The organism is Flavobacterium sp. Root186 (assembly GCF_001428525.1).
Lineage (GTDB): Bacteria > Bacteroidota > Bacteroidia > Flavobacteriales > Flavobacteriaceae > Flavobacterium.
Window position 1 is genome coordinate 346029 of record NZ_LMHW01000011.1, and the last position, 57671, is coordinate 403699.

Annotated in this window: 37 protein-coding genes (1 of these 37 only partly in view); 20 read left to right on the plus strand and 17 right to left on the minus strand. The window is 33.4% G+C overall.

Annotated features, from left to right (window positions below; all coding sequences use genetic code 11):
- The 10 genes from ASD98_RS10620 to ASD98_RS10665 all read left to right on the plus strand — a co-directional run.
- On the plus strand, positions 1-789 hold the 3' portion of the coding sequence (locus tag ASD98_RS10620) for a PhzF family phenazine biosynthesis protein (protein ID WP_056204401.1). 75 nt of this gene lie to the left of the window's left edge; the window shows 789 of its 864 coding nt (coding positions 76-864); the start codon falls outside the window, past its left edge; the stop codon is at positions 787-789.
- Positions 790-911: 122 nt separating this feature from the next.
- Positions 912-2666 carry a hypothetical protein gene (locus ASD98_RS10625; RefSeq protein ID WP_056204060.1) on the plus strand — a complete coding sequence of 585 codons (1755 nt, stop codon included), beginning with the start codon at positions 912-914 and terminating at the stop codon, positions 2664-2666.
- Between the two features lie 174 nt (positions 2667-2840).
- The gene (locus tag ASD98_RS10630) at positions 2841-3290 is read left to right on the plus strand and encodes a hypothetical protein (RefSeq protein ID WP_056204063.1); all 450 of its coding nucleotides are present in this window, start codon (positions 2841-2843) and stop codon (positions 3288-3290) included.
- Positions 3291-3608: 318 nt separating this feature from the next.
- A complete protein-coding gene (asnB, locus tag ASD98_RS10635) occupies positions 3609-5285 on the plus strand; it encodes an asparagine synthase B (protein ID WP_056204066.1) in 1677 nt (558 codons plus the stop codon).
- Positions 5286-5597: 312 nt separating this feature from the next.
- Complete coding sequence (asnB, locus tag ASD98_RS10640) at positions 5598-7214, plus strand: asparagine synthase B (protein ID WP_056204069.1); 1617 nt, start codon at positions 5598-5600, stop codon at positions 7212-7214.
- A 205-nt stretch (positions 7215-7419) separates the two neighbouring features.
- Positions 7420-10155: a pitrilysin family protein gene (locus ASD98_RS10645; RefSeq protein WP_056204071.1), complete on the plus strand. Its 2736-nt coding sequence runs from the start codon at positions 7420-7422 to the stop codon at positions 10153-10155.
- A 346-nt stretch (positions 10156-10501) separates the two neighbouring features.
- Entirely contained in the window at positions 10502-12442 is a 1941-nt protein-coding gene (gene gyrB, locus ASD98_RS10650) for a DNA topoisomerase (ATP-hydrolyzing) subunit B (protein ID WP_056204073.1), read from the plus strand.
- A 104-nt stretch (positions 12443-12546) separates the two neighbouring features.
- Complete coding sequence (gene mdh / locus ASD98_RS10655) at positions 12547-13482, plus strand: malate dehydrogenase (protein ID WP_056204076.1); 936 nt, start codon at positions 12547-12549, stop codon at positions 13480-13482.
- Between the two features lie 227 nt (positions 13483-13709).
- Positions 13710-16700 carry a protein translocase subunit SecDF gene (secDF, locus tag ASD98_RS10660; RefSeq protein WP_056204079.1) on the plus strand — a complete coding sequence of 997 codons (2991 nt, stop codon included), beginning with the start codon at positions 13710-13712 and terminating at the stop codon, positions 16698-16700.
- An 83-nt stretch (positions 16701-16783) separates the two neighbouring features.
- Positions 16784-17398, plus strand: coding sequence for an acyloxyacyl hydrolase (locus ASD98_RS10665; protein ID WP_056204082.1), 615 nt, complete (start codon positions 16784-16786; stop codon positions 17396-17398).
- Positions 17399-17460: 62 nt separating this feature from the next.
- On the opposite strand, the gene lgt is transcribed toward ASD98_RS10665, so the two are convergent.
- The 5 genes from lgt to ASD98_RS10690 all read right to left on the minus strand — a co-directional run bounded on the left by lgt (position 17461) and on the right by ASD98_RS10690 (position 22331).
- On the minus strand, positions 17461-18393 hold the full coding sequence (gene lgt, locus ASD98_RS10670; RefSeq protein WP_056204085.1) for a prolipoprotein diacylglyceryl transferase: 933 nt from the start codon (positions 18391-18393) through the stop codon (positions 17461-17463).
- Positions 18394-18460: 67 nt separating this feature from the next.
- Complete coding sequence (gene yidD / locus ASD98_RS10675; protein ID WP_056204088.1) at positions 18461-18700, minus strand: membrane protein insertion efficiency factor YidD; 240 nt, start codon at positions 18698-18700, stop codon at positions 18461-18463.
- A gap of 21 nt (positions 18701-18721) precedes the next feature.
- A complete protein-coding gene (cysS, locus tag ASD98_RS10680; RefSeq protein WP_056204090.1) occupies positions 18722-20200 on the minus strand; it encodes a cysteine--tRNA ligase in 1479 nt (492 codons plus the stop codon).
- A gap of 59 nt (positions 20201-20259) precedes the next feature.
- The gene (gene folE, locus ASD98_RS10685) at positions 20260-20931 is read right to left on the minus strand and encodes a GTP cyclohydrolase I FolE (protein WP_056204093.1); all 672 of its coding nucleotides are present in this window, start codon (positions 20929-20931) and stop codon (positions 20260-20262) included.
- A 203-nt stretch (positions 20932-21134) separates the two neighbouring features.
- Positions 21135-22331, minus strand: coding sequence for a pyridoxal phosphate-dependent aminotransferase (locus tag ASD98_RS10690; RefSeq protein ID WP_056204095.1), 1197 nt, complete (start codon positions 22329-22331; stop codon positions 21135-21137).
- 122 nt (positions 22332-22453) lie between these two features.
- Here ASD98_RS10690 and ASD98_RS10695 point away from each other — a divergent pair, with 122 nt between their 5' ends.
- The 5 genes from ASD98_RS10695 (at position 22454) to ASD98_RS10715 (ending at position 30232) form a co-directional block, all read left to right on the plus strand.
- Positions 22454-23779, plus strand: a complete 1326-nt coding sequence (locus ASD98_RS10695) for a PDZ domain-containing protein (protein ID WP_056204098.1) — start codon at positions 22454-22456, stop codon at positions 23777-23779.
- A gap of 159 nt (positions 23780-23938) precedes the next feature.
- A complete protein-coding gene (locus ASD98_RS10700; RefSeq protein WP_056204100.1) occupies positions 23939-26566 on the plus strand; it encodes a gliding motility-associated C-terminal domain-containing protein in 2628 nt (875 codons plus the stop codon).
- 19 nt (positions 26567-26585) lie between these two features.
- On the plus strand, positions 26586-27512 hold the full coding sequence (locus ASD98_RS10705) for a type IX secretion system membrane protein PorP/SprF (RefSeq protein WP_082577832.1): 927 nt from the start codon (positions 26586-26588) through the stop codon (positions 27510-27512).
- Positions 27513-27522: 10 nt separating this feature from the next.
- Entirely contained in the window at positions 27523-29652 is a 2130-nt protein-coding gene (locus tag ASD98_RS10710; protein ID WP_056204407.1) for an OmpA family protein, read from the plus strand.
- Between the two features lie 97 nt (positions 29653-29749).
- Positions 29750-30232 (plus strand): hypothetical protein, encoded by a 483-nt coding sequence (locus ASD98_RS10715; RefSeq protein ID WP_056204103.1) that lies wholly within the window; start codon positions 29750-29752, stop codon positions 30230-30232.
- A gap of 95 nt (positions 30233-30327) precedes the next feature.
- Here ASD98_RS10715 and ASD98_RS10720 read toward each other — a convergent pair whose 3' ends face one another.
- The gene (locus tag ASD98_RS10720) at positions 30328-30708 is read right to left on the minus strand and encodes a DUF1573 domain-containing protein (protein WP_053471178.1); all 381 of its coding nucleotides are present in this window, start codon (positions 30706-30708) and stop codon (positions 30328-30330) included.
- A 244-nt stretch (positions 30709-30952) separates the two neighbouring features.
- Between ASD98_RS10720 and ASD98_RS10725 the strand changes: the two genes are divergently transcribed.
- The 3 genes from ASD98_RS10725 to ASD98_RS10735 all read left to right on the plus strand — a co-directional run bounded on the left by ASD98_RS10725 (position 30953) and on the right by ASD98_RS10735 (position 37219).
- On the plus strand, positions 30953-33586 hold the full coding sequence (locus tag ASD98_RS10725) for a valine--tRNA ligase (protein ID WP_056204105.1): 2634 nt from the start codon (positions 30953-30955) through the stop codon (positions 33584-33586).
- A 335-nt stretch (positions 33587-33921) separates the two neighbouring features.
- The gene (locus ASD98_RS10730; protein WP_056204109.1) at positions 33922-34983 is read left to right on the plus strand and encodes a hypothetical protein; all 1062 of its coding nucleotides are present in this window, start codon (positions 33922-33924) and stop codon (positions 34981-34983) included.
- On the plus strand, positions 34943-37219 hold the full coding sequence (locus ASD98_RS10735; protein WP_056204111.1) for a hypothetical protein: 2277 nt from the start codon (positions 34943-34945) through the stop codon (positions 37217-37219). Before ASD98_RS10730 ends, ASD98_RS10735 begins: the two co-directional genes overlap by 41 nt.
- Positions 37220-37272: 53 nt before the next feature.
- Here ASD98_RS10735 and ASD98_RS10740 read toward each other — a convergent pair whose 3' ends face one another.
- From ASD98_RS10740 to ASD98_RS10765, 6 genes are all read right to left on the minus strand, one after another.
- Positions 37273-38586, minus strand: a complete 1314-nt coding sequence (locus tag ASD98_RS10740; RefSeq protein ID WP_056204115.1) for an APC family permease — start codon at positions 38584-38586, stop codon at positions 37273-37275.
- A 177-nt stretch (positions 38587-38763) separates the two neighbouring features.
- Complete coding sequence (locus ASD98_RS10745) at positions 38764-41058, minus strand: TonB-dependent siderophore receptor (protein ID WP_056204118.1); 2295 nt, start codon at positions 41056-41058, stop codon at positions 38764-38766.
- Between the two features lie 239 nt (positions 41059-41297).
- The gene (locus ASD98_RS10750) at positions 41298-42023 is read right to left on the minus strand and encodes a hypothetical protein (protein ID WP_056204120.1); all 726 of its coding nucleotides are present in this window, start codon (positions 42021-42023) and stop codon (positions 41298-41300) included.
- A gap of 261 nt (positions 42024-42284) precedes the next feature.
- Positions 42285-43388, minus strand: a complete 1104-nt coding sequence (locus ASD98_RS10755) for an alpha/beta hydrolase (protein WP_056204123.1) — start codon at positions 43386-43388, stop codon at positions 42285-42287.
- A 1-nt stretch (position 43389) separates the two neighbouring features.
- Positions 43390-44613, minus strand: coding sequence for a PepSY domain-containing protein (locus tag ASD98_RS10760; protein WP_082577834.1), 1224 nt, complete (start codon positions 44611-44613; stop codon positions 43390-43392).
- Between the two features lie 17 nt (positions 44614-44630).
- Positions 44631-47003, minus strand: a complete 2373-nt coding sequence (locus ASD98_RS10765; protein WP_242412098.1) for a TonB-dependent receptor — start codon at positions 47001-47003, stop codon at positions 44631-44633.
- Between the two features lie 218 nt (positions 47004-47221).
- Between ASD98_RS10765 and ASD98_RS10770 the strand changes: the two genes are divergently transcribed.
- Positions 47222-48211, plus strand: coding sequence for an AraC family transcriptional regulator (locus ASD98_RS10770; protein WP_056204132.1), 990 nt, complete (start codon positions 47222-47224; stop codon positions 48209-48211).
- A gap of 128 nt (positions 48212-48339) precedes the next feature.
- On the opposite strand, the gene ASD98_RS10775 is transcribed toward ASD98_RS10770, so the two are convergent.
- Positions 48340-50796: a TonB-dependent receptor gene (locus tag ASD98_RS10775; RefSeq protein ID WP_056204135.1), complete on the minus strand. Its 2457-nt coding sequence runs from the start codon at positions 50794-50796 to the stop codon at positions 48340-48342.
- Between the two features lie 222 nt (positions 50797-51018).
- On the opposite strand from ASD98_RS10775, the gene ASD98_RS10780 reads away from it, so the two are divergent.
- Positions 51019-52179: an MFS transporter gene (locus tag ASD98_RS10780; protein ID WP_056204139.1), complete on the plus strand. Its 1161-nt coding sequence runs from the start codon at positions 51019-51021 to the stop codon at positions 52177-52179.
- A 110-nt stretch (positions 52180-52289) separates the two neighbouring features.
- Here ASD98_RS10780 and ASD98_RS10785 read toward each other — a convergent pair whose 3' ends face one another.
- From ASD98_RS10785 to ASD98_RS10800, 4 genes are all read right to left on the minus strand, one after another.
- Positions 52290-52661: a DUF4844 domain-containing protein gene (locus tag ASD98_RS10785; protein ID WP_242412099.1), complete on the minus strand. Its 372-nt coding sequence runs from the start codon at positions 52659-52661 to the stop codon at positions 52290-52292.
- A gap of 65 nt (positions 52662-52726) precedes the next feature.
- A complete protein-coding gene (locus ASD98_RS10790) occupies positions 52727-53203 on the minus strand; it encodes a DUF6265 family protein (RefSeq protein ID WP_056204145.1) in 477 nt (158 codons plus the stop codon).
- A gap of 344 nt (positions 53204-53547) precedes the next feature.
- Positions 53548-55851 carry a type IA DNA topoisomerase gene (locus tag ASD98_RS10795; protein ID WP_056204149.1) on the minus strand — a complete coding sequence of 768 codons (2304 nt, stop codon included), beginning with the start codon at positions 55849-55851 and terminating at the stop codon, positions 53548-53550.
- A gap of 258 nt (positions 55852-56109) precedes the next feature.
- Positions 56110-57558, minus strand: a complete 1449-nt coding sequence (locus ASD98_RS10800; protein ID WP_056204152.1) for a hypothetical protein — start codon at positions 57556-57558, stop codon at positions 56110-56112.
- Positions 57559-57671: the final 113 nt, after the last annotated feature.

Consider the following 57671-nt stretch of genomic DNA (forward strand, 5'->3'; position numbering starts at 1 on the left):
GAAGCTGGGAATTTAAGTTCAGGAGAAATGCAGCAAATAGCGCGTGAGATTAATTTCGCAGAAAGCACATTTATAACCAAACTAGACAGAGAAAATAATAAAGCAGAAATAAGAATATTTACACCGGCTCACGAAATGCAGTTTGCAGGACATCCGATAATTGGAACTTCATGGGTTTTGATCAATAAAATATTTGATAATTCGCCTGAAAATATAACATTAAATGTTCCGATTGGGCCAATTCAAATCCAGCAATCAGAAGATTTAATTTGGCTAAAAGCAGCGCAGCCCAAATTTTGGGATATATTTTCAAAAGAAGATTTCACATTATTCAGTAATCTGAAAAAAGAAGATTTTGAAAATCAATTTCCAATTCAGGAAGTTACAACCGGAAGCGCTTTTGTAATGGTTGGATTAAGCAGTAAAAGAGCGTTGGAAAATCTGGTTTTAGATAAAGATAAAGCAGATCAATGGATGAAGAATAATTGTAAAACAGACCATAGAGGCTTGTATTTTTATTATCTGGAAGGTTCAAAATTATTTAGCCGAATGTTGTGTATTGAACACAATCAATTGGTAGAAGATGCCGCAACAGGAAGTGCAAGTACGTGTTTGGAGGCTTTTCTGTTAAAATACCATAAACCTGAATTTGAATTAACGAATTATCAGGGAGATTATATCGGACGTCCGTCTCAGATTTTTTTTAAAGGGAAATTAACCGAGAACCAGTTTGATATTAATATTGGAGGAAAAGCTCAGTTTGTTGCAAAAGGAGAGTGGGAAGCGTAGAGATTAGAAAATAGAAGAAAGAGTAAAGATATTAGGAAATAAAATATATAGAGAAAAACTAGAAATAAAAAGAGAAGTCTTTCTTCTTGTTTCTTTCTTCTTTTCTCTAAAAAAATATAAATATGAAAATTAAGTGCCGAAATAAAATCATCATTTTACTAGTGTTATTTGTCTGCCAGCTTTCGTTTTCGCAGGTTAAAAAGAATGAAAGCATTGGAACCGAAACGGTAAACGTAGTAAAACCTTATTCGCCAACCATATCCGATGCTTTTAAAGTGAAAGAAACACCTTCGTTGGACGATGCAGGAAATCAGCCGAAAGAAACTATTAAATATAGTATTTTGTCTGTTCCGGTGGCTTCGACTTTTACGCCGTCAAAAGGAAATGCACAAGCTGTGGATAAATCTAAAAAAGAAAGATTGTTTAATAATTATGCAACGCTTGGAGTTGGAAATTACGGAACGCTAAATGCTGAATTATTTGTAACACAGGATCTAGGAAACAATGATTATTTGGCAGGAATGCTGCGTCATCATTCTTCTCAAGGTGGAATTAAAGATGTAAATCTTAATGATGAATTTTATGATACAGGTTTAAATATTGGTTACGGTGTAAAAAATCGTGATATGTCGTGGGGAGTTGATTTGGGCTATCAAAACCAAGTATATAATTGGTATGGTTTACCGGCTGATTTTGGAATGACTCTGGCACCGGGAACGCAGGAAGATTTAATTAGAGGAATTAATCCGAATCATTCTTACAACACGATTTCTTTAGGCGGAAATGCCGAATTTAATGAAGGTATTTTTAGTAAGATTTCGACAAGATTTACGCATTTCTCAGACAGTTTTTCTTCTTCAGAAAATCGTTTTTATCTAAAACCTACTTTTAAAGTGGATGTTATGGATCAGGCAATTAATACTAATATTATTGTAGATCACGTTAGCGGTTCGTTTGAACATAATTATGCTTGGGATAATGTTGAGCCTTTAAAATACAGTTTGACAAATTTTGGAATTGAACCAAGTTTTGTGGTTCATGAAAACGACTGGACTTTAGAATTAGGTGCTGGTTTATTTTATGCTTTGGACTCTGAAAACAGCGGAAACAAGTTTTATATTTATCCAAAAGTAAATGCGTCATACAAACTGGTTGGTGATTTAATGATTTTCTATACAGGAGTAAACGGAAGTTTAAACCAAAACTCGTATGCTGATTTTGTAACTGAAAACCCATTTTTGTCTCCAACTTTAAATATGAGACCAACAAGTAACCAATACACTGTTTTTGCCGGATTGAAAGGGAAATTGGCCAATAATGTGAGTTATAATTTAACCGGTTCTTATTTGAATGAAAAAGATAAAGCCTTGTTTAAAAGCAATGATTATACAGAAGATTTTTCGAACCAAAATTATGGTTTTGGAAACTCGTTTGGTGTAGTTTACGACGATGTTAGAACGTTCCGTTTCTACGGAGAATTAAAAGCTGATTTCTCTCAAAATGTTTCTTTTGGAATCAATGGAACTTTTAATAGTTACAAAACAGATGGATTAGAAGCATGGAATTTGCCATCACTAAAAATAGGTTCAAACTTGGATGTGAATATTACACAGCAATGGTATGCCGGTTTAAATGTGTTTTATGTTGGAGAACGTAAAGATATGCAGTCAAATCTGGCTCTTGGAACTGACCCTGTAATTACCACTTTAAAAAGTTATTTTGATGCCAATGCACATTTAGGATATAAATATAATGAGCGTTTAACGTTCTTCTTAAAATTAAATAATATCGGAAATCAGGCTTATGAAAGATGGCTGAATTACCCAGTTCAGGGCTTCCAGGTTTTAGTAGGAGGAAATTATAAATTCGATTTTTAAGGTTTTAAGTTAAGATTCTAAGGTACAAAGATTATAGAAAATATAAAAAGTGCCTTTTTTTTAGCCATGAGTTCGTGAATTTTTTGGAGTAAATTCGTGAATTCGTGGCTATTTTTTTGCGACACCAAAAAAACCTTTGCACCTTTGCACCTCAGAACCTCAGTACCTTTAAAAATGACTTTCAAACAAAAAATACATTCTCATTATTTACAAATGGTCCAAGACCGAATCGATGTTTTTAAAGACATGATTTCGGGATTGACAGAAGATTCTAAAAACGATGCCAAAGGTTCGGCGGGCGATAAGCATGAAACAGCTTTGTCGATGATGCATATTGAACAGGAAAAACTAACCAATAAATTAAAAGAAGCGATAACTCAAAAAGCAGTTTTAGATAAAATTGATTCTTCTAAAAATACTGAAAACATTATTTCCGGCAGTTTGGTAAAAGCAAACGGAATCTATTTATATGTAAGTGTGGCGCTCCCAAAAATTGCAATTGACGGAATTAATGTTATTGCGCTTTCTCCACAGTCGCCTTTAGGAAACCATTTAATGGGGAATAAAGTTGGGTTTCAGTTTGAGATTAATAAAACGCATTATACAATAGAAAGCGTTGAGTAGTTTCGACAATATTGCGAAAAATCATTATTCAATTCAGTAATCTGTCTTAGCTTTGAAATATCTTTAATGATTCTGAAGTATCTCAAAATTTAATTCAAAGAATTCTTTAAAACCTTCTATTTTACTCACATTTTACCTTCAAAATTGAAATTTATAAGTTTCGGGCATTTTTTGATGCTTAAATTTTACAATTAATATGTAAAAATGATTTTATGATTGTAATTTGTAACTGAAATAGCTATTTGTGTTTTTCAATTATAACTAATACTTCATCTTTGCCCTATCAAAATAAAATTTAAAAGTTTAAAATATAAAATTATGTGCGGAATTGTATGTGCCTTTGATATAAAGCAAAAAGCCGAAGCCTTAAGACCTCAAGTATTAGAAATGTCAAAAATCATTCGTCACCGCGGACCAGACTGGAGCGGAATTTACAGTAATGATAAAGCAATTCTTTCTCATGAGCGTTTGGCTATTGTAGATCCGGCTTCAGGAAAACAACCTTTATTTACAGAAGATAAAAAATTGGTTTTGGCTGCAAATGGTGAAATTTACAATCACAGAGACCTGCGTAAACAATTCGAAGGAAAATATAACTTTCAAACTGAAAGTGACTGCGAAGTTATTTTAGCATTATACAGAGAAAAAGGAGTAAGTTTTGTTGATGAACTAAACGGAATCTTTGGTTTTGCAATTTATGACGTTGATAAAGATGAGTATTTTGTAGCTCGTGACCACATGGGAATTATTCCATTATATATTGGTTGGGATCAGCACGGAACTTTTTATGTAGCTTCAGAATTGAAAGCATTGGAAGGATATTGTACAAAAATTGAATTATTCCCTCCAGGACACTATTTATCAAGCAAAGATGGTGAATTTGTACAATGGTACAAAAGAGACTGGGTTGATTATGATGCAGTTAAAGATAACGAAACAAGTATTCCAGAAATCAAAAAAGCTCTGGAAGCAGCGGTTCACAGACAATTAATGAGTGATGTTCCTTACGGAGTTTTACTTTCAGGAGGTTTAGATTCGTCTATTACTTCGGCTGTAGCCAAAAAATTTGCGCAAAAACGTATTGAGTCAGATGATACTACAGATGCTTGGTACCCGCAATTGCACTCTTTTTCAGTTGGATTAGAAGGTTCTCCTGATTTAGCAGCGGCACAGGTTGTTGCAAAACACATCGGAACCATTCACCACGAAATTAAATTTACAATCCAAGAAGGTTTAGATGCCGTTCGTGATGTAATTTACAACCTGGAAACGTATGATGTAACTACAGTAAGAGCTTCAACTCCAATGTGGTTAATGGCGAGAGTTATCAAATCAATGGGAATCAAAATGGTTCTTTCCGGAGAAGGTGCAGATGAGTTGTTTGGAGGATATTTATATTTCCACAAAGCACCAAATGCTAGAGAGTTTCACGAAGAAAACGTTCGTAAATTAAGTAAACTTCACATGTATGATTGTTTACGTGCCAACAAAAGTTTAGCAGCGTGGGGAATCGAAGGGCGTGTTCCTTTCTTGGATAAAGAATTTATGGATGTTGCCATGCGCATCAACCCACAAGATAAAATGATCAACAAAGAGCATCCAATGGAAAAATGGGTGGTTCGTAAAGCTTTTGAAGATATGCTTCCCGAAAGTGTTGCATGGAGACAAAAAGAACAATTTTCTGATGGAGTAGGATACAGCTGGATCGATACTTTGAAAGAAGTAGTAGGCAGAGAAGTTTCGGATGAACAATTGGCTAATGCGAGATTTAAATTCCCGTTACAAACGCCAACTTCAAAAGAAGAATATTACTATCGTTCTATTTTTACAGAACATTTCCCAAGCGATGCTGCAGCATTATGCGTTCCTCAGGAAGCAAGTGTCGCTTGTAGTACAAAAATCGCTTTAGAGTGGGATGAAGCATTCAAAAACATGAACGATCCTTCTGGTAGAGCTGTGGCAAGCGTACATGACGATGCCTATGTAAAAGCATAAACAAGTTTAATTATTAGAATTAGTATATATATTGCAGAAAGACGTTCTTACTTTAAGAACGTCTTTCTTGTCTAAAATTGTTAAATTCTATATTTCAGTTCTTTATAAAAATATTTCGGCAATTATTTAACTTACTTTTTTTATATTTGGCATTCCCCAAAAAAGTTAAATACCTGAGATTTTAGTATCGAAAATGTAGGAAAGCAAAAAATAATATTTAGTTTTGCTTTCAACAGAAAATTTTAATGATTTTTTAATGTTCGGCTTATTCTAAGTCTGAAACAGAAGAATAAAAATAAAAAATAGAATAGTATGTCTGGATTATTGGCCGTTATTGGTAAAGGAAAAGACCCGCAGCTTGTAAAAGAACTTTCTAAAAGAATGTCGCATCGCGGCCCTGATGAAAGTGATTTACACATTATGGAAAATGGCAGTATACTTTGTCATGAAAGTCTTTCAATTATCGATTTAAAATCGGGGAAACAGCCTATTCAGGGAACAGATAAAGCCTGGATGGTTCACGACGGTGAAATTTATAATTATCAGGAATTAAAAAACACAGTTTTAAAAGATCATTCATTTAGAACAAATTCTGACTCAGAAGTAATTGTGCATTTGTACGAAGAATTCGGATATGATTTTTGTAATAAACTAGACGGCGATTTTGCTTTCGTAATAATCGACGGAGACAAATATATTGCAGGAAGAGACCCAATTGGTGTAAAACCTTTGTATTATGGTTTAGATGAAAGAGGAAGAATTTATTTTTCTTCGGAAATGAAATCAATTGCAGATCAATGTAAATCATTTTCTACTTTTCCTCCGGGGCATTATTATACAGCAAAAAGCGGTTTTGTAAAATATTACCACCCAGAATACGAAGATCATAAAAACGCGACTCAGCCACTTGATTTAGATTTAATTCGAGAAGCATTAATTGAAGCAACCCGCAAACGATTAATGAGTGAAGTTCCCGTTGGAGTTGTACTGTCTGGAGGTTTAGATACATCCTTAATTTCATCAATAGCTTCTAGATTATTAAAAGAAAGCGGTAAAAAGCTGCCATCTTTTTCTATCGGATTAGATGCCGATGCTCCAGATAATGTTTCAGCAAGAAAAGCAGCTGAATTTTTAGGAACAGATCATCATGAAGTACATTTTACGGTTGAAGAAGGTGTGGCGATTTTAGAAAAAGTCATTTCGCATATTGAAACCTACGATATCATTTCGGTTCGTTCAGGAGTTCCAATGTATTTATTATCAAAAGCAATAATTGATAAAGGAGTAAAAGTGATTCTTTCAGGAGAAGGTGCCGATGAAATTTTTGGAGGTCATTTGTATTTTAGAAATGCGCCTTCTGCAGAAGAATTTCAGGATGAAACCATAGAAAGAGTTCAGAAGTTATTTACGGCCGATTTACTGCGTGCTGATAAGACTACAATGGCAAATGGAATAGAAGCCAGAATTCCGTTCTTAGATACAGATTTTTTAGATGTTACCATTCGAATTAAAACCGAAGAAAAACAGCCTAAAACTTATGAGGGAATTGAAAAATACATTTTAAGAAAAGCTTTTGATACACCAAATGATCCTTATTTGCCAACAGAAGTTTTATGGAGACAAAAAGAACAGTTTTCTGATGGAGTTGGATATAACTGGGTTGATGAATTAATCGAATATTGTGCTTCGCAGGTTACAGATGAACAATTGGCCGGTGCAAGTGCAGAGTTTCCTTATAATACGCCAACAACAAAAGAAGCGTATTATTACAGATCAATTTTCCATAAATATTATCCGCAGGTTAGTGCGGCGCAAACTGTTCGTAAATGGATTCCGAAATGGCAGGAAAATCTTGATCCAAGCGGAAGAGCAAATGCCGCTCACTTGCAAGGAAACTTTGAAAGTGTAAAAACCGGAGTTGCTGTTTAAGATAAAAATTCCAATAAATAAATTCCAAATTCCAATTTGGAACTTAAAATATAAAAAAAAGCCGAAATGCATTCAAAATGTAGTTTCGGCTTTTTTTATGGTTTCCCGTAAATTGCTAAAAGTAAGTTAATAAGAATAAAACGTATTTCAGAAAAATACTATATTTGATTACCATGAACAATTAAATAATCCTTAAATACAATTTATGAAAAAACTATTTCTAAGTGGAATTTTATGCTGCTCATTAGTTTCATTGGGCTCTGTTTACGCACAAAAAACGGAGACACCCAAGTATATCACTAATGTCGAAGGTGTCAAAGAATATTCTTTAAATAATGGATTAAAAGTTCTTTTAATTCCAGATGCTTCTCAAAGTAATATGGTAGTCAATATTGTTTACAATGTTGGTTCCAGAAATGAAGGATATGGAGAAAAAGGAATGGCACATTTATTAGAGCATATGCTTTTTAAAAGCACTAAGAATTTAGGGGATATTAAAAAGATGCTTTCAGATAAAGGAGGAAATGCCAATGGAACCACTTGGTTAGATAGAACAAACTATTATGAAATTTTTCCGTCAAGCGATGAAAACCTAAAATGGAGTATCGAAATGGAAGCTGATCGAATGATTAACTCTACTATTTTGCAAACTGATCTTGATAAAGAATTTTCTGTAGTTAGAAATGAGTTTGAAATAGGAGAAAATAATCCTGACGGCGTGTTGCAGGAGAGAATTCTTTCTTCGGCTTATGTGTGGCACAATTACGGAAACAGTACCATTGGAAGTAAAGAAGACATAGAAAGAGTAAAAGCAAATACACTTCGTGTTTTTTATGAAAAATATTATCAGCCAGACAATTCAACCTTAATAATTGCAGGTAAATTTGATGAACAAAAAGCATTGCAATATGTTGGGCAGTATTTTGGAACAATTCCCAGACCAAAAAGAGTTTTAGATAAAACTTATACAATAGAACCTGCTCAGGATGGTGAAAAATATGTAGAGCTTAAAAGAGCGGGTGACAGCAAAAATGTTGGCGCTTTATATCATACTGTATCTTATGCAGATAAAGATTATGCTGCAATTGATGCTTTAGGAGAAATCTTAACTGCAGATCCATCAGGCTATTTATATAAAACATTAATCGAAACACAAAAAGTGTCAGGTATTTATTTTTGGCAGCCTTCGGTAAGAGACGCAAGTTTTATCTATTTTGGAGTTGCAGTTCCTAATGATAAAGATGTATATGCAACAAAAGATATTGTAAGAAGCGAGCTGGATAAAATAGCCACAACTAAATACACCGATCAGGATGTCGGCAGAGCAAAAGCAAAAATTATCAAGCAAATAGAAGCAGTAAAAAATAATACTATTTCGTATGCTATTAACCTGACCGAAATTATTGGTGCAGGAGATTACAGACTTGGTTATTTATACAGAGATGCAGTTGAGAAATTAACAAAAGAAGATATTCAAAGAGTTGCTGAGAAATATTTTAGAGCTAACAACAGAACAGTTGGTATATTTATTCCATCTAAAGATGAAGTAAGGATTAAACCAATTGAATATACGGATGAGCAGTTGTTAGCACTTACAAAAGATTATAAAGGAAAAGCTTTAGAGAAAGAAGCGGCACCATTTGAAGCTTCGATTAAAAATCTAAAACAGAATTTTGTCGAAGGAAAATTAACGAATGGTATAAAATACGGGTTAATCAAAAAAGAAATAAAAGGCGGAAAAGTTCAGGCAAGTTTTAAATTTCCGGTTAGTAATGAAAAAGATTTAACAGGTAAAAATGATATTGCCGGAATTTTGGCTCAATTATTAAAAACAGGAACTAAAACGCAGACTAAAGAGCAAATTCAGGATAAATTAGATCAGTTGAAATCTTCAATCAATTTTAATTTTTCAAGACAAACATTATCTGTTAGTGTTAATACATATAAAGAACACTTTAAAGAAGTAATGGGAATTTTAGCAGATTTATTAGCTAATTCGACTTTCCCTGAGAATGAATTGACTAAAACAATCAGTGAATATAATACGTATTTGGAGTCTAACTTAAACGATCCACAGGCTGTTGCATTTACAGAAATTTCGAGAGTGACTACAAAATATCCAAAAGGAAATATTTTTTATACACCAACCATTCAGGAACAAATTGATGCCTTTAAAAAGATAAAACAATCTGAAATTGTCGATTTCTATACAAATGTTTTAGGCGGAAATAATGGAATAGGAAGTGTAGTGGGAGATTTGGATGCAAAAAGTACTGGAGAGATTTTAGAAAATACATTTGGAAAATGGAATTCTAAATCAAAATATGAACTTGCTTTGCCAACTTATTTTGAAACACAAAAATTAGATAAAGATATTATTACGCCAGATAAAGAAAATGCCGTTGCTTTAGGCAGAATCAGTTTTAAAATGGATAGAAAAAATCCAGATTATCCGGCATTTGTTATGGCAAATGAAATGCTAGGAAGCGGTGGTTTTTTAAGTGCCAGAATTCCGATGAGGTTGAGAGAAAAAGAAGGTATTAGTTACGGTGCAGGTTCTTTTATCGATGTGCCAATTACAAATGATGCGGCAGCCTGGAGTTATTATGCTTTCTTAAATCCTACGAAAAAAAATGCCGTTGAAACAGCTGCAAAAGAAGAAATTGCAAAAGCATTAAAAGACGGATTTACAGCAGAAGAATTGAAATCAAATATGATTAGCTGGCAAAATGAAAGAAAAACAAGATTAGGGGTTGATAATACTTTAATGGAGTTAGTAAATACTTATTTACAATACGGAATCGCTTTGGATGATTATGATGATCTTGAAACTAAAGTTAAAGCTTTAAAAGTTGATGAAGTAAATAAAGTATTGAAAAAATACCTGACTTTGGATAAAATGACCTCTGTTTATGCTGGGGATTTTAATAAGAAACAATAGAAAAGGGAAATTCTAAATTTTCAAATTCCAAACTCCAATTTTGAAATCATTAAAACCGAAATGCATTTGTATTTCGGTTTTTTTATGCTGCTTGTAAAGTCTGGAATTTAAGAAAAATCGAATTTATTGACTTTTGAAATTTGATATTTTTTATGTTATTCCTATTTTTAGAATTTGGAATTTATGAAAATTGGAATTTAAAGTTCGCTTTTAGATTTATTTTTTGGTTTTTCAGACAATTGTGTTAATAACTTAAGTGCTTTAAGTCGGAATTTTATGGGTATATAGTCTGCGTTTTTATATATTTGCGTGTTAGACAATAAATACATTTTTTAGAATAAATTATATGAGCGAAGAAATCAAGAAGAACAATTATTCAGCAGATAGTATTCAGGCATTAGAAGGAATGGAGCACGTAAGAATGCGTCCATCGATGTATATTGGAGATGTAGGGGTTCGAGGGCTGCATCATTTGGTTTATGAGGTTGTTGATAACTCTATTGATGAGGCGATGGGCGGACATTGTGATACCATTGGGGTTGCAATTAATGAAGACGGTTCGGTAACAGTTGAAGATAACGGACGTGGTATTCCAGTTGATTTACATAAAAAAGAAGGAGTTTCTGCACTTGAGGTTGTAATGACTAAAATTGGTGCCGGAGGTAAATTTGATAAAGATTCTTATAAAGTTTCAGGAGGTTTACACGGCGTTGGGGTTTCAGTTGTAAACGCACTTTCTGTTCACATGAAATCTACTGTTTTTAGAGACGGTAAAATCTACGAACAAGAATACGAAAGAGGAAAATCATTATATCCGGTAAAACAAATCGGAGAAACAGATAAAAGAGGTACACGTCAGACTTTTTATCCTGATAATACAATCTTTACACAAACTACAGAGTTCTCTTATGATACATTGTCAGCTCGTATGCGTGAGCTTTCTTTCTTAAACAAAGGAATCACAATTACGTTTACAGATAAAAGAGAAGTTGATGAAAAAGGCGAATTTAAAGTTGAAGTTTTTCATTCTGATGAAGGGCTTAAAGAATATATTCGTTATTTAGACGGAAACCGTGAACCAATTATTTCACACGTTATCAGTATGGATAATGAAAAAGGTGAAATTCCGGTTGAAGTTGCCTTGATTTATAATACAAGTTACACAGAGAATATTTTCTCTTACGTAAATAATATTAATACACACGAAGGAGGAACACATTTACAAGGTTTTAGAAGTGGTTTAACAAGAACCCTTAAAAAATATGCAGATGCCTCTGGAATGTTGGATAAATTGAAATTCGAAATTGCGGGAGATGACTTCCGTGAAGGATTAACGGCTATTATTTCGGTAAAAGTTGCTGAGCCTCAATTCGAAGGGCAAACAAAAACAAAGCTTGGAAACAGAGAAGTAGTTTCTCCGGTTTCTCAGGCAGTTGGAGAAATGTTAGAGAATTATTTGGAAGAAAACCCAAATGATGCCCGAATCATTATTCAAAAAGTAATTTTAGCAGCTCAGGCACGTCACGCAGCGAAAAAAGCACGTGAAATGGTACAGCGTAAAACCGTTATGGGCGGCGGCGGATTACCAGGAAAATTATCGGATTGTTCTGAACAGGATCCTGCAAGATGTGAGGTTTATCTAGTCGAGGGAGATTCGGCTGGTGGAACAGCAAAACAAGGCCGTGATCGTAACTTTCAGGCGATTTTACCATTGCGTGGTAAGATTTTGAATGTTGAGAAAGCGATGCACCACAAAGTATTTGAAAATGAAGAGATTCGAAACATATTTACAGCTTTAGGAGTTACCGTAGGAACTGCAGAAGACAGTAAAGCATTAAATCTTGAAAAACTAAGATATCATAAAGTAATCATCATGTGTGATGCCGATGTCGATGGTAGTCACATTTCTACCTTAATATTAACGTTCTTCTTCCGTTTCATGAAAGAACTGATTGAAGAAGGTCACGTTTATATTGCAGCACCGCCTTTATACTTAGTTAAAAAAGGAAATAAAAAAGAATACGCCTGGAATGACGTTCAACGTGATCAGGCGAATGAAAGAATGGGAGGAAGTGCAGCGATCCAACGTTATAAAGGTCTTGGAGAGATGAACGCGGAGCAGTTATGGGAAACCACAATGGATCCGAACTTCCGAACTTTGCGTCAGGTAACTATTGATAGTTTAGCTGAGGCTGACAGAGTTTTCTCAATGTTAATGGGAGATGAAGTTCCGCCACGTAGAGAATTTATCGAGAAAAATGCCGTTTACGCAAATATTGATGCATAATAAAAATTAACCTTCAATTCGTTTAATTGTTTAAATTTACTTAAACGATTAAACGAATTGTCGTTTATAAAATAAATTAATTAATAACCGATAAAGTATAAAATATGAAAGTTACCATTGTAGGAGCAGGAAATGTTGGAGCTACATGTGCAGACGTTATTTCTTATAGAGGAATTGCAAGCGAAGTAGTGTTGTTGGATATTAAAGAAGGCTTTGCCGAAGGAAAAGCGTTAGATATTACGCAATGCGCCACTAATACAGGTTTTAACACAAAAGTATCTGGTGTTACTAACGATTATTCTAAAACTGCCGGAAGTGATGTGGTAGTTATTACATCAGGAATTCCGAGAAAACCAGGAATGACAAGGGAAGAATTAATTGGTATAAATGCAGGAATTGTAAAAACAGTTGCTGAAAATGTATTGAAATATTCTCCTGATACTATAATAGTTGTAGTTTCGAATCCAATGGATACTATGACTTATCTAGCTTTAAAAGCTACAGGTTTGCCAAAAAACAGAATTATAGGTATGGGAGGAGCTTTAGATAGTTCTCGTTTTAGAACGTATCTTTCTCTAGCTTTAGATAAACCTGCAAATGATATTTCGGCAATGGTAATTGGAGGTCACGGTGATACTACTATGATTCCTTTAACTCGTTTAGCTTCATATAACGGAATTCCGGTTTCGCAATTCCTTTCAGAAGAAGTATTACAAAAAGTTGCTGCTGATACAATGGTTGGGGGTGCAACCCTTACAGGGCTTTTAGGAACATCTGCATGGTATGCTCCGGGAGCGTCTGTAGCCTATTTAGTAGATAGTATTCTAAACGATCAAAAGAAAATGATTGCATGCTCTGTTTTCGTAGAAGGAGAGTATGGACAAAATGATATCTGTATAGGAGTACCGTGTATAATTGGTAAAAAGGGTATCGAAGAGATTGTAGATATTCATTTAAACGATCAGGAAAAGGCTTTATTTGCCAAAAGTGCAGATGCGGTTCGCAGTATGAATGATGCTTTAAAATCGATTTTAGTATAATAAAAACAGGAAAAAAAGGAAAAGGCTGCACTTTTGCAGTCTTTTTTTTGAGATTAATTAATAAATAAATTGGTTAATGTTTTCGTTAATTATATATTTGCTCGATTTAAAAAAAATGTAGTAATTCGTGATCTCGATTTTTTAGTTTTAAAAACTCATGTCAGGGCTTATTTTTAGGGGATTTAAAACCAAAAACAAACATAAAACATAATTAATTTTTAGTAATAATGCAGAATAAAGGACTTATTAAATTTTTCGCAATTCTATTTGCATTGGTAAGTATTTACCAACTATCTTTCACTTTTGTGGCAAATAATGTCAAAAGTGAGGCTAAAGCTTTTGCAGGAGATAATCCTGATAAAGAGCTAAAATATTTAGATTCTATTGGTAAAGAAAAAGTGTTTAATCTTGGTTTTACTGACTTCACTTATAATGAAGTAAAAAACAAACAATTAAATAAAGGTCTTGACTTAGAAGGAGGAATCAACGTAATTCTTCAAATCTCAGTTAAAGACGTTTTAAAAGGATTAGCAAACAATTCTAAAAACCCGGTTTTTAATAAATCATTAGCTGATGCAACTGCAAATTTAGAAGGAAATAAGACCTATTTAAATAAATTCTTTGAAGCTTTTGAGGCAAACTCAAACGGAACAACAAAATTGGCTTCGCCAGATATCTTTGCAAACAGAAGTTTACAAGGTGAAGGCGGTATCGATTTCCAAATGACAGATGCACAAGCTCAAAAAGTAATCAAAAGAAAAGTTGATGAATCTATCGAAAGTGCTTACAAAGTATTAAGAGAGCGTATCGACAAATTTGGTGTTACACAGCCAAATATTCAAAAATTAGGAGAAACAGGAAGAATCTTAGTTGAGCTTCCGGGTGCTAAAGATGTTGACAGAATTAAAAAATTATTAGGTGGAAAAGCTCAATTAGAGTTTTGGGAAACTTATAAAATTGAAGAAGTTGGTAACTTCTTAGTTGCTGCTAACGAAGCTTTGAAGAAAACTGAAGTTAAAAAAGTAGAAACTAAAACGGTTGCTAAAGATTCATTGAATGCTTTATTAACTGATGCTAAAGATTCAGTTGATACTAAAAAAGGAAACAATCCTTTATTTGATAAAATGATTACTCAAGGTGGAGGTCCGGTTTTAGGATACTTCGCTACAAAAGATACTGCAACAATCAATGCTTATTTCAAAAGACCAGAAATCAGAATTTTATTGGCTGCTGATCAACATAATGCAAAATTTGTTTGGAGTAAACCAACTACTGTAAAAGATCCTAAAGCAAAAGATTTAGCAAGTGCTAAAGATATTGAAGCAGTTGAATTATATGCTTTAAAAGGTAACAGAGATAACGTACCAGCTATGAGCGGTGGAGTTGTAACTGATGCAAAAGATACTTTTGATCAAATGGGTAAACCAGCTGTTTCTATGCAAATGAACAGCCAGGGTGCTAAAGTTTGGGAAGAATTAACAGGAAGAGCTTTCTCTCAAAAAGGTTATATCGCTATTGTTTTAGATAACATCGTATATTCTGCACCAGGTGTTACAAGTGGACCTATTGCCGGAGGAAGATCTGAAATTACAGGTTCTTTTGATGTTGCTGAAACTAAAGATTTAGCTAACGTATTAAATGCAGGTAAATTACCGGCTTCTGCAGATATTATTCAATCTACTGTTGTTGGACCATCTTTAGGTCAGGCTGCAATTGATGCAGGTACAATTTCATCTGTATTAGGATTCTTATTAGTTTGTGTTTGGATGGTATTTTATTATGGTAAAGCTGGATGGTATGCAAACCTTGCTTTATTATTGAACTTACTTTTCTTATTCGGAATTATGGCAAGTTTTGGTTTTGTATTAACATTACCAGGTATTGCAGGTATTGTATTAACATTAGGTACTGCGGTAGATGCGAACATTATTATATATGAAAGAGCAAAAGAGGAATTGCGTGAAGGTAAATCATTATCTGAAGCTGTAGCTGCTTCTTACGGATGGCATGGTGCAATGCGTTCTATCATTGATGCAAACGTTACTCACGTTTTAACTGGAGCGATCTTATTTATCTTCGGAACAGGACCAATTAAAGGTTTTGCTTTAACATTACTTATTGGTATCGTAACTTCATTGTTTACTTCTATCTTTATTGCTAGAATTTTCATTGATAGAAATATTGCTGGAAAAGGTGATTTAACTTTCTCTACAAACATTACTAAAAACTGGTTTACTAATTTCCATTTTGATTTTATTAAAATCAAAAAATTCACTTATATCTTCTCTTCAATTGTTGTTGTTGTAAGTTTAATATCTATCTTCTTCGTTAACGGATTAGATGAAGGTGTGGATTTTGTTGGAGGTAGAACTTTCCAGGTTAAATTTGAAAAACCAATTGATGCAACTGTAATTTCTGATGAATTATCTGCTGCATTTGGAACTCCGGTTGAGGCTAAAATTTTAGGAGATGATGATCAATTGAAAATCACAACTAAATATAAAATTAAAGAAGATGGTGTTGCTATCGACGAAGAAGTAAACCAAAAATTATACAAAGCATTACAAAAGTATTATCCAAATACTTCTTATGATAAATTCATCAACTCGTTTGACGGTAAAAGAGTTGGAGTTTTACAAGCTTCTAAAGTTGGGGCTTCTATTTCTGAAGATATCAAAACAAACTCTTACTGGGCAGTTCTTGGAGCGATGGCAGTTATTTTCTTATACTTAATGATTTCTTTCCGTAAATGGCAATATTCATTAGGTGCGATTGCAGCTGTTGCGCACGACGTAATCTTTGTATTAGGAATTTACTCTTTATGTTATAAATTCATGCCATTCCACATGGAAATGGATCAGCACTTTATCGCTGCTATTCTTACTGTAATTGGTTACTCTATGAACGATACTGTAATTGTATTTGACAGGGTTAGAGAGTTTATCATCGGAAACCGTAAAGGTAGTTTTGAAGATATCGTAAATGCTTCTATTAATACTACATTATCCAGAACATTGAATACTTCATTAATGATGATCATTGTATTATTAACAATGTTTATTTTTGGTGGAGAATCAATCAGAGGATTTATCTTTGCAATGTTAATTGGTATTATTGTAGGTACTTATTCTTCATTATTTATCGCTACGCCAGTATTGGTAGACACGATCTCAAGTGACGAAAAACATACAATCGAAGACAAGCACAATAAAGCATAATTATTTGCTTAAATTATATTAAAAAGATCCAGTGAAAGCTGGATCTTTTTTTTGTATTATATTTAATGAACTTTAAAAGATTTATGAATAGAAAATTACTTTTATGTTTATTGCTTCTTTTTAGCACAGTAAAAATTATTGCGCAACAAGATATTTCACGAGTATCTATTGGCTTAAATTATGGTTTTGGGAGCGAATTCAATAATAAAGATTACACTTTTGAAAATCACTTTTATAAAGTGCAGATATACTATAAATTAAAAGAAGCAAAACATTTTCAATATGAGATTTTAATACAGCCCGAAATTAATTTTGGAAAACATCAATTGTTGAATTTCTATTTTGTTAAGCCTGAAACTCCGGATTATCAAGAAAAAAGAGATGAATACACGCAGTTAAAAGATGTACGGGAATATGTATTGAATGTTGGTTTTTTAATTCGGAAACCGATTAATAAAAACTGTTCTTTTTATATTTTGGGAAGTGTCGGTCCAATGCTTACAGATACGGAAACCGAAAGAATGTCTAAAGGTTTTGCTTTTGCAGATGTTTTAGCGATTGGATTTTCTTTTCGGGTACAGAAGATTCAATTTGATATTCGTCCTGAAATAAGGCATGTTTCTAATGCAGGATTGAGTGATACAAATGCAGGTTACAATACTAAAAATATAGAATTTGGGATTTCATACCCATTATAAAAAAAAGTCCAGTATTTCAAAATACTGGACTTTTATATTTTAATTTTAAGATTCTTATTTAATTAAGAAGCCGCTAAAGGATTTCTTTGTGCTCTAATGATAAAGAAAAGACCGATTATGATAAAAGGAATACTTAGCCATTGTCCGGTTGAGAATAAACCTAATTCTTCTTCGATACCTCCCTGACTTTCTTTTACAAATTCAACTATAAATCGAACTACAAATAAAAGAACTAAAAATAATCCGAATAAGTATCCTGACTTAAGTCTTGCGTTAGTTTTCCAATACAAGAAATATAAGATCGCAAACACAAATATGTAACAAAACCCTTCGTACAATTGTGTTGGGTGTTTTGCAGGAACCTGCGCTAATAGATCTGCAAATTTAGGATCTGTAACTATTGCGTTATAAGCCTCTTTTGGGTTTGCGATTTGAGTTGCATTTACTGCTTCGGCTTTACTAAACTTATCATGTAAAAAACGAATTCCAAAAGCAGAAGTTGTTTCATGACCGATGATCTCAGAATTGAAAAAATTTCCTAAACGTACAAAAATAGCACCACTTGCAACTGGAATTACAACACGATCTAAAATCCATAATAATGGACGTTTTAAAATCATTTTGCTATAATAATACATAGCAAAAATGATTGCAATAGCGGCACCATGACTAGCTAAGCCTTGAAAGCCTGTAAATTCAAATTTTGGTTCGAATTTGAAAGGCAAAAAGATTTCAAGTAAATGATTTCTGAAATATTCCCAATCATAAAAGAAAACATGTCCTAAACGAGCTCCAATTAATGTTGCTAAAACAGTCCAGACAAATAATGAGTCTAATTTGTCTAACGATTCATGTTCGCGTTCGAAAATCTTTTTCATTAGGAACCATCCTAAACCAAAAGCAATTACGAACATTAAACTGTAATAACGAATCATAAAAAATCCTAAATCTATTCCCTCTGAAGGATTCCAAACGATATTTAAAGGCTGTGTCATATAGAGTAATGTTTTTATATATGTTGTAAAAATAAATATTAAATGTGGAGCAAGTCTTTATAAAAAGTTAATGTTTGTGTGAACATTTCTTTTCAGGAACGGGATCATATCCGGTTTTTCCCCAAGGGTGGCAGCTTAAAATTCGTTTCATTCCTAAATACCCTCCGTAAAATAATCCGTGCATTTGCAATGCCTGGATCATATAAGTCGAACATGTTGGTTCGAATCTGCATGAAGCGGGTGTAAAAGGTGAAATCGCAGTTTGATAAAAGCGTACTAATAAAACAAATGGCGTTATGACTTTCATGATTTATTAGAATTTTTAGTTTTAGATAGAAAAACTAGTTCCTTCTTTACCATCTTTTAGCTGGATTCCTAAAGTAATTAACTGATCACGAATTTGATCAGAAAGAGCGAAATTTTTATCAGCTCTTGCCTGATTTCTCATTCCGATAAGCATGTTTACTACGCCTTCTAATTTATCATTATTGCTGTCAGCTGCTTTCTCATCGCTCAACCCTAAAACATCAAAAACAAAAGCATTCATAGTTGTCGAAAATAATTTTAAATCGTCGGCAGAAATTGTTTCTTTTCCTTCTTTTAATAAATTGATGTAACGAACACCTTCAAATAACTGCGCAATTAGAATTGGTGTGTTAAAATCATCATTCATTGCATCATAACAAGCTTGTTTCCAAGCTGCAAAATCAACAGAACTTGAAGAACCGATTGTTATTGCTGGTAAAGCCTCAAGAGCTTCTATTAATCTTTTGTACCCTTTTTCAGCAGCAGTAATAGCATCATCAGAAAAATCTAAAATACTTCTGTAATGTGCCTGCAACATAAAGAAACGGGTTACAGATGCAGAAAAGGCTTTACTTAAAATAGTATTATCACCGCTTAAAATTTCTCCCGGTAAAATGTTATTTCCGGTGGATTTTGCCATTTTCTTTCCGTTAAGCGTAAGCATGTTGGCGTGCATCCAGTAATTTACCGGCGATTGTCCCGTGCAGGCTTCGTTTTGAGCGATTTCACATTCATGATGCGGGAATTTTAAGTCCATTCCACCTCCGTGAATGTCGAAATGATTTCCTAAATACTTAGTACTCATTGCTGTACATTCTAAATGCCATCCCGGAAAACCATCGCTCCATGGGGAAGGCCATCTCATAATGTGTTCTGGTTCAGCTTTTTTCCAAAGTGCAAAATCCTGCGGATTTCGTTTGTCTGACTGACCATCAAGATCACGGGTGTTAGCCAGCATATCTTCGATATTTCTGCCGCTTAAAACTCCGTAATTGTTAGTTTCATTGTATTTTACGACGTCAAAATAAACAGATCCGTTGGCTTCATAACCAATTCCGGTATCGATAATTTTTTTGATGATTTCGATTTGCTCAATAATATGACCGGTTGCAGTTGGCTCAATGCTTGGCGGTAAAAAATTGAAAGCTTTTAGAATATCATGAAAATCAACAGTGTAGCGTTGTACAACTTCCATTGGTTCTAACTGCTCTAAACGTGCTTTTTTAGCAATTTTATCTTCACCCTCATCTACATCATCCACAATATGGCCAACATCAGTAATATTACGAACATAACGAACTTTGTAATCAAGGTGCAAAAAATACCTGAAAATCACGTCAAAAGACATAAAAGTTCTTACATTTCCTAAATGTACATTACTATAAACCGTTGGTCCGCAAACATACATTCCAACATTTCCTTCATGGATCGGTTTGAAATTTTCTTTTTCACCTGATAATGAATTGTATATTTTTAAGGGTTGACTGCTATATAGTGGCATAATTGTTTTAAATGTTTAACTATTTAATCTTTGCTTTTTTTTCGGAATAAGGAAAAAATCTAGAACTGTGTTTCTAGTTTGATGTAGTCAAGAAATTCTCTTTTTGTTTGAGGATCTTTGAATTTGCCACCAAATTCAGACGTTACAGTGCTGCTTTCGATATCTTTAATTCCTCTTGAGTTTACACAAAGGTGTTTTGCATCAATAACGCAGGCAACATCTTCTGTTCCTAAAGCTTTTTGAAGTTCCTGAACAATCTGCATTGTTAAACGCTCCTGAACCTGAGGTCTTTTAGCGTAATATTCAACAATACGGTTCATTTTTGATAAACCAATAACTCTTCCGCTTGAAATATAAGCAACGTGAGCACGTCCGATAATTGGTAGTAAATGGTGTTCGCAGGTAGAATAAACAGTAATGTTTTTTTCTACTAACATTTCACCATATTTATAATTGTTGTCAAAAGTTGACGCTTTTGGCTGTTTTGCAGGATTTAAACCACCAAAAATCTCTTTTACAAACATTTTAGCTACTCGGTTTGGAGTACCTTTTATGCTGTCATCTGTCAAATCCATTCCAAGTGTCTGCAGAATGTTTTCAACATCTTTTTTAATTTTTTCTATTTTTTCTTCATCAGTTATGTCAAAAGCGTCCGCTCTTAGAGGGTTTTTTGCATTACTGCTGAAATGATTGTCACCTATTTCGTCTAAAAAATCTTCGTTATTTATCATTAAAAACTACTATTATAATGGGTATATCTTTTTAAGGGGGTAAAGATAATTAATAAATAGGAAACCTTTTCTATGGTTTTTACTATTTAATTGATCCTTTTTAGATATAATTTAAAATTGGTCTAATTGTGACTTATTTAAAATACAAAAGACAATAACACAAATGGTTATTGTCTTTTGAAAGTTTAAGTTTAGTTGGTTTCTTATTTGCTGTTGTATGCCAAAAGTGCTTCTTTTAAGATATTTACAGCAGTTATTAAGTCTTTTTTGTTCAAAACATAAGCAATGCGAACCTGATTCAATCCCATTCCCGGAGTTGAGTAAAATCCTTTTGCAGGGGCAATCATTACTGTTTCGCCATTTAAGTCGTAACTTTCTAAAAGCCATTGAGCAAAGTCATCAGAATCTGCTATTGGTAACTGTGCAATGCAGTAAAAGGCACCTTTAGGTTTGGTTACAACTACACCTTCAATTTTGTTTAATTCTGAAATTAAAGTATCTCGACGCTCTTTATATTCTGCAATTACTTCATCAAAATAACTTTGAGGCGTATCAATTGCAGCTTCGCACGCAATCTGCTCAATTGTTGGCGGACTCAAACGCGCCTGAGCAAATTTCATTACTGTTGCCAGTACTTCTTTATTTTTAGTAATCAAGCATCCAATTCTTGCGCCGCACATACTGTAGCGTTTTGAAACTGAATCGACCATAATTACGTTTTGCTGTACATCTTCTAGATTCATAACAGAATAATGCACATCATCTCCATCGTATAAAAATTCACGATATACTTCATCGGCAATTAAATACAAATCGTATTTTTTAATTAAACCCGCTAATTGTTTAATTTCTGCTTCTGAATATAAATATCCGGTTGGATTACCTGGATTACAAATTAAAATCGCTTTTGTTTTTGGTGTAATTAACTTTTCAACTTCTTCGATACTTGGCAAAGCAAATGCCGTTTCAATAGTTGAAACTAGAGGAATTACAGTTGCACTTGTAGAAGATGCAAATGCATGATAATTAGCATAAAATGGCTCTGGAATAATAATTTCATCTCCAGGGTCTGTAATCGTGGCCAGTGCAAATAAAAGGGCTTCAGAGCCACCAGTTGTAACAATGATGTCTTCTGAGTTAACATTTACATTTTGGCGCTGGTAAAATTTTGCTAATTTTTTTCTATAACTTTCATATCCGGCTGACGGACTGTATTCTATAATACTTAAATCAATATTTTTTACCGCCTCGATGGCCACTTCGGGTGTCTTGATATCCGGTTGACCAATGTTTAAATGATACACTTTGTGTCCTTTTTGCTTTGCTAAATCTGCATAAGGAGCAAGCTTGCGTATCGGTGATTCGGGCATGTTTCTGCCTTTGCTTGAAATTGTTGGCATGAGATTTTTTATTGAAGTGCAAATTTGCATTTTTTTTTCGAATTTAACGTAAACAATGCACGGACTTATAAAAATCTAACAATAATAAATATATTTACTAATTTTATAATAAAATATTGTCAATGAAAAAATATATTGTATTGTTTTTTGGGTTATTGTTACCTTTTTATGGAAAATCTCAGGATAGTTTTATTATCCAAAATAACAAACAAAAGGTAGTAATCCCTTTTAAATTGATAAATAACCTCATTTTTATTCCGATTAAAGTAAACGGAATCGAGCTGAATTTCTTGTTAGATTCTGGTGTCGAAGAAACTATTTTGTTTAGTATGGATGAAATGCAAGAGGTTAAATTTAATAACGTAGAAAAAATCAGACTTAGAGGATTAGGGTCTGAAAGTGAAATTGAAGGGCTTAAATCGACAAAAAATACTTTTGAAACACACGGATTAAGGTCTGATAATCATATGTTGTTTGTAATTTTAGATCAAAGTTTTAATCTTTCGTCTCATATTGGTATTCCGGTAAATGGAATTATTGGGCACAAATTCTTTAAAAACAATATTGTAGAAGTGAATTATGAAAAGCGAAAAGTTATTGTGTATTCAAATAACGAATCTATCAGAAAAAAATTAGATAAAAAATTTAAGGCAATTCCTATAACAATTGAAAAATCTAAGCCTTATATTTACACAACTGCGGTTGTAGATAACGAAGAAGTTTCTGCGAAGCTGTTAATTGATATTGGGAACAGCGATGCTTTTTGGATTTTTGAAAATAATAAAATAAAACTTCCAAAGAAAAATTTCCCTGATTTTCTTGGAAAAGGTTTTAGTGGTGACATTGAAGGACATCGCGCCAGAATTCAAAAATTTATAATTGATGAATTTGAATTTAAGAAGCCAATTGTAGCTTTTCCAGATTCGACATCTATCCGAAATGTAAAGATGGTTCCAGACAGGATTGGTTCTGTAGGAGGAGAAATCTTAAAGCGTTTTACAGTAGTTTTAGATTATGCTGATAAAAAGTTATACCTTAAAAAAAATCACAAGTTCAAAGATCCTTTTACTTATAATAAAAGCGGAATTACAATTCAGCATAACGGATTACAGTGGGTTCAGGAAACAGTTCATTTAGAAACCGTAAAGGTTGCTGTATCATTAAATGAAGGAGAACCAAATCCAAATAACGGTGGAAATTTTAGATATAAATTTTCTTTGAAACCCGTTTATGAGATTGTCAATATAAGAAAACAATCTGCTGCAGAAAAATGCGGATTGCAAAAAGGTGACATCATTACATCTATAAATGGAGAGCGACCTTATAAATATTCCTTACAGCAAATTAATCAGCTTTTAAAATCAGAAGAAGATAAATGGATTACTCTTGAAGTTGAGCGTAACAGCTTGATTTTGAAGTTTAGATTTAGACTCGAAGATGAGTTGTAAATTATCGATTATGATTATTTAATTTTTTTATATTAAAAAGTTTTGTTTCGGTAATGATTTTTTAAATTGTTTAAATTTTGTGAAAAAATAAGTGTTAAAATCATTTTTTTGTTTAAGCAACATTAATAATTTATTAAGTTTATCAAAAAATAGCAGTTTATGGCCAAAAAATACAATGATTTCTTACATGTAGTTTTATTTTTTGTTTTTTTATCATTTTTACCTCAAACAATAAAAGCTCAATGCGCTGGTGATGACTCAAGTTTTACAGTTTGTGATATTCCTAATCCTAGCAGCAAAACAATAAATTTATTCTCACTACTAGGCGGATCTCCTGTCACAGGCGGAATCTGGAAAGATGATAATTCTTCGGGAGGATTAAATCCAGTTACAGGAATTTTAAATGCTCAAATTATTAGAGCAAGTGGGATATATCGTTATACTTATACAGTTACCGGAAATGCTGGCTGTGTTGATAATTCTGCAACTGTTACAGTAACTATAGGAGGATATTCAGGAGTTACTTCACCCAATTTTTCAGTTTGCAGCTCTGTAGTTAATTTTAATCTTTTTCAGGCTTTTAATGGTGTTGAATTGGGTCCACAATCTAATGGGCAATGGCATAATGATACGACAAATCAATACATTGGTTCTTCTGTAAATGTCGAAAATTTAGAAGGAGATTTTTATTTCACATATACTATGCCTGCAATTGGCACTTGTCCTGCCATGTCATCAACAGCAATTATATCCGTTTTTAAAGCTCCAAAGTCTGGAAATTCACTACCATTAGCTTTGTGTGCTAGTGATGGTTTGTCGGCTTATACCAACTACGATTTATTTTCGTTAATTTCAGATTATGATTCAGGAGGCACATGGGTTGAAGCTAATGGAACCAATGAATTAACCTTTACAGGCGATCATAATATCAATGTTGAAAAAATATATAATACTTATGGGCCTGGTAATTATCATTTTACTTACAAAGTGCCTTCTAGTGATTTTGTTTGTCCAGATGATCAGACTACAGTAAGAGTTAGTCTTGAAAATAAGCTTGATTTTACAGGTGCAATAGTAGAAGTTAATTCAGATATTTGTGAAACAGAAATTCCGACTGCTTCGTATACGGTAACTATTACCAGAGGACCGGCAGCTATCCCAAATGGATTATATTATGTGTCCTTTAATGTTTCGGGATCAAGTACGATAGAAACAGTTTCGGCTACTTTTACAAATGGTGTTGCTACGTTTCCCATTAAATCAGATTATTTTCAAAGAGCTGGAAGTTTTAAAGTAAATATTTTAAATATATTTTTGTCTAACAGTGCAAGATTGTGTCAAAACATTATAAATAACTTATCAGATGATCTGATCATTTACCCAATTCCAGATTTAGAAGGAGCAGTAATTAGTCCTGTAGCGACTTGTCAAAATCAGGATGCATTAATTCAGATTTCAAATGCCGTAAAACTAGCTGATGGTGATTATGATATAGTTTATAATTTATCAGGGGCAAACAACATACCTTCGCAAGTTAGTAGAATTACGGTATCAGGAGGAAATGCAAGTTTTGTTGTGCCTGAAATATTTAACTCGAGAAGTGGTATTACTACAGTAACTATTACAGCAATTACACATGTAATTTCACAATGTGTTAATGCTGCTAATTTAAAAGGAGAAATCACAATTAATCCCTTACCAAACGGTTCACTTTTAAGATTTGAGATTCCAATTGTTTGTTTTGGTGAAGCCGTTAGAGTTAATGTTTTTGGTCTACAGACTTTAACTGACGTTACTTTATCTTATGTACTTTCAGGAAGAAATACTTCTAATGTAGAAACTATTGATTTAACTGTAGAAAATGGAAGTTCTAGTTTTGTTGTTCCTGCTGCTTTGCTCGTGAATTCTGGTAATACAACAATTACCATTGTTAAAATAAAAAACAACACCACTACCTGCGAAGATAATGTAACAGGAATATCTGGTACGTTAATATTAAATCCAATTCCAACTGCGCCATTAGTAAATAATCAAGCATTTTGCAAGACAGATCAATCTACTATTGCAAATTTACAACCTCAGGGAGCTCAATACAAATGGTATATTTCTGCGACCGAAGTTACACCACTTCCAAATACATATGTCTTAAAATCGGAAGATTATTTTGTTAAGGAAACTTCTGCTGCTGGTTGTGTATCTCCTGCGGCTCAAATTACCGTAACAATCAACGATGTACCAGCGCCAACTTTAAACCAGGATGGGCAAAACTTTTGCGGCTTAGACAATCCTACAATTCTTGATTTATCAAATAATACAGGATCACCTTCAACAGTTGTTTGGTATGATGCGCCAAATAATGGAAATTTACTTTCAGCTTCAACTCCTTTAGTAGATAAAGCAATTTATTATGGATTTGATTTTTCGCCAACACTAAATTGCGTTTCACAAGAAAATATTGCAGTTACGGTTTCATTAATAGTTTGTGATTCTCCGGAATATACTTTTTTTGTTCCTGATGGATTTTCTCCAAACGGAGATGGAATTAACGACACTTTTACTATTCCTGACATCGATTTTTTATATCCAAATTATTCACTCGAAATTTTTAACAGATATGGAAACGGTATGTATAAAGGCTTTAAAAATAAGCCGGCATGGGATGGAATAAATTACGAACAAAGTGGAATTGGCGGCGGAATAGCACCAAACGGAGTATATTTTTACATTCTCTATTTTAATAAAGACAATAGACCCCCTCAACAAGGACGTCTTTATCTAAATCGATAATTTTTAATATAAATTTCAAATGAAAAAAATACTCTATATAACTTTCTTCTTCTATATAACTTCAGTTTCTGCACAGCAGGATCCTGAATACACACATTATATGTACAATATGAGCGTGGTCAACCCGGCGTATGCAACAGGAGTTCCTGCAATGATGAATTTTGGAGGATTGTACAGAACACAATGGGTTGGAGCGGTTGGCGCGCCAAAAACTTTTACCTTTTTTGGCCACACGGCAATTTCAGACAAAGTTGAAGCCGGACTATCATTTATATCAGATGATATTGGTGATGGTGTTAAAAAAGAAAATAATATTTATGCTGATTTTGCATACGTTCTAAAATTAGGAGGAAAAAATAAGCTTTCTCTGGGTCTAAAAGCTGGATTATCATCAATGCAAACCAATTTTAATGGATTTAAGTTTAATGATCCTGCTACAGATATGGCTTTCGCCGAAAACATAAATGCTACAAAACCTAACATTGGAGTTGGGGCTTATTATTTTAGAGATAATTTATATGTTGGACTTTCGGTGCCTAACTTATTGAAAACAAAATATATTGAAGAAAAATCAGGAGTAAATGCTTTTGGATCCGAAAACATTCACACTTTCCTAACCGCAGGATATGTTTTCCAGGTAAATAATATGTGGAAAGTGAAACCCGCATTTATGACTAAATTTGTAAAAGGAGCACCAATTTCAATAGACTTAACAGCCAATGTTTTGTATAATGAAAAGTTTGAACTTGGGGCGGCTTATAGAATAGATGATTCGGTAAGTGCTTTGTTTAATTTTAATGTAACACCTACTTTAAGAGTGGGTTATGCATACGATTATACACTTACAAATTTAGGTCAGTTTAACTCGGGAACGCATGAAATTATGCTGCTTTTTGATTTGGATTTATTAGGTAAAGGATTTGATAAATCACCAAGATTCTTCTAAAATGAAAAATATGAAAAAACTACTCGTTATTATATTCGTATTTTCAATACAGTTTATAAATGCCCAGGATCAGGAATTGATTAGAGCAAAGAAATTTTTTGATAGAACTTATTACAGCGAAGCTATTATTTTATATGAAAAATTAGCCGAAGAAAAACCATCACAAGAAGTAATAAAAAACCTTGCAGATTCCTATTATTATACAAATGATCTAATAAAAGCACAGCGTTATTATCGTTTACTTGTTCAAAATTATAATGACAATTTAGACAGAGAATATTACTTTAGATACGCACAGACTCTAAAAGCAACAAATGCATACACTGATGCAAATACTGTTTTAAAAGAATATTATGCAAAATCATCGAATCCGGATGATGCAGCCAATTTTGAAAAGGATATTAAAACATTGGAAAATGTTTCAGCAATTGGAAAGAGATTTGAAATTAAAAATCTGCCAATAAATACACCAAATTCAGAGTTTGGAGCTGTAAAATATAAAGACAATTTGGTTTTTGCAGGCGTTAAATTGAAGCCGGGAATATTCGATAAAAAATTTAAATGGGATGGAGAAACCTATTTGAATTTGGTTACAGTTCCATTAAAAAATATTAATTCAGCAGATTCTATTACGCATTATTTTGCCAAAGAATTAAAAACCGGAATGCACGAATCAAATGCCATTTTTACAAAAGATGGAAAAACAATTTACTTTACCAGAAATAATTCTAAAAACGGAAAGAAAAAGAAAGACGATAAGAAAATTTCAAACCTTCAGATTTTTAAAGCTGAGTTAGTTAATGGAAAATGGACAAATATTACGTCCCTGCCTTTTAACAGCCCCAATTATTCTGTAGAACATCCTTCGCTTAGTATTGATGAAAAAGTGTTATATTTTGCTTCGGATATGCCTGGATCTCTTGGTTCTTTTGATATTTATTCGGTAAACATAAATAAAGGTGCATTTGATACTCCAAAAAATTTAGGTCCCGAAATTAATACAAATAAAAGAGAACAATTTCCTTTTGCTTCCGCAGATAATAAACTTTACTTTTCTTCTGATGGGCATTTAGGTTACGGCTCTTTGGATGTTTTTGTTTCTGAAATAAACGGAAATGAATATTCAAAACCGATAAATATTGGGCTTCCATTAAACTCAAATTTAGACGATTTCGCATTCAATATTGACTCTGAAACCAAAGAAGGATATTTTGCATCCAATAGAGAAGGAGGAAAGGGCGGCGATGATATTTATCAATTTAAAGAGACTAAAGATTTAATTGTTGAAGATTGCCATCAGTTGATTGCAGGCATTATTACAGATATCGACACTAAATTGGTTTTAGAAAATGCAACAGTAATACTGCAGGATTCAAATAATAAAACCTTGAATACAGCGACAACTTCTGCAGATGGAAAATTTAGTTTTAGAGTTCCTTGTGAAGCTTCGTATAAAGTTTCGGCTTTTAAAGAAAAATATACAAATGAGTCTAAAACACTAACTTTAGATAATATCAGAAATAAAGAAAATGATGCTTCTTTAGCATTAAAATCTTTGGAAAAAATCAAGCTAGAAGAAAAAGAAAATGCTGAAAAGAAAAGACAGCAGGAAATTATTATAGAAGAAGAAAACAAGAAAAAAGAAGTTCTTGCCGCTGTAGAATTAAAGCAGAAAGAGAAAAAAGCAAAAGAAGCTGAAATCGCTGCCGCAGAAGTCAAAAAGAACGAAAAAGTAAAACAAATTTTAGAACAGGAAAAAGATGTTGTAAGAGATAAAGACCGTTTAATTATCAAAACAGATCCTATTTATTTTGATTACAATATGTGGTACATCCGTAAAGAATCAAAAGTTGTTTTAGGAAGAGTTGTGGCATTGATGAATAAATATCCGGGAATGGTAATCGAAATTGGTTCACATACAGATTCTCGTGGAAATGCAAAATTCAATGAAAATTTATCTCAAAAAAGAGCCAATTCGACCAGAGAATTTATAATACAATCTGGAATTGATGCCAAAAGAGTTACTGCTAAAGGCTACGGAGAATCGGTTCCAATTATAAAATGTAAAACCGACGATGCATGCTCTGAAGAAGAACATGAATTAAACAGAAGATCTGAATTTGTAATTAAGAATTTATAGATTCTGTCAAAATGATAAATTTAATTAAGAAGCCTTTATTTTGGCTTCTTTTTTATTTATTTTTATAAAATATAACCCTGAAATAAAATATTGAAATATGAAAAATCTAGTTTTACCTTATCTGCTTGTTATCTGCATTGGATTTCAAAGTTGTAAAAATGAAGAAAAACAAAAACAAACTGAGTCAGCAAAATCTGATGCTGAAACAGTTGTAAATACGGAGTGTTATCAGGCCGTATATGAAAAAGATACTCTTCAATTAAAGCTTAACACTTTAAAAAATGGAAAATTAAGTGGAAATATGATTATGAAAGTGGCGCCTTCAACCGTAAGAACGGGTGAAATTAAAGGTGAATTTCACGGAGATACCTTATTTGCCGATTATACTTTTAAGGATTTAGCAAGTAAAGACAAAACGTTTAAAAATCCAATGGCATTTTTAAAGAAAGACAAACAGCTTATTTTAGGAAACGGAACAATGCAAACCACAATGGGAGTTACTTATTTAGTAAAAGATAAGCCTATTGATTTTGATCAAGTAAAATATAAATTTGATGCAGCTGAATGTGCCACTAAATAAACGTGAAAAGTCAGATGTAAGATTTTGATAAAATAAAAAGCCGTTTCTAAATTTAAGAAACGGCTTTTATAATTTTTTTAGATTTTATTTTTTTGCTATAAAACTTCACCTTTAATTTTTAAGGCAACGCGGCCATCAGGATAGTTTACAGCGTTGGTTTCAACCGTAATTGTTTTACGAATTGGACCGGCAGCCATGTTATATTTAACATCAATTTTTCCTTTTTTACCAGGCATTACAGCTGCTGCGGGTTTTGTAACAACTATAGAACTAACTGTCGATTCTGCACCAATAATTAAAAGCGGTGCATCGCCGGTGTTAGTAAACTCAAAGGAGCGAACTCCATTATCAGTCTTAGAAATTTTTCCATAATCAATTGTATTGTCCGGGGCTGCAAATTCAATTTTTGGGCCATTTTGTGCATAACCTATTGCGCTAAACAATACGACTGCAATAAAAGAGGCAACATTTTTCATCTTGAAATTATTTTTAAGTTGTAAGTAAATATACATTCTTTTAATTAACACACAAATTATTAATTCGCTTTTTATAGTGTACTTAATTATTTACTTTTGCTGTCAATTACAATTACAAAAATTGAACCAAAGTTTTTTGGTTTATTTGTTTAACTGTTTATCGTTTTACCAAATCACCCGAAACGATTGAATAAATAAACAAATTGACGATTAAACGAATTAACGATTAAAACAACCTATTTAAATGACAATTCCAGCACAATTTGACGCTAAGACGATTGAGAATAAATGGTATGATTACTGGATGAAAAACAACTATTTTCATTCAGAACCAGATCATAGAACGCCGTATACTATTGTAATTCCGCCTCCAAACGTCACTGGTGTCTTGCATATGGGACATATGTTGAATAATACTATTCAGGATGTTTTAATTCGTCGTGCACGTTTAAAAGGTTTCAACGCTTGCTGGGTTCCGGGAACGGATCACGCTTCTATTGCTACTGAAGCAAAAGTAGTAGCGAAATTAAAAGCGGAAGGAATCAACAAAAATGATTTAACTCGTGAAGAATTCCTAAAACATGCCTGGGAATGGACTGATAAATATGGCGGAACAATCTTGGAACAGCTTAAGAAATTAGGAGCTTCATGCGATTGGGAACGCACAAAATTCACTATGGATCCGGATATGTCGGCTTCTGTAATTCGTTCTTTTGTTGATTTGTATAACAAAGGATTAATTTACCGAGGTTACCGAATGGTTAACTGGGATCCGGAAGCTAAAACGACTTTATCTGACGAAGAAGTTATTTACGAAGAACAACAAGGAAAATTATTTTTCCTGAAATATAAAATTGAAGGTTCAGAAGATTTTCTTACGATTGCAACAACACGTCCTGAAACTATTTTTGGAGATACCGCAATCTGTATCAACCCGACTGATGAACGTTTTACACATTTAAAAGGCAAAAGCGCCATCGTTCCTATTTGCGGAAGAGTAATTCCAATTATCGAAGATGAATATGTAGATGTTGAATTCGGAACAGGATGTTTGAAAGTAACGCCTGCACACGATATGAACGATAAAACGCTAGGAGAAAAGCACAATCTTGAAATCGTTGATATTTTTAATGAAGATGCGACTTTAAACAGCTTCGGATTACATTATCAGGGAAAAGATCGTTTTGTGGTTCGTACTGAAATTGCAAAAGAATTAGAAGAAATTGGAGCTTTGGCGAAGACCGAAATCCATTTGAATAAAGTGGGAACATCTGAAAGAACCAAGGCGGTAATCGAACCAAGATTATCTGATCAATGGTTCCTGAAAATGGAAGATTTGGTAAAACCGGCAATTAAATCAGTTTTAGAAACGGGAGATATTAAATTACATCCAAAACGTTTTGAAAACACTTATGCGCACTGGTTAAACAATATTCGTGACTGGAATATTTCCCGTCAATTATGGTGGGGACAACAAATTCCGGCCTATTATTACGGTGATGGAAAAGAAGATTTCGTAGTTGCTGAAAACATCGAAGACGCTTTAGCTTTAGCGAAAGAAAAAACCAACAACCAACAACTAACAACCGACAACCTTAAACAAGATGTTGATGCCTTAGATACCTGGTTCTCTTCATGGCTATGGCCGATGTCCGTTTTTGGCGGAATAATGGATCCTGAAAGTGCTGATTATAAATATTATTATCCAACAAACGACTTGGTTACTGGTCCGGATATTTTATTTTTCTGGGTTGCCAGAATGATTATTGCAGGTTATGAATATGCTGGCGAAAAACCATTTACAAATGTATATTTGACTGGTTTAGTTCGTGATAAACAACGTCGTAAAATGTCTAAATCATTAGGGAATTCTCCTGATCCTTTAGACCTGATTGAAAAATTTGGTGCCGATGGTGTTCGTGTAGGATTGCTTTTGAGCGCTTCTGCAGGAAACGACATTATGTTTGATGAAGAATTATGCAATCAGGGAAAAGCGTTCTCCAACAAGATTTGGAATGCCTTTAAATTGATTAAAGGTTGGGAAGTTTCTGAAACTATTCCACAACCCGAATCATCAAAAGTAGCGATAGAATGGTATGAAGCGAAGTTGCAACAAACTTTAGTTGATATCGAAGATAATTTTGAAAAATACAGAATTTCAGATTCTCTTATGGCGATTTATAAATTGGTGTGGGATGATTTCTGTTCTTGGTTTTTAGAAATGATCAAACCGGCATATCAACAGCCAATTGATAAAACAACTTTTGATAAGGCAATTGAAATGTTAGAAAGTAATTTGAAATTGCTTCATCCTTTTATGCCTTTCTTAACGGAGGAAATCTGGCAGTTAATCGCCGAAAGAACTCCAGAGGAAGCATTAATCGTTTCAACTTGGCCGGAATTAAAACCATTTGATGCTAAATTGATTGCTGATTTTGAAAATTCAATTGAAGTAATTTCTGGAATTAGAACTATTCGTAAAGACAAAAATATTCCGTTTAAAGATGCAATCGAATTGAAAGGAATCAACAGCGAAAATGTTTCTACATACTTTGATTCAGTAGTAACCAAATTAGGAAACGTTTCGGCATTCGAATACGTTTCTGAAAAAGTGGATGGTGCATTATCTTTCCGAGTAAAATCAAATGAATATTTCATTCCGATTACAGGAAATATCGACGTTGAAGCAGAAATCGCGAAACTAGCAGAAGAATTGAATTATACAAAAGGATTCCTGAAATCTGTTGAAGCGAAGCTTTCAAACGAGAAATTCGTAAACGGAGCTCCGGAAAAAGTTCTAAACATCGAAAAACAAAAACAAGCTGATGCCCTTGCAAAAATTGCTACAATTGAGCAGAGTTTAGCTGGTTTGAAATAAGAAATAGAGTTTTTATTAATTTATAAAATTAAACCCGACAAGTTTCTCAAACTTGTCGGGTTTTCTGCTTTTAAAGTATTATTTGTCATTCCGAGGCACGAGGAATCTCCGCAAGTAAATCCACAACGAGAATCCAATCTTTGTCGAGCTTCTCGTGAAGATTTTTAGTGCCTCGAAATGACAATATTTGGGTATTTTCTCTTGTAAAATCATTCTAGTTTTCTATTTTAATAAAGGCCATTTTCTTTAAAAAATAGTTGGCTTTTTTTGATTTTTATATTTTAAAATGATATAATTTTAGTACGATTTTACGTTAAAACAAAAATCACTTCGCAATGAAAAAAATCGTATTATTTGTGTTTGTTTCCTGTCTTTTTTTGGGATGTTCCAATAAAGAAAATAAAGTTAAAAATGTCGAAAGAGCTTTCTATTACTGGAAGAATGGATCTTCTTTTAATGGTGAAACAACTCAGCAACTTAATAAATTGCAGGTCAGGAAAATCTACTATAAATTTTTTGAAGTCGATTATAGTGAAACCATGGGGAATTTTCCTTATCAAAAAAATAGTCCCGATCGATATACATTTAGAGATATGGATTCAATTAGTATTATTCCGACCATTTTTATCAAGAATGAAATCTTTCAATATAATAACGAAAAGTCACTGGATAAGCTAGCGGACAATATTGTTTTTCTAATAGACAAATACCGTAAAAATCGTTATCAATATGGAAATGACGATACTACTAATTTCGATTACTCTGAAATTCAGATTGATTGCGACTGGACCAAGTCAACAAAAGATAAATATTTCTATTTATTAAAAAAGATCAAGCAATTATCTAAAAAAGAAATAAGTTGCACGCTACGTCTTTATCCATATAAATATCCTGATATAATGGGAGTTCCGCCAGTCGATAAAGCGACCTTAATGTGTTATAATCTGATTAAGCCACAATCTCAAAAAGATAAAAATTCGATTTTAGATATAAATGAATTAAAATCATATTTAGATAAAAAGAGAAGTTATCCCGTACATCTGGATGTAGCATTGCCTGTTTTTTACTGGACGTTGTGGTATCATAATAATCGTTTTGCCGGATTGGTCAATTTTAATTCTGCAGATATTAGTCAAATTAGTAAGCAAACAAAACCAATGTGGTACGAAATGACAGAAGATTATACTTTTGAATATGAGTATTATTTAAAAAAAGGTGACCAACTAAAAATCGAAGAAGTCGATTCCAAAACAATTCAGGAAGCGATTTCGATTATTAAAAAAAATGTCGAATTAGACGACACTACAACAATTTCATTATTCCATTTAGACGACAGTACTTTTAAAAAATACAATCATGAAGAAGTTTCTGGTTTTTATAGTTCTTTTAGCAAATAGTTTTTGCCAAAGTTTTGCTTGTGGATATTCTCCGTATGGCGAAGATGTAAGATATTGTCTGTTTAAACCCAATTACTTTAATTATGCCCAATACAAATCATTTTTTTACAATGCCGATTTATGGGGATTTGACTATAGTAGAAATCCGGAGGATTATAAGCTTACTGTAGATTCTAATATTGCAGACTGGTATCATTACACCAATAAAAAAGTTTCGATTGGTGCTATCGAAGATTTTAATTTCAATTTATCTTACACTGATATTCATTCTAAGAGTGATAATGACTTTATAAAATATTTATTTCAGCATAATAAAACAACTGCGATTGCTTACCTCAAAATGGCAAAGAATTGTGAAATGATTGCTGATGCAGAAGATGTTTGGGAAAGAAACGAGGAGTCAAATCATAAAAACAGATCTGAATTATTAAATAAAATTGCAGACGTTACTAATAAAGAACAGGACCAATATTTCAAACGAAAATATGCTTTTTTAACGATCAGATTAGCTTATTATTCGGGAAGGAATGATATAATAAAATCGGTTTTTGAGGCTAATTTTAATAAAGCTAAAAAAGATTATTTGTATTACTGGAGTTTATTTTTCTACACTTTTACAAAATCAAATCCGGGATACATGGTTGATGTTGCCAATTTAATGGCAAATTCTCCAGAAAAAAGTTATGCAAGTTATTATTATTTTCATCATGACTTTAAAATTCAGGAAGCTTTAAAGTACGCTCAGAGTAAAGAAGAAACAGCAAATGTTTATGCGTATGCATCCGTTCAAAAAGTAGATAAAAACCTCGATTATTTGAGAGCGATTTACGCAAACAATCCAAAGTCTCCAATTTTAGGATTTTTACTTTTGCGCGAAATCAATAAAATTGAAGATTGGGTCTATACTCCATATTATTCTAATTACAATCCGTCTACAGATTTTGAAGATTTTTGGAGAATTAACGAAAAAGTAAAAGTTACAACCGAAACCTTGCGCAATCGCTCTGAAAACGATAGATTGTATGCAAAGGAAGTTTTGGATTTTATAAATACGGCAGATGTGTCTAAAACACAAAATCCGATTGTTTGGGAAGCTTCAAAAATCAACTTACAATTCATTACAAGAAATTATACTGAATGTTTAAAAAATATTTCCCTTTTTGAAAAAGCACATCGATCTGAAAAAATAGGTGATGAAATAGAGAAAATAAAAGCGCTTTGCATTACTGCAAATCAGGAAAAAGGGAAAGCGGTTATAAAACCTGAAATTAAGCCGATTATCTTAAAATATAAAGACGATCCACGTTTTATTTTTGCTTTAGGAAGAGAATTGGAGTTTAGAGAAAACATTACTGATGGATTGGCTTTAATGTCCCTAATTGAAGAAACTACAGCGCGATCATATGATTCGGATGATGTAGAATGGCGAGGAAATCGAATCAAAACATCAGGTAATTTACAGGAGTTTTATCGTTATTTTGATTATTTGGATTTTGTGTATTCTGCTAAAGATTTGCAAACCATTGTTGATCGAATAGACAAAGGTTTTTCTACCGAATTTCAAAAAATAATTTATGCAAAACTCTTGAAAGATAAAGATTATATTAAAGATTTATTAGGAACTAAGTATCTTAGAGAGAGTCAATTAAATAATGCATTAATTGCATTTAGATCTTTAGATAAAAAATATTGGGATGATAATTACAATGCATGGGAAAGAGGTGAGTTTGGAGATTCTTATGTTTTTGATCAAAATCCGTTTTATGATTTTAAGTACACAAATTCTTTTATTGAACATAGAGAAAAATATCTGGTTACTAAACTCGCTGTGACAGAACATTTAATAAAATATACAAGTTTAGCTAATAATCCAAAAACTAAAGATCGGGATTATTACTATTTTCTAATAGCAAATTGTTATTATAATATGTCAAATTATGGTAATTCCTGGATGATGAGACGTTATTCAAGCTTTAGTTATGGAAGTAATGAAGTAAATGAGTCCTATATCGACGAAATTGAATATCGAAACAAAATCAAAGCTGTTGCAAATTATAAGCTGGCTTGTCAAAATGCAAAAAGTGATAAATTTAAAGCGCTCTGTTTGCGAATGATGGATTATGTAGAAAAAAATGAATATTCAAGTTCAAAAAGAGTAAACAAAGAATTTTCCGAATTTAGTTCAGATTTATCCGGTTGCGAAAACTTAGAAGAATATTTTAAAGCCAGAAGATAAAAAAAATCCCAATCCTGAAATTTCCAGGATTGGGATTTTCCCTATTTAACTACTTATTTCTTTCTCTTCAAAACCAAAAACAAAGGATAAGAAACAATGGTAATCGCTACAATAATTCCAAAGCTTTTAGGATCGCTGTAAATAAAGCCTGCAAGTAATGCAATAGAAAAGATGATCGCTAATATAGTTGTCCACGGATACCAAAAAGAACGATAAGGTCTCAGTAAATCAGGTTCTGTGGTTCTTAATTTTATAAGTGAATAATACGCCAGTCCCCAAACAATTATAGAAATAAAAGCAGCGAATGAAAATAATACTTCAAAAGAACCAATACAGATTAAAAACAAACTGAAAAGCGACGAAACCAGAAGCGCGACTATTGGCGTTCCGCCTTTATTTACAGTAGTCCCTTTTTCGATAAAAAAACCATCGCGGCTTAATCCGTATAGAATTCTTGGCGGAATCATCATAAAAGCATTCAAAATGCTAATTAAAGAGAAAATAGAAATCACCGTTACAACTATGGCACCGTTTTCTCCAAAAAGAATTTTAGCGACATCGGCAGCAGCCAAATTTGATTTTGCTAAAGTTTCAATAGGCAATACGTGAAAAAAAGCAGCATTTACTAAAACATAAATTGCCACAACCAGCAAAACACCGCTGTATAAAGACTTCGGAATATTTTTGCTGGGATCATCATTTTCCTCAGCAAAAAAACAAACGGCGTTCCAGCCATTATATGTTCCGATAATAAGCTGTAATGATTTAAAAAATCCAAAAATAAGTCCGATTTGAAAAATAGAACTATCAGTTTTGATTTTTGGAACTTCAATTCCTGAATACATAAAACAGGCAATTACCAAAGCCACAAAACAAATCACTTTTAAGAAACTTGTAATTTGCTGAATCACACTTCCGTTTTTCACGCCGCTTAAATGCAGCAAGACAAAAGCAGCTAACAACGAAATGGATATTACGGTAGAATAATTGGAAAGTGACGGAAATAAAATTATAGTATATTCACTAATTACAATGCAGTAAAAAGCAGGAGGAATGGCATTGACAATATAATCAAACCAGCCAGATAAAAAACCAGCGTATTCTCCTAAAGCTCTTTTAATATAATTATAAGATCCGCCGGCTTTTGGCAACATTGTCGCCAATTCTGAATAGGAATTGGCCCCAAGTAAAACGTATAAACCTCCAAAAATCCACGAAGCAAGAATGAGCCAATAATTATTTAATAATCCTGCAATGGAACCTGGTGTTCGCAGAATTCCAACTCCAATTGTTCCACCAATTAATACTGCAATGTTAAAACTTAATCCAAGCGTTTTTTTTAATTGGTTTTGTTTGAAATCTGACATATTTGAAAGTTAAGATTAAAGTGGTGTTCAATGGCAAAAGTACTTATAAATAAAGGACATTTTTCAACAAAATAAAAAACCTCACCTTTTGCAAGATGAGGTTTAAAATTTCCAAAAGAACACTCTGATTTCTAATAATCAGAAAATGCTAAATGGAAAAAAATCTAATTCAAATTTTTAGAACTTGTATCGTAAGCTTGTCATAATTTGACGAGGCGCGATAGGATTCACACTATAATTTTCGTGAACTGTATAATTCAATTCGTTTGTTATGTTTGATAATCTGCATAAGATTGAGAATTTTTTCCATTCATATCCAAGAGAAGCATCTACAGTAACGTATCCTTCTAACGGAATATCACGATCTCTAATTGTTACCGTATATGTTTTTGGATTGGTTGAAGGGGTATTTTCTGTCCATAAATAATCATCATTCCAACCTCCTGTACGGTCACCAACATAGTTTCCGATAGCTCCAAAAGTGATTCCTTTTAATAAACCGCTAGGTAATTTATAGAAGAAACTCAAATTGGCAGTATTTTTTGGAGTTCTTGCTAAAACATCTCCAACAACAAGGCTTCCGCTTGTGCCAGATGATTTCGATACTTTGGTTTCATTAAAGCTATAACCAGCCATAATGTTCAAACCTTCTACGGGTGTCGCAGTAATATCTATTTCAACTCCTTTTCCTTTTGTAGCTCCAACCAATTCTTTTATATTAGTATTAACGTTTTGTGTAACACCGTCTGATGCAAATTGAGCCGTTTGTGCTAAATTATCATTGGTAATTTGATATAATGTTACGTTTGTTGTCAAAAGACCTCTAAAGAAATCTTTTTTCACACCAACTTCATATTGATCTATAATAGATGGATCTAATGATTTTGAATCTACTGTTGTTCCTGTATTTGGAGTAAAAGAGTTGGAATAACTTGCAAACAAAGACAAATCTTTAGTAGGCTGCACAACCAGTCCTGCTTTTGGTGAGAAAGCTTTGTTTACAGCTTTAGCACCAGTTACAGGTAATGCATTTTCGTAAGCAGTGGTAATGACATTTACATTATTCTTTTTCTCTATCACTTCTTTTGTAGTGGTAGCTTCGCTTTGCTGCCACGACCAGCGTAATCCGGCCAGAACTTTTATGTATTGATTAATCGAAACTAAATCTTGAAAATAAGCTCCAAAACGCTGCGTTTCTGTACTTGTTAATTGAGTAGTTCTTGTTGGATAAGGAACAACAGTACTTTGTGTGCTATAATCGTAAGTATATAAGTTTATAGCCGTAGCTTCTGTTGTTAAAAGGTCTGCAGGTTTTCCGGGAGCATAGAATCCAAAAGTATAATTTGGAGCTAAAGAGTTTTCGTAATCAGCACCAGTAAAAATTTGGTGTTTTACACTTCCTGTATTAAAAGTCCCCTGTAAACTTAATTGGTCTCCAAATATTTGTTCGGCACCATCCGCTTTTGTTAAACCACGTTTCCAGTTTCCATTTGCATCAATTGTACTTAATTGAGCTGTAGAAGTTTGTGTTCTTCTGTAAGATTGGTAAGAAGAATTAAAATTTAATTTCCAGTTTTTATTAAAATCATGATTAAATAATAAAGAAGCGCTGGAAGATTTAGTATTTGCAGTAGACCAAAGCGCCCCGAAGAATTCGTTACGAGGTAAGTCTAAAATTGTTTTTCCGTAGATTCCGGTTCCAAAATCCGGAGTCCAGTCGGCACTTAAATAATCTCCTTGTAATGTAATTTGGGTTTTATCTGAAAGATGAAACAGGAAGGAAGGATTGATATAAATACGTTCGTTCTTTACAAAATCCCTAAAGCTTTCTGAATTTTCATAAGATCCTGTAAATCTGTAAGCAATAGATTTATTTAAAGGTCCGTAAAAGTCAACAGATGGTTTGTAATAAGAGTAACTTCCCATTTGCATAGAAACTTCTCCGCCGCTTGTAAATTTTGGTGTTTTGGTAACTAAATTCATGATTCCGCCAGGAGCAACATTCCCATACAATAAAGCGGAACCTCCTTTTAAAAATTCAACTTTTTCTAAAGAAGAAACCTCAGGTATAGAACCGGCATTATATCGAAAACCATTTTTAAACATATTATTGGCACTCATATCATAACCTCTTGAAAAGAATGATTCCTGAGCACCACCACGAGCAGATCCTACATAAACACCATTAAGGTTTTTTACTACTTCACTTAATCTAATGGCTTGTTGTTGTTCGATTACTTCGCTGCCAATAACCTGAACACTTTGTGGCAAGTCCATTACTTTAATGCCTGAACGTGCTGCTTCAACTGGCTTTTTAGGTTTATTTGCAGTAATTAATACTTCATTAAGGATTTCTCCTTTTTTGTTTTTTACGGTATCTGCTGCTGTACTACTTTCTGTACTTGTATAATTTTGACTATAAGAAGAAGCAAAACTTATTAAGGCTAAGAATAGTATTAAATTATGTTTCATGGTATTTATTTAGATTCAATAAAAATTATCGAATGCAAATATAGAACTGTGAAGACCTTAACAAAAAATTATGAGGTGATTATATTACTTAAAGTTTTATTAGTTTTGTCTTAAGATTTGCTTAAGATTTTGCTTTAAACATTTTTATTGTCTATAGAATTAAATGCCTAAAACAAAAAAACCTTGCCCGAAAGAGCAAGGTTTAATCGAAAATTAAACTCTAAAAAATAATTAGAAAATTATTTAACTGCAATTAAGTATGTAGCCATTTTCCAGATTTCATCATATTTTTTGCCGTTATGGTCTCCGGAAGCTTTTTCAGTATAAGCAAATTCTACCATATAGTTTCCTGGCCAGATTGGTGTAAATGAAAAATGACCTTTATCATCTGTCCATAATTCTTTTTCCCAGCCGTTTGGAGCAATTACTTTGATTTTTTGTTCTTTTGCAGATACGCCTTCATACAAAGCAAATCCATCGATTTTTGCGTTCTTTTTTGCGAGGTCTGCGTTTTCGCTAAATAAGCCAATAATATTATTGTTCGCCGTTGCATAGTTTCCTGCAGTTTTGTTTCCAACAACTACAGTTGCACTAGAATTGTAATCTAAAACCATTGTTCCGTAAACATCTTTAACTTTATGATGCATTACGATTGTATAAACGCCGTCTTCATCCGGAGTAAAAAATGCCTGATATTTATTGTCTAAAGCTTTTGAAGTAAGTTTTGTTTCTTTTTTTGACGGAGAAACTAATACCAAAGTAAAATCTTTTAAATCAGAAAACCATTTGTCTGCTTTTGTGATATCATTTTCTGAAAATTCTCCAAAATAAATTGAAATTTCCTGTGCTTTTCCTTTTGTTCCGGTTGCTTTAGTTTCTATCCAAAGTGCGTGAGCAAAAAGCTGAGGTGCTGCAAAAAGCATTAAAAATGCAAATGTTATTAATTTAAAAGTTTTTGATTTCATGGTAATAAGATTTAAAATTAATATTGAAAAATCCTGATAAACACTCAGGATTTTTGATTTATAGGTTATTATTTTGTGTCACAAATGTACTGTTTAATATTCGTTACACAATGCTTATTTAGATTAATTATTAATAATATTTTGAAATAATGTTATAAAGTTTTAGAAATAAAGAAAAAGCCCTGTCGGAATTCTGAACAGGGCTTCCAAAAAAAATAAAAAACAAGAAAATCAGATGATTGATGATTTCTTTTCGTGAAATTAATTATCAGGTTTTTGATTCTTTCTTTGAATTGCTTTTTCTAAACTAACGGATACGTTTTTACTGTTGGGATAATATTTTTCTGCCCATTTAAAAAAGACAACTGCCTGATCTGTCCGGCCGATATCCAAAGAATAATTCCCCATCCAGTCGAGATAATTTTCTGATGGAAGAAAAGGAAAACCAGTTTCTTCAGAAAGTTTTAAATATTGTTTTTCAACTAAAGCAGGTTCTAAAACAGCTTGTTTTACCTGAACCAAATGCGATTTAAATAAAAAACGCAAACCATCATATTCTGCCGGAATTGGAATTGTGCCGTGATCTTCATTTTCATAAAATTTAAAATCCCAGCGAAGATTTTTAGGCTTTTTCTCTTTCAGTAATTTTTCAAATTTCCTGATTCCTCTTGCCATGTCAGTCGTTGTATCTTGTGGAATATTGATTTTATTAGCCATTGCGACATAAATGTTTCGCTGCTTAAAATCTTTAATATTAAAAACAGAATCGGCTTTTTTGATCATGATTTCATTATCCCACCAAAGACTCGGATCGATAATTATATATGAATTAAATAATTCGGTATGATTTAATAGAATATTCGTTGCGGTTAATCCCCCAAAAGAGTGCCCGTTTAAAACATTATACCCCGAAGTTCTGTAGTTTGAATCGATATAAGGCCGAAGTTCTTTTTCTAAAAAAGTGATGAAATTTTTATTTCCGCCGCTTTGGTTAAACATCTTTTTTTTCGAATCAAAAAAGGCTTGTCGATTAGCTTCGGTAGGAGTGAGGTCGCGGGTTCTGTTGGTATTCGTTATCCCTACAACAATCATTTGCGGAATCATAGCATACGGACCTTTTGCCAATGACTGTGCTAAACCAGTAAACGAATGAAAATTACTTTCGGCATCTAATAAATAAACAACCGGATATTTTGCCGGAGCAAATTTCTTGCTGTTATAATCAGGCGGAAGATAAACCCAGAAATTGCGTTCTTCGTTTAATGCTTTTGAAAAAATATGATGTTTGCTGCCTATTGTAAGGCTGTCTTGTGCCGATATTTTAGCAAAGCAAAAGAAAACCAGGAGTAAAAGAGTTTTTTTCATTTTAAATAGATTTTGTTTTTTTTGATTTATTTCGGCGTCCGTACCAAATTAAAAATCCCGTAACAGGCAGAAACATACAGATAAGTCCAACGAATAAAGTCAGCGTTTTGCCAATCCATCCGGCCCAAAAACCAATATGCAGGTTCATTGTTGTATCGTCGATATCTAAACCGTTTAATATTTTTACAGGGATTTCGATTTCTTTTCCGGTATATCGGTTTATAGAAAACGTTTTTCCGTTTTGAACACCTTTTAAACCAATATCTTTTGCGGCAACCGCATACAAAGTCGTAATACTGTCTTTTGAAGCAATAGACAATTTTACCTGCTCGACAGTTTTATCTTTGGCAAATAAATTTTTAATAATAGGGTTTAATGGCGCAAAAGTTTTAGTGCTGTCATAATCGGGTTTTATATCCCGAATTTCGGCGTATGCTCTCGGAACCCCGCCAAAAATTTTATGTGTTGTCGAGTTTAGTGTTTTATTTACAATGATTAAACCTGTAACCGTAATCAATAAAGCCGGCAGTAAATTATAAAAGCCGGGAACATTGTGTAAATCGTAATTTAAGCGTTTAAAAGTCGAATTTTTCTTGATGGTAAAACTCTGAATTCTGGTAGACCGATTCCATTTTTTTGGCCACCATAAAATAAGTCCGGTTATCAATTCAATTAAAAATATCCAAACCGAAACTTCGACAATTGTATTTCCAACTTTTCCAAACGGAATATGTCCGCTGTGAATGTGCGCAATAACATAGAAAAAATCATAAGCTTTTCCAGAAGTCAAAACTTTTCCCGTGTAAGGATCAATCCACGAAAATTGTAAATCGCGATCTTTAGTAGAAGAGGCCAGTTTTATGGTTCGTTCCGGATCTCGATACGTAATAAAATAACTCGCTTTTCGATCCGGAAGCTGTTTTTTAAACGAAGCTATAATTTCTTCGGGAGTTAATCTCTTTTCTTTTACTTCGGGAACATAAATGGAATCATAAGCAAATCCATCAATAATATCATCACAAAAAACGAATAATACGCCGGTAAGCGAAACAATAAAAACTATAATGCCCGAAGTTAAGCCCAGCCATAAATGAAGCCAGTGATTAAGCTTACTCCATTTGCTTTTTTGTTTGATTTTCTTTTCCCTTTTTTGAATTGGATTTTGGGTCATAATATAAAACGGTAAAAACCAAGCCAACAACCATGACGATGTTAACTTGGTCATAACTAATTAAAAAAGAATTAAAATTTGAAAGTAAGGTTGGCCACTAATTGTCTTGTAGGCATCATATTAGCCCAATAATCTGCAGACCAATATTCTTTGTTTGCAATATTATTTAGTTTTAAGCCTAATCTAAATTTTTGTTTTTCGTAAAAAACGCTGGCATCCAGAGTCGTGTAACCGTTTGCCGTAAACGTATTGGCATCATTAAGATAACTATCACTTTGTGTATTTCCTCCAAAACCGAAGCCAAGGCCTTTTGCTTTTCCGTCTAACAATTTATAGCTCAGCCAAAAGTTGGCAACGTTAGCAGGAGTAGAGTATGGGCGCTTTCCCTGAACATTTGGGCTGGCTTTTGTGTATTCACTTTCGTTATATCCATAACCCACAATAACGTGGAACCCTCTAAATGGATTTGCGATTAAATCGGCTTCGAAACCTTTACTTCTTTGTGTGGCATCCTGAACAGAAAACATATTGTTGTTTGGGTCTGTACGAAGTTTGTTTTTAACTTCGATATCATAATAACTCAAAGTTCCGTTTAATTTTCCACCTAATAATTCCACTTTTACACCACCTTCTAATTGGTTGGCATGTTCTGGTTTAAATTCAGTTAATCCATTTGGGTTGTCTGCCGTTGGAGCAGGAGCCACGTTTGTAAATCCGTTCATGTAATTTCCAAAAACCGAAACTTTGTCTTTAACAACCTGATACACTAAACCAAATTTTGGTGAAACTGCATCTTGATTGTATTTTGCAATTTTATTTTCGTAATGATCAAAACGTGCGCTCGCCATGGCAAGGAAACGATCTGTAATATTAATAACATCCGAAGCATAAAAACTCAACGTTCTAAAATCTCTTGTATTTACAACCGTTGGAGCTGTCATATCAGCGATTAGCTGTTTGTATTTGTCCATATTAATAAAAGCAGCATTTCCGTTTATGGGTAAGGCAGGATTCCCAACTGCTGCATCATAATTATTAATAAGCCATCTGTTGTCGTTTGTGCTGATATAAGTATAATCGATACCAAGTAATAAACGGTTTCTAAGACTTCCTATATTGAAATTTCCAATAAAGTTTTGCTGTATTTGAGAAGTTTTAAATGTACTGTTGATGTTGTATAACCTTCTTTGTAATGTCATATCGGAATTGGCAGCCGTGTTGATTAAAACAAACAAATAATTGGCTTTGTTGTCTGTAAATGCATTTGAGAAATTCGTCTGTGAAACCCATTGATCAGATAATTGATAAGTGGCACGTGCAAAAATATTGGTGTTTTTTGCTTCAGATTGTAAATCATCTGTTGCATACGATTTTTTGAAATCAAAGTGTAAATCGTCTAGGCTTGCAACTGGCGGTGTTCCTGAACCTAAACCAATAGAAATAGAGTTTCGGCTTCCTTTATACAATTCTAAATCAAAATCTAAAGTTAAGCGGTCACTTGCTTTATAAGTAAACGACGGAGCGACAACAAATGTGCTGCTTTTACCGTAATCCTGCCATGTTTTTTGATTGTCAAGGGCAGCATTTATTCTAAAAAGCATAGTTTTTTCTTCGTTTAAAGGCGTGTTGAAATCGATTGTCGTACGGCTTAAAGCCCAGCTTCCGGTTGTGTAGCTTACTTCGCCTTTCATAACGTCAAAAGGTTTTTTGGTAACTCTGTTAATTAAACCTCCATAAGTGGTTAATGCAGAACCAAATAAAGTGGCAGATGGCCCTTTGATAACTTCGATACTTTCAAGATTTACAGGATCGCTTAAAGTTACCCAGTTGGTATTCATTCCGTTACGGATTGATCCCGCTGCCGATGCACCGCTAAAACCTCGCATTCTTAAGCTCAAACCAACTCCGCCTGAACCCACGCTTAAGGTTACGTTGTTTAATCCAGGTGCCGTATTTAAGGCACTTCTAAAATCGACTGCAATCTGTTCCTGGAAAAGTTCTTTTGGAACTACGGTATAAACCTGCGGATTTTCGAGATTGCTAATTGGTAAACGGGCAACATATTCGCTCTTTTTTTCTGCAAATTTTTTAGCTCCGGAAACCACCACAACTTCCTGAAGTTCTTTTAAAGAAGATTCCAGCTGAAAAGAAATGTTTGTAGTTTCGTTTGTATTTACCGTAATTTCTTGTTTTAATGGTTTATGTCCCATCATGTTAATCTCAATTTGATAGGTTCCGGTTGGAATTTTATGCAAAATAAAAACACCATTTTCGTCTGTAATGGCTGATTTTTTTATTTCAGGAATTACAATATTTACAGATCCGGCATTTTGATCGTCAGATGTAATTACGTTTCCTTTTATTGAGCCTGTATTTTGCTGTGCAAATGTTTTTGTTGCTAATAAGCAGCAAAATAAAACAGCATAAACAAGCTTGCTTAACATTTTTCTTTGAATGGTTTTAATAAAAAACATGTTGTGTTTATTTAGATTGGTTATAAATTGTTAATTTTACCGCAAAAGTAAGAGGATAAAAAAAACATAATAAACGCAATAAGGATTAATATAAACGCAAAAGGGATTTTGTTGAATGCTCTTAGAAAGAGTTAGTTATAATTGATCAAAATACATTTAACCAACCCAGCCATAAACAATTTTTAGGAATGAAAACAATGATGAGAAGCGATATCTTTAAAAAGGAACTGGTTGTGGTTAATGACCCAATTCGGTTTAATAAAGAGGATCTTATCGAAAAGAAAATCAATTACGACTATAAAGGAATTAAGGGTATCATTACAGATATTATGCTTGACGGAATTCATGTGGTTGCGCGCGATGTTACCGTTGCCGATGGATCGTATTCTATAGAAGTAGAACATGATTTTTCGTTTGTAAAACTCCATATAGAAATGGAAGGTGATAATGAATATTGCCCCGAAAATCCAGAGGAAAGAGGCATTTATGTTCCGCAGGGACATTATAATTTATTTTATCTGCCTAAAATAAAAGGTATTTTAAATTATCGGACTAAAAAAAGAAGAACACTCGAAATTACGTTTACAGAAGATTATCTGCAGCAATTATTTTATCCGAATTTAAAAGCTACAATTCCCTTATTAGCAGAAGCGCTGACCAATAAAACAGAATATGTGATGTGGGAAAACAGTAAAAGTATTTCGCCAAAATTGAATATTTTAATTGAAGATATTTTGCAGTGTACATATTCCGGCGCGATTAAAAAAGCCTTTTTAGAATCGAAAGTAGTGGAGATTCTTTCGTATTTATTTACGATTATAAATGAAGAAGAAAATACAAAGGTGAATGTAGAATTAAGTGCCTGCGATTATATTAAAATTCTTGCTGTAGAAAATATCTTAAAAACACAATTTAAAGAAAAACATACTCTGGCGAGTATCGCTGCACAAGTTGGTTTGAATAATTTTAAAATCAAGAAATATTTTAAATTGGTTTTTAATACAACGGTTTTCAATTACTTAACGCAGGTTAGAATGGAATATGCAAAACAATTGATTTTAGAAAAAGATATGCCTATTTCTGTTGTTTCTGAAGAATTGGGCTATAAAAATCCGCATCATTTTACGGTTGCTTTTAAAAAGACTTTAGGGTATTTGCCGAGTAAATTGAAAAATTAAAAAAGGGATTAATAGAAATTAATCCCTTTTTTAATGTCTGTCACCCTAAGCTAAGTCGAAGGGCAGTACAGTACGTGAGCTTCGACTTAGCTCAGCCTGAAAAATACTAAACTGCACTTGACAAATCTTTAGAATTTATAAGAAAAACTTAATAACGCATTTCTTGGTTTTTGTGGATTAACCGTAGACCATCCGCCATTAAAATAATCTTTATTTCCGATATTGTTGATATTTAAAGCTACACGAAATTTAGTCGAACTATAAAAAATCGAACCATTGATTACGGTGTATTCCGGCAGAACAAATTTTCCTGTTACCTGACTGTCTAAAATAACATTGTCGCTGGCGTAATTTCCTCCAAAACCAATTCCGAAATCTTCTAAGAAACCTTCATCAAATTTATAAGTTGCCCAAAGATTTACAAGATTTTTAGGCCCTGACCAAAATGGTCTTTTTCCGGTTTCAAGCCATGAATTTGCCTCATCTCCTTTTACTATTTTGCTATCATTATGGCTATAACCTGCTATGATGCTTACACCTTTTAGAGGTGCAGCATTCAAATCAAATTCGAATCCTGTGCTTTTTGCTGAACCTCCTTGTACTGTATTTATCGGGCTTCCGGGAGCTGCAGTAACTAAATTATCTACTTCAATGTTATAATAACTTACCGTAGCATTTAGTTTATCAGCTAAAAGATTTGCTTTTACTCCAAATTCTAATTGGTTGGCATGTTCTGGTTTGAACGTTTTTGTTCCCGTTGGTTCTTCTGTAACTTCATCATATACAATGGCTGGAGAAATATTTTTAAAACCATTCATATAATTGGCAAACACGGCAAGTTTATCTTGTATTGGCTGATAAAGCAAACCAAATTTTGGAGATAAAGCAGTTTGATCATAATCATCTTCATCTGTTGTTACATCAGCTTCAGTATCAAAATAATCAACACGTAAACTCGCCATTGCCAATAAACTTGGCGTTATATTAATAACATCAGATGCATAAGCACTATATGTCGCTTCTTTACTAGTATAATTTGTTGTTCCGGCAGATGCCAAAACATTATCTACAGAACTGCGGGTAGGATATCTCGGATCATGTTCGATACCGGTTTCAGGATCAATATAACTTACATCTCCCTGGGCTGTTACATTGTATAGCCATGCATATCCGCTGCCGCCAAACATTACTTCTTTTGCAAAATAATCAAATCCGGCAACTAAACGATTACGCATGTTTCCGATTTTGAAATCGCCTACAAAATTTTGCTGAATATCTGTTGTTGTAGTTTGTGACTGTTCTTTAGTAAGACTTAGACCAAATTCTTTCGTACCATTTTGATTGTCATAAATATATGAGTAATAACCATCAGACTTTGAAGAACCTCTTGAAAAAATCGTTTGTGAAGTCCATTGATCAGAAATTTTGTAATTCATCTGAGCCTGTAAATTGAACCTTGGGTTTTTCATACTTAAATCATTACCAGAAAAAGAAAGATGTGTATTATAGTTCAGTTCATCCAGATTTGCGAACTGAAGCTGGGATTCTCTGCCTAAAAATAACATTGGAGGCGTTGTTTTTTCTTCCTGCATAAACTCTGTATTAATAAGAAAAGATAATTTGTCATTTACTTTATAAGAAAGGGAAGGAGCAACAAAAAGTGCTGTACGGAATCCTGAATCCTGAAAACTGTTTTCTGTTTGGTAAGAAGCATTAACCCTAAATGAAATATCATTATTATCATCTAATCGTGTATTAACGTCAGCGGTAACTCTGTTAAGGCCAAAACTTCCTGCTGTATAGGAGAATTCCCCGCCAAAACCTTCGTATGGTTTTTTGGTTACGGTATTAACAAGACCTCCGTAAGAAATTAAACTGCTGCCAAATAAAGTTCCGGATGGTCCTTTGATCACTTCAATTCTTTCAATGTTTGCAGGATCAAGACTTCCGTTAGTTAAGCCCGGTAATCCGTTTACGATATTTGCCTGAGCTTCAAATCCACGTAATGTATAATACGAACCGCCATCGCCGCCGCGGCCTGTAGATTCCCATAATTTTTGAATTCCCGGTACATTTTTTAAAGCATCGTCATAAGCGGTAATAGCTTGTTCTTTCATTAATTCAGAAGAAACCACATTGTAAACCTGTGGATTTTCGATGTTTTTAAGAGGCATTTTAGAAACATAAGTACTTTGTTTTGGGAATGCTTTTCCTCTCGAATTGGTAATAATAACTTCCTTTAACTGCTTGTTTGAAACTCTCAATTGCAGGCTTAATATTGCCGTTTCACCGCTGGTAACAGTGACTTCTTGTTCAAGAGTTTCGTAACCCGTTAAGGAAACCTGAACGGTGTATGTATTTGGTTTTACTCTATTAAATTCAAAAGAACCATCTTCGGTAGAAACAGTTCCGTATTTTGAGTTTTTAAGGATGATGTTTACGCCAAGTGCCGGTTCACCGTCAGATGTTGTTATCGTTCCTTTAATTTTTCCGTTATTTTGCTGGGCATTTACAGCACCAATAAAAATAAGGAACAAGCAGATTGTATAAAGAAACTGCTTAGTAATTTGGTTAGAATAATTCATGGTTTTCTTTTTAAATAGTTATCGCTGTTATTTAGAATAAATAAAAACAACGCAAATGTAAAAATTATAATTCCGCTAACAAATATTATTTGAGTTCATTTGTTAATGATTTTGTTATAATCGGTAGGAAGAAAAACTGAAAATTGCAGGCTTTTATTAAATGTAAAAAGAACAGTAATTCCCTTTAAAAGCTTTATTTTTGCAATCTGAAAAACAGACTTCATGATTTTACCTTTCTTCAAAAAAATACAAAATACACCCCGAGGATTCCGTATAGCAAATACTGTGTTTTTTTTCCTTTCCGGTTTTGGTTATTCTTCCTGGGTATCCAGAATTCCGCATATACAAGCGCAATTGCATTTAAGCGAAGCGGAGTTTGGAGCTGTTTTATTTGCATTTCCAATTGGTTTAATGCTTACAATGCCATTTACAGGAAAGTTATTAAATAAGTACAGCAGTCGTTATATTATGCTTTTAGGAGCGATTATGTTTAATATTGTTCTTTCTTTACCGGGTTTAGCCGCTTTTGTATGGCAGCTGGTTATTATACTTTTAATTTTTGGTGCTTCGCGTAATATTTTCAATTTATCGATCAATGCGCAATCCCTGGAAGTTCAAAAATTATATCCAAAATCAATTATAACCCGTTTTCATGCAGTTTGGAGTATTGCCGTTTTTTCGGGTGCAGGTTTAGGTTATGTGATGGTAACGCAGCATATTGCACCTTCACATCATTTATTAGGAGTAAGTGTTTTTATGCTGGCACTTACGGCTTGTTTTTACCCGTTAAGTATTCATAATGATCCTGTACCGGTTAAAAAGAAGTTCTTTTCAATGCCGGAAAAAAATCTTGTCAAGTTTGCCTTGATTTGTTTTGTCTCCATGGCTTGCGAAAATACAATGTACGACTGGAGCGGTATTTATTTTGAAAATATACTAAAGGCTTCGCCAAAGTTAACCAGTGCAGCATTTGTGTTTTTTGCTACAGCGGTAACTTTAGGACGTATATTTGGTGATTATGGTGTTATGAAATTCGGGACTAAAAAAATTCTGCTTTACAGCGGAATTTTAATCACTGTTGGTTTCGCACTTTGTTTTATTCTGCCTTACGCATACCCAACTATTTTTGGTTATGTTTTAATAGGATTTGGGGTCTCCTGTGTGGTTCCGTTAGTGTTCAGTATTGCCGGAAGATCGTCAAAACTCAGCAGCGGTTCGGCATTAACTTCTATTTCTACTATTGGTTATTTAGGATTTTTATTGGTGCCGCCAATGGTTGGTTTTATCTCTGAATATTTAAGTATGAAATGGGCTTTTCTTGTTATGGCACTTTTAGGTATTCTGATGATTTTTATGGTGAATAAAATCGGAGAAAACGAATAATTTTTTGTCTAAACTGGACTGAAGTCCAGCTCTACAAAACAGGTTGAACCTTTGGTTCTTTTTTTAAAACTGAAAGTAAAACAAATTAAATCACCTAGTAAAGATTATTCTTAGTTTTGATTTGGATCAAAATCATACATAAAATCATTCAATTGTCCATCTGAACTTTCCAGACCGACAATATCCATTAATTCTTCAAAATAAGTACAAATTCTTTCACGATTTTCAGTATCCAATTCAAGATAAATTTCTGAAAATCGATTAAGCCCAGTTTTTATTGCATTTTGATAATTTTCATCTGTAGGATTCTTTGATTCAGCAATCTTTTTAAAATCATCTGCCATTAAATTAATTTTTTCTGTCAAAATAGATTTTAATTTTTCATCACCAATTCCTGGATAAAAAATAGTATTGTCTGGTAGAAATTTTTCTTTGTTTTTGAAATTTTCAAATTTCTGCATAGCATTAGTTGATATTTTCATTTTAGATTGTCCGCAAGATAAAAATGAAAGTATTACGCTTATTAAAAATAACTTTAATTTCATTATTATTTCTTCGTCATAACAAATTTCTCTGAACTCGGTTTTCCATTCAAATTCCCGGAAATTTCAGCCGTTAAAGTATTATTTGTGCCTTTTGTATAGGTGATTTTTTGAGGATAATCGTGTTTTGCGTTTTCAAAAACCAATTGTTTGTCTGATTCTGCAGTAGATGGAAAAGCCACGGCTTTATCTTCATTTTGACCTTTTACGGTTGCGAAATAAGTTAAAGTTTCGCCTTTTTGAGCCAAAACAATAGTTTCAAAATGTAAAGTGTCTTTTCCTTTTATAAAGTAGGAAGAAGCATTAAAAGTACTGTCGTTTAGTTTTTCCCAGTTTTCGGTTAAAACACCGTCTGGAGAAGTATTTTCCCAGTTTCCGATCAGCCAGTCGGCAATTTTGATTTTATCTTTTTCTACAGATTCCTTTTTCTGGCAGGAAACAACAGCTAATACAAGCGCTAAAAGAGTAATTTTCTGAAACATATTTATGAGTTTTTGATGTTAAATGGAAGCACTAAAGTATGAAAAAAAAGTTTGCCACAAATTACACTAATTTTTACGAATTTCTTTTTGAAAAACTGGAGATGTTTTGCCACAGATTAAAGGATTAAAATGATGTTTGTTTCACGCAGATTCAGCAGATTCAGGCAGATTTAATTTTGATGCAGAATTATATAATCTGCGAGTATCTGCTTAAATCTCTTCAAATCTGCGTGAAAAATAAATTCGTGGAAATTCGAGTAATTACTTCGTCAATTACCTTCGGTCGAGTCGCGGCAAAAAAAATAAAAAAATCTTTGCTAGTCCTTTAATCTGTGGCAAAAAAACTAAACGCTTTCTTCCAAAATCGAATACACCAATTCTTTCGTTGGCTTTTGATCTTTTAGTTTGGCACGGACTTCATCAAAAGTAACTTTAAAATCACAGCCCGATTTATATTCTGAGCAGCCGTAAGCGGTTTTTCCTTTAAGAATTGTTCCTTTTTTGCATTTCGGACAAGTTAAAGAATCTAATGTTTCCTGCGTTGTTTTCTTCCCTTCGGTTTTCTTCGGTTCTAATTTGAGTTTGTAATTTTCTTCAAAACGAATTAAACCTTCAACGGTTCCAGATTCGGTTTTAAAACCTTTTATATTTACAGTTGAGCCTTTTTGAACCAATCGTAAATACTGACTTTCTGTAATTTTTTTATCTAAAAAAACATTAGGCAGTAGAAAATCGCACCCCGATTTATATTCGCTGCATCCAAAAGCCGATTTTCCTTTTATAAGATTCCCTTTCTGACATTTCGGACACGTTTCTGCCAAAATTCCGTCGGCTTTCTTTTTCTCGGGTTTTACAACTGGTTTCTGAATCGTTGCGGCGTGCGAAATATTAGCGTGCCTTGTTTCACTTCGAACTTCGGTGACCAAAGCTTCGACCATACGTTTCATGTTTTTTATGAAAGCAGAAGCAGTATAAGTTCCTTTTTCAATATCTTTTAACTGCTTTTCCCAAGAACCCGTAAGTTCTGCCGATTTTATTAATTCATTCTGAATCGTATCAATTAACTGAATTCCGGTTGTTGTTGGCAAAACCTGTTTTTTATTGCGGACAATATACTGACGTTTAAAAAGCGTTTCGATAATATTAGCACGCGTTGACGGACGCCCTATTCCGTTTTCTTTCATTAATTCACGCAAATCTTCGTCGTCAACTTGTTTTCCTGCGGTTTCCATGGCACGCAGTAAAGTTGCTTCGGTAAAATGATTGGGCGGTTTGGTTTCTTTTTGAAGGAAAGAAGGTTCATGCGGCCCTTTTTCACCCACAACAAAACTTGGTAATAAATCGGGTTCTTTTTCTTTAGCATTTGGATCTTCAAAAACAACACGGAAACCTTTTTTCAGGATTTCTTTTCCTGTAGCTTTAAAAGTTACATCGGCTGCTTTTCCAATAACTGTGGTGTTGGCAACGAGACAATCATCATAAAAAACCGCAATAAAACGTTTTACAATAATATCATAAACCTGCTGCTGATTGTACGGCAGATTAATTTCGATTCCTGTTGGAATAATCGCATGGTGATCGGTTACTTTTTTATCGTTGAAAACCTTTGGCGATTTTTTAATTTTCTTTCCTAAAAGAGGTTCTGTTAAATGAGCATAATGCGTCAGTTTTTGCAGAATTCCCGATACTTTTGGGTAAATATCTCCCGGAAGAAAAGTCGTATCAACTCTGGGATAGGTGATGGCTTTCTGCTCGTATAAAGTCTGTGCAATTTTAAGCGTTTCTTCTGCCGAAAATCCGAATTTTTGATTGCAATAAACCTGTAAACCTGTTAAGTCAAAAAGTTTTGGAGCGTATTCGTTCCCATTCTTTTTATCGACAGAAACAATTTCAAAATCACTTTCTTTGACTTTTTCAGCCAGAATTTCTCCGTCTTCTTTTTTCAGGAAACGGCCTTCTTCATAACTAAAAAGTGTTTCTCTGTATAAAGTCTGCAATTCCCAATAGGGTTGAGGTTTAAAATTTTCGATTTCTTTAAATCGGTCCACAACCATTGCCAATGTCGGCGTCTGCACGCGTCCAATAGACAAAACTTGTTTGTAACCGCCATGTTTTACGGTATACAAACGTGTTGCATTCATTCCGAGAAGCCAATCGCCAATCGCTCTTGAAAATCCGGCATAGAATAAATTATCATAGTTTTCAGAGGGTTTTAGGTTGTCAAAACCTTCTTTTATGGCTTCGGTGGTTAGGGATGAAATCCACAAGCGTTTTATTTCGCCTTTGTAATGCGCTTCGTTCATAACCCAGCGCTGAATTAATTCTCCTTCCTGCCCGGCATCCCCGCAGTTTATGACTAATTCGGCTTTGTCGAAAAGACTTTTGATAATTTTAAACTGTTTCTGAATTCCCGAATTCTGAACGACTTTGGTTTCGAATTTTTCGGGAAGCATTGGGAGGTTATTTAAATCCCAGCTTTTCCAGTGCGGTTTATAATCGTTGGGTTCTTTTAAGGTACATAAATGCCCAAAAGTGTAGGTTACGGCATAACCGTTGCCTTCGTAATATCCGTCGTGTTTGGTATTGGCGCCCAAAACGGATGCGATTTCGCGTGCTACACTTGGTTTCTCAGCAATACATACCTTCATTTCTCTCTTTCTTATTCGAAAGCGAAATTAGGAATTTAAAAAGTGGTATTGAAATTTAAAGAGGCAAAGTTACAAAGTTGTAAAGCCGCAAAGGTTTTCTTGTTTTACTCGGATTTAAAAGAGGTTTGAGCAAAATGTTCACACAGTAATTTAAAAAAATCTAATAGAATCTTTAATCTTATGCTTCATGAATAAAGCATAAAACCACAAACAGAAGTTTGTGGTTTTTATATTTATTAAATTTAAAAGTAAAGTTGCTTATTGTTTGGTTCTTAATTTTAGACGCAGATTGAATTGTTTAACAATTTCTTTAACATGCTTATCTTTGATTTGTTTTCTGTTTAACCCCTGCAGACTTTGTACATATCCGGTAAAAACATGGCTTATATAAAGAGGTGAATTAGTGTTATTATCAGATGTATTGTGGCAAGAGAAACAATTAACAAGATTGCTTACTGAATTTCCGTGTATTGATGTTGGATTAAAACCGACCTGAACATAGGTTTCCATAGTAATATTGTAGGCTGAAACAGAACCTCTGGTTAATTTTCCAGGTGCTGAATTTGAAAGGTCATAACTCAGAGAGTCTAATAAAGCCGCTTGTGCCGGAGTATCATTATATCCTGCCGTATTAATCCATAGTGAACCATTGTAAAAATAATTGTTCCAGATACCTGTTAGCTGTGTCTTAACGCTTTGATTAATAGTGCGAATATTATTTAAGTTCTCTGAACCATTTTGGCTGGTTTGCATAAAAAGCTGAACATTATGAGAACCTTTCATTGCTTTTTCAACAGGAACGCCATACTTGTAAACAGAAAAGACATCGGTATAAATTCCATTTCCTGAAGTTATATTAATAACTGTTGCAGTGCTGTTTTTATTAAAAAAAGGATAATCAACTGTACTTGTCACCGGCGCATCTGTTGTTGGCGTAGCTTTTGACCAATCGTAAGCAGGTGCAAGATTTTCATGCTCAAAAGTAGCCCACACAAATTCTGGATGATTTTCTACAACTCCAACTACGTGCATTCCCAAAAGTGCTACTTTTGTTTTTACTCCATTTATCACGCCCTGAGTAATAAAATAAGAAGAAGGATCTTTAAGAACGCTCGCATCAATCCAGGAAGTTTTAAGTTCTAATGAGCCTACAGGAAAAGTTACACCTTTCACTTTAGTAGAATCACTTTTTGCAATTGGACCGTATTTTATCATTGTTCCGTAAAGAAGTTTGTCCATAAATATAGAATAGTAGACCGTTGTAGATTTAGGAACTCCCGATGAATAATTAGGTGTTTTTAAAATATCAGTGCTGCCACTTGCCTGAGCAGTATCCGTTAAAACAATCCCATTACTTGGATCTAATTTCTGACCTGCTGCATTCACCTGAATCAGATTAGTCATAAAGAAGGGTTTTCCGTTGACTTCATTAGTCAGCCAAAGAAATTTTTGCCATGACCATTGATGAAAGTCGCAATTTGTTACTGTTGCATTGTTGGCAAATACACTTGTTGGGCCTTCATTAGGAGGAGGAGTCTGGCGAGTGTTGTTTACGATCGTAAACCAATTAGCAGGAGCCAAACACTCAGAAGCTGCAGCATTTTTGTTTACAGTTGTATAATTATCTTTCTCTCCCTTTGCGTCTTTTTTACAGGCACCGAATGAGATTAGAATGATAAAAAGTAATACCATTTTTGTAGTTTTCATAATATGGGGCTTTAGTTAATTTTTGTAATTATTTTTTTGAATACTGAAAGTAGATAATTAAGAAAGTAACTACTAAAAAAATGTCATAAGTCCGTCATATTTAGGTATAAAAC

Excerpts from the sequence above, each read along its gene's own strand:
- ASD98_RS10780 (WP_056204139.1), top strand. The coding sequence starts at position 51,019 with ATGATTTTACCTTTCTTCAAAAAAATACAAAATACACCCCGAGGATTC.
- ASD98_RS10730 (WP_056204109.1), top strand. The coding sequence starts at position 33,922 with ATGAAAAAAATCGTATTATTTGTGTTTGTTTCCTGTCTTTTTTTGGGA.
- ASD98_RS10645 (WP_056204071.1), top strand. The coding sequence starts at position 7,420 with ATGAAAAAACTATTTCTAAGTGGAATTTTATGCTGCTCATTAGTTTCA.
- ASD98_RS10745 (WP_056204118.1), bottom strand. The coding sequence starts at position 41,058 with ATGAAACATAATTTAATACTATTCTTAGCCTTAATAAGTTTTGCTTCT.
- ASD98_RS10690 (WP_056204095.1), bottom strand. The coding sequence starts at position 22,331 with ATGCCAACAATTTCAAGCAAAGGCAGAAACATGCCCGAATCACCGATA.
- yidD (WP_056204088.1), bottom strand. The coding sequence starts at position 18,700 with ATGAAAGTCATAACGCCATTTGTTTTATTAGTACGCTTTTATCAAACT.
- ASD98_RS10795 (WP_056204149.1), bottom strand. The coding sequence starts at position 55,851 with ATGAAGGTATGTATTGCTGAGAAACCAAGTGTAGCACGCGAAATCGCA.
- cysS (WP_056204090.1), bottom strand. The coding sequence starts at position 20,200 with ATGCCACTATATAGCAGTCAACCCTTAAAAATATACAATTCATTATCA.
- ASD98_RS10700 (WP_056204100.1), top strand. The coding sequence starts at position 23,939 with ATGGCCAAAAAATACAATGATTTCTTACATGTAGTTTTATTTTTTGTT.
- ASD98_RS10760 (WP_082577834.1), bottom strand. The coding sequence starts at position 44,613 with ATGACCAAGTTAACATCGTCATGGTTGTTGGCTTGGTTTTTACCGTTT.
- ASD98_RS10750 (WP_056204120.1), bottom strand. The coding sequence starts at position 42,023 with ATGAAATCAAAAACTTTTAAATTAATAACATTTGCATTTTTAATGCTT.
- ASD98_RS10755 (WP_056204123.1), bottom strand. The coding sequence starts at position 43,388 with ATGAAAAAAACTCTTTTACTCCTGGTTTTCTTTTGCTTTGCTAAAATA.
- ASD98_RS10740 (WP_056204115.1), bottom strand. The coding sequence starts at position 38,586 with ATGTCAGATTTCAAACAAAACCAATTAAAAAAAACGCTTGGATTAAGT.
- asnB (WP_056204069.1), top strand. The coding sequence starts at position 5,598 with ATGTCTGGATTATTGGCCGTTATTGGTAAAGGAAAAGACCCGCAGCTT.
- ASD98_RS10785 (WP_242412099.1), bottom strand. The coding sequence starts at position 52,661 with ATGAAAATATCAACTAATGCTATGCAGAAATTTGAAAATTTCAAAAAC.
- ASD98_RS10710 (WP_056204407.1), top strand. The coding sequence starts at position 27,523 with ATGAAAAAACTACTCGTTATTATATTCGTATTTTCAATACAGTTTATA.
- ASD98_RS10770 (WP_056204132.1), top strand. The coding sequence starts at position 47,222 with ATGAAAACAATGATGAGAAGCGATATCTTTAAAAAGGAACTGGTTGTG.
- mdh (WP_056204076.1), top strand. The coding sequence starts at position 12,547 with ATGAAAGTTACCATTGTAGGAGCAGGAAATGTTGGAGCTACATGTGCA.
- ASD98_RS10800 (WP_056204152.1), bottom strand. The coding sequence starts at position 57,558 with ATGAAAACTACAAAAATGGTATTACTTTTTATCATTCTAATCTCATTC.
- ASD98_RS10705 (WP_082577832.1), top strand. The coding sequence starts at position 26,586 with ATGAAAAAAATACTCTATATAACTTTCTTCTTCTATATAACTTCAGTT.
- folE (WP_056204093.1), bottom strand. The coding sequence starts at position 20,931 with ATGATAAATAACGAAGATTTTTTAGACGAAATAGGTGACAATCATTTC.
- ASD98_RS10630 (WP_056204063.1), top strand. The coding sequence starts at position 2,841 with ATGACTTTCAAACAAAAAATACATTCTCATTATTTACAAATGGTCCAA.
- lgt (WP_056204085.1), bottom strand. The coding sequence starts at position 18,393 with ATGACACAGCCTTTAAATATCGTTTGGAATCCTTCAGAGGGAATAGAT.
- ASD98_RS10790 (WP_056204145.1), bottom strand. The coding sequence starts at position 53,203 with ATGTTTCAGAAAATTACTCTTTTAGCGCTTGTATTAGCTGTTGTTTCC.
- ASD98_RS10715 (WP_056204103.1), top strand. The coding sequence starts at position 29,750 with ATGAAAAATCTAGTTTTACCTTATCTGCTTGTTATCTGCATTGGATTT.
- secDF (WP_056204079.1), top strand. The coding sequence starts at position 13,710 with ATGCAGAATAAAGGACTTATTAAATTTTTCGCAATTCTATTTGCATTG.
- gyrB (WP_056204073.1), top strand. The coding sequence starts at position 10,502 with ATGAGCGAAGAAATCAAGAAGAACAATTATTCAGCAGATAGTATTCAG.
- ASD98_RS10725 (WP_056204105.1), top strand. The coding sequence starts at position 30,953 with ATGACAATTCCAGCACAATTTGACGCTAAGACGATTGAGAATAAATGG.
- ASD98_RS10695 (WP_056204098.1), top strand. The coding sequence starts at position 22,454 with ATGAAAAAATATATTGTATTGTTTTTTGGGTTATTGTTACCTTTTTAT.
- ASD98_RS10665 (WP_056204082.1), top strand. The coding sequence starts at position 16,784 with ATGAATAGAAAATTACTTTTATGTTTATTGCTTCTTTTTAGCACAGTA.
- ASD98_RS10735 (WP_056204111.1), top strand. The coding sequence starts at position 34,943 with ATGAAGAAGTTTCTGGTTTTTATAGTTCTTTTAGCAAATAGTTTTTGC.
- ASD98_RS10775 (WP_056204135.1), bottom strand. The coding sequence starts at position 50,796 with ATGAATTATTCTAACCAAATTACTAAGCAGTTTCTTTATACAATCTGC.
- ASD98_RS10625 (WP_056204060.1), top strand. The coding sequence starts at position 912 with ATGAAAATTAAGTGCCGAAATAAAATCATCATTTTACTAGTGTTATTT.
- asnB (WP_056204066.1), top strand. The coding sequence starts at position 3,609 with ATGTGCGGAATTGTATGTGCCTTTGATATAAAGCAAAAAGCCGAAGCC.
- ASD98_RS10765 (WP_242412098.1), bottom strand. The coding sequence starts at position 47,003 with ATGTTAAGCAAGCTTGTTTATGCTGTTTTATTTTGCTGCTTATTAGCA.
- ASD98_RS10720 (WP_053471178.1), bottom strand. The coding sequence starts at position 30,708 with ATGAAAAATGTTGCCTCTTTTATTGCAGTCGTATTGTTTAGCGCAATA.